The 43,387-nt window shown below is 67.3% G+C and carries 48 protein-coding genes and 1 pseudogene; 19 read left to right on the forward strand and 30 right to left on the reverse strand.

Going from position 1 to position 43,387, the window contains the following annotated elements; translation table 11 throughout:
• Positions 1–113 precede the first annotated feature (113 nt).
• Positions 114–1,202, reverse strand: a complete 1,089-nt coding sequence (locus LCI23_RS18845; protein WP_224947991.1) for a M35 family metallo-endopeptidase — start codon at positions 1,200–1,202, stop codon at positions 114–116.
• Positions 1,203–1,485: 283 nt separating this feature from the next.
• Here LCI23_RS18845 and LCI23_RS18850 point away from each other — a divergent pair, with 283 nt between their 5' ends.
• Positions 1,486–4,053: an EAL domain-containing protein gene (locus tag LCI23_RS18850; RefSeq protein WP_224947992.1), complete on the forward strand. Its 2,568-nt coding sequence runs from the start codon at positions 1,486–1,488 to the stop codon at positions 4,051–4,053.
• 101 nt (positions 4,054–4,154) lie between these two features.
• On the opposite strand, the gene LCI23_RS18855 is transcribed toward LCI23_RS18850, so the two are convergent.
• Positions 4,155–4,505, reverse strand: coding sequence for a translation initiation factor Sui1 (locus tag LCI23_RS18855; RefSeq protein WP_224947993.1), 351 nt, complete (start codon positions 4,503–4,505; stop codon positions 4,155–4,157).
• A gap of 174 nt (positions 4,506–4,679) precedes the next feature.
• On the opposite strand from LCI23_RS18855, the gene LCI23_RS18860 reads away from it, so the two are divergent.
• Entirely contained in the window at positions 4,680–5,129 is a 450-nt protein-coding gene (locus LCI23_RS18860) for a hypothetical protein (protein WP_224947994.1), read from the forward strand.
• 77 nt (positions 5,130–5,206) lie between these two features.
• Here the strand turns inward: LCI23_RS18860 and LCI23_RS18865 are convergent, their stop codons facing one another.
• The 3 genes from LCI23_RS18865 to flgA form a co-directional block, all read right to left on the reverse strand.
• A complete protein-coding gene (locus tag LCI23_RS18865) occupies positions 5,207–5,677 on the reverse strand; it encodes a flagella synthesis protein FlgN (protein ID WP_224947995.1) in 471 nt (156 codons plus the stop codon).
• 6 nt (positions 5,678–5,683) lie between these two features.
• Positions 5,684–6,013: a flagellar biosynthesis anti-sigma factor FlgM gene (gene flgM, locus LCI23_RS18870; RefSeq protein ID WP_224947996.1), complete on the reverse strand. Its 330-nt coding sequence runs from the start codon at positions 6,011–6,013 to the stop codon at positions 5,684–5,686.
• Between the two features lie 133 nt (positions 6,014–6,146).
• Entirely contained in the window at positions 6,147–6,881 is a 735-nt protein-coding gene (flgA, locus tag LCI23_RS18875) for a flagellar basal body P-ring formation chaperone FlgA (protein ID WP_224947997.1), read from the reverse strand.
• A 158-nt stretch (positions 6,882–7,039) separates the two neighbouring features.
• On the opposite strand from flgA, the gene flgB reads away from it, so the two are divergent.
• The 12 genes from flgB (at position 7,040) to flgL (ending at position 18,149) form a co-directional block, all read left to right on the forward strand.
• Positions 7,040–7,456: a flagellar basal body rod protein FlgB gene (gene flgB / locus LCI23_RS18880; protein WP_224947998.1), complete on the forward strand. Its 417-nt coding sequence runs from the start codon at positions 7,040–7,042 to the stop codon at positions 7,454–7,456.
• Positions 7,457–7,491: 35 nt separating this feature from the next.
• Positions 7,492–7,893 carry a flagellar basal body rod protein FlgC gene (gene flgC / locus LCI23_RS18885; protein ID WP_224947999.1) on the forward strand — a complete coding sequence of 134 codons (402 nt, stop codon included), beginning with the start codon at positions 7,492–7,494 and terminating at the stop codon, positions 7,891–7,893.
• 18 nt (positions 7,894–7,911) lie between these two features.
• Positions 7,912–8,625: a flagellar hook assembly protein FlgD gene (locus LCI23_RS18890; protein WP_224948000.1), complete on the forward strand. Its 714-nt coding sequence runs from the start codon at positions 7,912–7,914 to the stop codon at positions 8,623–8,625.
• Positions 8,626–8,661: 36 nt separating this feature from the next.
• Positions 8,662–10,197: a flagellar hook protein FlgE gene (locus LCI23_RS18895; protein WP_224948001.1), complete on the forward strand. Its 1,536-nt coding sequence runs from the start codon at positions 8,662–8,664 to the stop codon at positions 10,195–10,197.
• Positions 10,198–10,378: 181 nt separating this feature from the next.
• Positions 10,379–11,119 carry a flagellar basal-body rod protein FlgF gene (flgF, locus tag LCI23_RS18900; protein WP_224948002.1) on the forward strand — a complete coding sequence of 247 codons (741 nt, stop codon included), beginning with the start codon at positions 10,379–10,381 and terminating at the stop codon, positions 11,117–11,119.
• Positions 11,120–11,183: 64 nt separating this feature from the next.
• Positions 11,184–11,966 carry a flagellar basal-body rod protein FlgG gene (gene flgG, locus LCI23_RS18905; protein WP_224948003.1) on the forward strand — a complete coding sequence of 261 codons (783 nt, stop codon included), beginning with the start codon at positions 11,184–11,186 and terminating at the stop codon, positions 11,964–11,966.
• Between the two features lie 23 nt (positions 11,967–11,989).
• Positions 11,990–12,637, forward strand: a complete 648-nt coding sequence (locus tag LCI23_RS18910; protein ID WP_224948004.1) for a flagellar basal body L-ring protein FlgH — start codon at positions 11,990–11,992, stop codon at positions 12,635–12,637.
• An 8-nt stretch (positions 12,638–12,645) separates the two neighbouring features.
• Positions 12,646–13,755, forward strand: coding sequence for a flagellar basal body P-ring protein FlgI (locus tag LCI23_RS18915; protein ID WP_224948005.1), 1,110 nt, complete (start codon positions 12,646–12,648; stop codon positions 13,753–13,755).
• A gap of 21 nt (positions 13,756–13,776) precedes the next feature.
• Positions 13,777–14,742 carry a flagellar assembly peptidoglycan hydrolase FlgJ gene (flgJ, locus tag LCI23_RS18920; RefSeq protein WP_224948006.1) on the forward strand — a complete coding sequence of 322 codons (966 nt, stop codon included), beginning with the start codon at positions 13,777–13,779 and terminating at the stop codon, positions 14,740–14,742.
• Entirely contained in the window at positions 14,739–14,945 is a 207-nt protein-coding gene (locus LCI23_RS18925) for a hypothetical protein (RefSeq protein ID WP_224948007.1), read from the forward strand. The genes flgJ and LCI23_RS18925 overlap by 4 nt, the downstream gene beginning before the upstream one ends.
• A gap of 18 nt (positions 14,946–14,963) precedes the next feature.
• Entirely contained in the window at positions 14,964–16,925 is a 1,962-nt protein-coding gene (flgK, locus tag LCI23_RS18930; RefSeq protein WP_224948008.1) for a flagellar hook-associated protein FlgK, read from the forward strand.
• Positions 16,926–16,943: 18 nt separating this feature from the next.
• Complete coding sequence (gene flgL, locus LCI23_RS18935) at positions 16,944–18,149, forward strand: flagellar hook-associated protein FlgL (protein WP_224948009.1); 1,206 nt, start codon at positions 16,944–16,946, stop codon at positions 18,147–18,149.
• A 12-nt stretch (positions 18,150–18,161) separates the two neighbouring features.
• Here flgL and LCI23_RS18940 read toward each other — a convergent pair whose 3' ends face one another.
• From LCI23_RS18940 to fliF, 14 genes are all read right to left on the reverse strand, one after another.
• Complete coding sequence (locus tag LCI23_RS18940) at positions 18,162–18,575, reverse strand: hypothetical protein (RefSeq protein WP_224948010.1); 414 nt, start codon at positions 18,573–18,575, stop codon at positions 18,162–18,164.
• Positions 18,576–18,668: 93 nt separating this feature from the next.
• Positions 18,669–19,502, reverse strand: coding sequence for a flagellar biosynthetic protein FliR (fliR, locus tag LCI23_RS18945; RefSeq protein WP_224948011.1), 834 nt, complete (start codon positions 19,500–19,502; stop codon positions 18,669–18,671).
• A gap of 13 nt (positions 19,503–19,515) precedes the next feature.
• Positions 19,516–19,785: a flagellar biosynthesis protein FliQ gene (gene fliQ, locus LCI23_RS18950; RefSeq protein ID WP_224948012.1), complete on the reverse strand. Its 270-nt coding sequence runs from the start codon at positions 19,783–19,785 to the stop codon at positions 19,516–19,518.
• Positions 19,786–19,794: 9 nt separating this feature from the next.
• Positions 19,795–20,535 (reverse strand): flagellar type III secretion system pore protein FliP, encoded by a 741-nt coding sequence (gene fliP, locus LCI23_RS18955; protein ID WP_224948013.1) that lies wholly within the window; start codon positions 20,533–20,535, stop codon positions 19,795–19,797.
• The gene (gene fliO / locus LCI23_RS18960; RefSeq protein ID WP_224948014.1) at positions 20,525–21,061 is read right to left on the reverse strand and encodes a flagellar biosynthetic protein FliO; all 537 of its coding nucleotides are present in this window, start codon (positions 21,059–21,061) and stop codon (positions 20,525–20,527) included. Before fliO ends, fliP begins: the two co-directional genes overlap by 11 nt.
• A 122-nt stretch (positions 21,062–21,183) precedes the next feature.
• Positions 21,184–21,621, reverse strand: a complete 438-nt coding sequence (gene fliN, locus LCI23_RS18965) for a flagellar motor switch protein FliN (protein ID WP_224948015.1) — start codon at positions 21,619–21,621, stop codon at positions 21,184–21,186.
• Between the two features lie 54 nt (positions 21,622–21,675).
• Positions 21,676–22,662, reverse strand: coding sequence for a flagellar motor switch protein FliM (gene fliM / locus LCI23_RS18970; protein ID WP_224948016.1), 987 nt, complete (start codon positions 22,660–22,662; stop codon positions 21,676–21,678).
• Positions 22,663–22,674: 12 nt separating this feature from the next.
• Positions 22,675–23,214: a flagellar basal body-associated protein FliL gene (gene fliL / locus LCI23_RS18975; protein WP_224948017.1), complete on the reverse strand. Its 540-nt coding sequence runs from the start codon at positions 23,212–23,214 to the stop codon at positions 22,675–22,677.
• A gap of 117 nt (positions 23,215–23,331) precedes the next feature.
• The gene (locus tag LCI23_RS18980) at positions 23,332–24,909 is read right to left on the reverse strand and encodes a flagellar hook-length control protein FliK (RefSeq protein ID WP_224948018.1); all 1,578 of its coding nucleotides are present in this window, start codon (positions 24,907–24,909) and stop codon (positions 23,332–23,334) included.
• Positions 24,910–24,925: 16 nt separating this feature from the next.
• Positions 24,926–25,366, reverse strand: coding sequence for a flagellar export protein FliJ (gene fliJ, locus LCI23_RS18985; protein ID WP_224948019.1), 441 nt, complete (start codon positions 25,364–25,366; stop codon positions 24,926–24,928).
• A 50-nt stretch (positions 25,367–25,416) separates the two neighbouring features.
• The gene (fliI, locus tag LCI23_RS18990) at positions 25,417–26,808 is read right to left on the reverse strand and encodes a flagellar protein export ATPase FliI (protein WP_307727743.1); all 1,392 of its coding nucleotides are present in this window, start codon (positions 26,806–26,808) and stop codon (positions 25,417–25,419) included.
• A 105-nt stretch (positions 26,809–26,913) separates the two neighbouring features.
• Positions 26,914–27,612, reverse strand: a complete 699-nt coding sequence (locus LCI23_RS18995; RefSeq protein ID WP_224948020.1) for a flagellar assembly protein FliH — start codon at positions 27,610–27,612, stop codon at positions 26,914–26,916.
• A complete protein-coding gene (fliG, locus tag LCI23_RS19000; protein WP_224948021.1) occupies positions 27,612–28,616 on the reverse strand; it encodes a flagellar motor switch protein FliG in 1,005 nt (334 codons plus the stop codon). The genes LCI23_RS18995 and fliG overlap by 1 nt, the downstream gene beginning before the upstream one ends.
• Complete coding sequence (gene fliF / locus LCI23_RS19005; RefSeq protein ID WP_224948022.1) at positions 28,609–30,315, reverse strand: flagellar basal-body MS-ring/collar protein FliF; 1,707 nt, start codon at positions 30,313–30,315, stop codon at positions 28,609–28,611. The genes fliG and fliF overlap by 8 nt, the downstream gene beginning before the upstream one ends.
• Positions 30,316–30,500: 185 nt before the next feature.
• Here fliF and fliE point away from each other — a divergent pair, with 185 nt between their 5' ends.
• Together fliE and LCI23_RS19015 are read left to right on the forward strand one after the other, a co-directional pair.
• Positions 30,501–30,863 carry a flagellar hook-basal body complex protein FliE gene (gene fliE / locus LCI23_RS19010; protein WP_224948023.1) on the forward strand — a complete coding sequence of 121 codons (363 nt, stop codon included), beginning with the start codon at positions 30,501–30,503 and terminating at the stop codon, positions 30,861–30,863.
• A gap of 224 nt (positions 30,864–31,087) precedes the next feature.
• Positions 31,088–31,444, forward strand: a complete 357-nt coding sequence (locus tag LCI23_RS19015) for a hypothetical protein (RefSeq protein WP_224948024.1) — start codon at positions 31,088–31,090, stop codon at positions 31,442–31,444.
• 29 nt (positions 31,445–31,473) lie between these two features.
• On the opposite strand, the gene LCI23_RS19020 is transcribed toward LCI23_RS19015, so the two are convergent.
• On the reverse strand, positions 31,474–32,622 hold the full coding sequence (locus LCI23_RS19020) for a diguanylate cyclase (RefSeq protein WP_224948025.1): 1,149 nt from the start codon (positions 32,620–32,622) through the stop codon (positions 31,474–31,476).
• Between the two features lie 245 nt (positions 32,623–32,867).
• Positions 32,868–33,329: an Rrf2 family transcriptional regulator gene (locus LCI23_RS19025; protein WP_224948026.1), complete on the reverse strand. Its 462-nt coding sequence runs from the start codon at positions 33,327–33,329 to the stop codon at positions 32,868–32,870.
• A 189-nt stretch (positions 33,330–33,518) separates the two neighbouring features.
• Between LCI23_RS19025 and LCI23_RS19030 the strand changes: the two genes are divergently transcribed.
• Positions 33,519–34,148: a response regulator transcription factor gene (locus LCI23_RS19030; protein ID WP_224948027.1), complete on the forward strand. Its 630-nt coding sequence runs from the start codon at positions 33,519–33,521 to the stop codon at positions 34,146–34,148.
• Positions 34,149–34,187: 39 nt separating this feature from the next.
• Here the strand turns inward: LCI23_RS19030 and LCI23_RS19035 are convergent, their stop codons facing one another.
• The 8 genes from LCI23_RS19035 to LCI23_RS19070 form a co-directional block, all read right to left on the reverse strand.
• The gene (locus LCI23_RS19035; protein WP_224948028.1) at positions 34,188–34,943 is read right to left on the reverse strand and encodes a flagellar brake protein; all 756 of its coding nucleotides are present in this window, start codon (positions 34,941–34,943) and stop codon (positions 34,188–34,190) included.
• Entirely contained in the window at positions 34,940–35,317 is a 378-nt protein-coding gene (locus tag LCI23_RS19040; RefSeq protein ID WP_224948029.1) for an EscU/YscU/HrcU family type III secretion system export apparatus switch protein, read from the reverse strand. Before LCI23_RS19040 ends, LCI23_RS19035 begins: the two co-directional genes overlap by 4 nt.
• Entirely contained in the window at positions 35,314–36,540 is a 1,227-nt protein-coding gene (locus LCI23_RS19045; protein ID WP_224948030.1) for a flagellar hook-length control protein FliK, read from the reverse strand. The genes LCI23_RS19040 and LCI23_RS19045 overlap by 4 nt, the downstream gene beginning before the upstream one ends.
• A 13-nt stretch (positions 36,541–36,553) precedes the next feature.
• Positions 36,554–36,883: a flagellar protein FliT gene (locus LCI23_RS19050; RefSeq protein ID WP_224948031.1), complete on the reverse strand. Its 330-nt coding sequence runs from the start codon at positions 36,881–36,883 to the stop codon at positions 36,554–36,556.
• 4 nt (positions 36,884–36,887) lie between these two features.
• Entirely contained in the window at positions 36,888–37,319 is a 432-nt protein-coding gene (gene fliS, locus LCI23_RS19055) for a flagellar export chaperone FliS (protein ID WP_224948032.1), read from the reverse strand.
• Between the two features lie 138 nt (positions 37,320–37,457).
• Positions 37,458–38,942 carry a flagellar filament capping protein FliD gene (gene fliD, locus LCI23_RS19060; RefSeq protein WP_224948033.1) on the reverse strand — a complete coding sequence of 495 codons (1,485 nt, stop codon included), beginning with the start codon at positions 38,940–38,942 and terminating at the stop codon, positions 37,458–37,460.
• A 62-nt stretch (positions 38,943–39,004) separates the two neighbouring features.
• Positions 39,005–39,367 carry a flagellar protein FlaG gene (locus tag LCI23_RS19065; RefSeq protein WP_224948034.1) on the reverse strand — a complete coding sequence of 121 codons (363 nt, stop codon included), beginning with the start codon at positions 39,365–39,367 and terminating at the stop codon, positions 39,005–39,007.
• A gap of 74 nt (positions 39,368–39,441) precedes the next feature.
• Complete coding sequence (locus LCI23_RS19070; RefSeq protein ID WP_224948035.1) at positions 39,442–41,586, reverse strand: flagellin; 2,145 nt, start codon at positions 41,584–41,586, stop codon at positions 39,442–39,444.
• Positions 41,587–41,844: 258 nt separating this feature from the next.
• Between LCI23_RS19070 and LCI23_RS19075 the strand changes: the two genes are divergently transcribed.
• Positions 41,845–42,894, forward strand: coding sequence for a glycosyltransferase (locus tag LCI23_RS19075; protein ID WP_224948036.1), 1,050 nt, complete (start codon positions 41,845–41,847; stop codon positions 42,892–42,894).
• Positions 42,895–43,007: 113 nt separating this feature from the next.
• Positions 43,008–43,274: a hypothetical protein gene (locus tag LCI23_RS19080; protein ID WP_224948037.1), complete on the forward strand. Its 267-nt coding sequence runs from the start codon at positions 43,008–43,010 to the stop codon at positions 43,272–43,274.
• A gap of 17 nt (positions 43,275–43,291) precedes the next feature.
• Here the strand turns inward: LCI23_RS19080 and LCI23_RS19085 are convergent.
• Positions 43,292–43,387 (reverse strand): annotated as a pseudogene (locus LCI23_RS19085) (IS5/IS1182 family transposase); the annotation flags it as partial.

A 43,387-nucleotide genomic window follows, 5' to 3' on the forward strand; every position in this document is an offset into this window, starting at 1 on the left:
GAGCGTGACGCCCAAGCTGGAGCGCGAAAAATAGCTGATCTCGACCACGGTCCGGTCTGGTGCAGGTCTTGTCACGTCGGAACGGCCACACAACCTATTTGTTCAGCGCTTCCCTAGCGCTGTGGCGGCGCATTCTCCCCGAAATATTCATACGAATCCGCATTGCGCACCGCCCTTGCCGGATCGCTGCGCGCCATCTCCGCCGCCCCCGCCTTGCCATACACATGGTCGTCCGTGCCCGCCACCACGTCGAAGTGGCTCAGTTCGTGCAGCAGCGTGCCGCCGCGCGAGTCGGTCCCCGTGAGCGGCGCGCTCCAGAACGCCTTGCACACGTACACCGTGTACGGCTGGGCCGGATACACGTAGGCGAAGTATTTCTCCTTGCAGCCGCAGTCGATCGCCACTGGCCGGTTCTCGAACGCGTCGCGGATCGCGCCGACCCGGGTCCTAACGGCCGCGACGCGCTCCGCGTCGGGTGCGCCGAACCAGGTGGCGTAGCGCGCCCCGTATCCGGTGCCTGTCCCGGCGCCCGTCCCGGCGCCTGTTCCGGTTCCTGCGTCCAGGTAGCGCTGCGCATCGCGCGCCATCGCACGCCCGGCACCGAGGGCCGCGCCCAGCTGTTCCTGCTGCGCGTTCGAACATTTCGGGAAGGCGGGATCGGCCGCGCCCGCCGCCAGCCTGGATGGCGCAAGGGTGCCGCGCGGCAGGCGCCCCTCGACCCAGATCTCGACCGGATTCGACACCAGGCTGCCCGGCAGCGGCTGCATCGCACCCGTGCCATCCGGCGCGCCGGCCAGCAGGGCGGGGCCGGCGCTGCGGTAGCGCACCTGGTAGCTGCCTGTCACATGCATCTCGTACAGTGCCGACAGCTCGACCGTGGCGCTGAGGGCGGCGCCCGGTTCGATGCGCAGGTAATCATCAGGCCCCGGGGCGGGGCGCTTGGCCAGCATGCCGAGGTAGCGCACCGGCTGGCCGTCGCGCAGCACCTCGAACAGCGGCGCCGTGATCTCGCCCAGCGGCACCTGCCAGGACAGCAGGAAGCGCGGCGCGGCGCCAGTGTTGCGCAGGGTGACGCGCACCAGCACCTCGTCGCCGCGCGCGGTGCTGGTGCGCAGCGGCGCCAGGCGCACATCGAGTTCCTGCGCTGGCGCGGGCAAGGCGCAGCAGAGCAGCACGAAAGAGGGAAGGACGACAAGGCGCATGCGGGGCTCCACGAGATGGCAACCCGGCCAATGTGCCCCCGCCAACCGACATGCCTATTGAGTAGTAACAAGAAGCCATTTATTCATGGCAACAAACTACCCATGCATACTATGGCTGATAAACAACAAATAAAGGGTGTAACCAATGTTTACTCGATTCCTGCTACGATCATTGCTATTATGCAATAACAATATCTCGGCATAAATCTTCCCCTTCCGCCAGCGCAGGCTTTCTCATGTACACCCAGCACCGATCCCCCTCCTGTCGTTCAGGAGGCCAGTCATGAACGGCTTCCAGGATGACGTGGACGAGCTGGCGCGCGAGATCGGCCTCGACCAGGACGAAGTCGCCGCGCGCAAGGCCTTCCTCGAGCTGGGCGAGGACGATGTCGAGACGCTGCGCGACGTGCATGGGCTGCTGGCCATGCACCGCGACCTGTTCTCGGAGCGCTTCTATGCGCACCTGATGTCCTTCCCCCAGTTGCGGGCCATGCTGGGCGGTGGGGTCGAGGCGCGCCTGCGCCGGGTGCAGGCGTCGTATTTCGACAGCCTGACCGCCGGCGACTACGACGAGGACTACATCCGCGAGCGCCTGCGTGTGGGCGCGACGCACGAACGCATCGGGCTCGACCAGAAGTGGTACATCGGCGCCTACCGCAAGTACCTGTCCGAGCTGGTCGGCCTGCTGTGGCGCCGCCTGCAGGAACAGCCGGAACGCTTCCATGCGGCGGTCGACGCGGTGCTCAAGATCGTCTGCTTCGACATGGGCCTGGCGCTCGACACCTATGCGCACGCCGGCCAGCGCAGCCTGCGGCAAAACCAGAACTACCTGGAGCAGGTCATCGACGGCATGCCGGCCGGCCTGATGGTGGTCGACGCCGAACTGCGCGCCCACTCGATGAACCGGATGATGGCCGACCTGCTCGACGTGCCGGACGACCTGCTGCTGGAGCAGCGGCTTGCGCTGGAAGAGCTGATCCCGAGTGCGGAGCTGGCCGGGCGCGCCGCCGAGGCGCTCGCCTCCGGCGCGCCGCACGACAACGTGCTGGTGACGCTCGACGGCCGCGCCGACGGCGTGCGCTACGCGGACTTCAACATCCGCCGCGCCTACAAGGACGGCGCCCCGATGCTGCTGGTGATCGGCCAGGACATGACCTTCCGCCGCAAGGCCAGGCTGCGTCTGCAGGAGAGCGAGGAATTCTTCCGGCTCACCTTCAACCAGGCCGCGGTCGGCATCGTGCTGCTGGGCGGCGACGGGCGCGTGCTGCGCACCAACAGCAAGATGTCGCAGATCCTCGGCTACTCCGAGATCGAACTGCTGCAACGCTTCTACCAGCAGTTCATGGACCCGGACGACCTGGCCGAGGAGCAGGCCATGATCGCGCGCCTGCGTGGCGGCGAGGTCGCCGACTACCAGCGCGAGAAGCGCCTGCTGCGGCGCGACGGCAGCCAGGTCTGGGTCAGCGTCAACGTCTCGAGCATGCGCGACGCCAGCGGCAACCAGCGCTTCATCTGCGTGGTGCGCGACATCCAGCGCCAGAAACAGGCCGAGGAAGCGCTGCTGCGCATGGCCAACCACGACGCCCTGACCGGCCTGCCGAACCGCCTCCTGATGCATGACCGCCTGAGCCAGGCCATCATGCAGGCCCACCGCGCCGGGCGCCAGGTGGCGGTGATGTTCATCGACCTGGACCGCTTCAAGCATGTCAACGACAGCCTGGGCCACGATGCCGGCGACGCCCTGATCGTCGAGATCGCGCGCCGCCTCTCAAGCAGCCTGCGCGAAAGCGACACCGTGGCGCGCCAGGGTGGCGACGAATTCGTGGTGGTACTGCCCGACCTGGGCGGCCAGGAAGACGCCGGCAAGGTGGCGCGCAAGCTGCTCGACAACCTGTTCCAGCCGCTCGCCCTGTGCGGCCAGGAAGTGTTCCCGTCGGGGAGCATCGGGATCGCCATGTACCCGGGCGACGGCCTGGATGGCGCCACCCTGCTCAAGTGCGCCGACAGCGCCATGTACGGCTCCAAGGCCCAGGGCGGCAACCAGGTCGCCTTCTATACCGCCGAGATGGGCGAGCAGGCCACCCAGCACCTGCGCCTGGAAGGGGCGCTCCAGCGCGCCCTGCAGCGCGACGAATTCCTGCTGCACTACCAGCCTGTGGTGGACATCGGCAGCGGCCGCGTGACCGGGGTCGAGGCCCTGCTGCGCTGGCAGCCGGCCGGGCATCCGATGGTTTCTCCGGCGGAGTTCATTCCGCTCGCCGAGGAGACCGGCCTGATCGTGCCGATCGGCGACTGGGTCCTGGCCACCGCCATGCGCCAGCAGGTGGCCTGGGTGCGCGCCGGCATCGGTCCGGTGCGCATCAGCGTGAACCTGTCGGCGCGCCAGTTCCTGGGCCAGGACGTGGCCCAGCGCGTGGCGGCGCTGCTGGAGGAAACCGGCTGCGATCCGGGCTGCCTGACGCTCGAGATCACCGAGAGCGTGCTGATGGAAAACCCGGCCGCGGCCACCGAGACCATGGGCCAGCTGGCCGCGATGGGGGTGCAGCTGGCGATCGACGATTTCGGCACCGGCTACTCGAGCCTGGCCAGCCTGAAGCGCTTCCCGATCCACAGCCTCAAGATCGACCGCTCCTTCGTGATGGACCTGACCCAGGACGCCGACGACGCCGCCATCGTCAATGCCGTGATCGCGCTGGCGCACTCGATGAAGCTGAACGTGATCGCCGAAGGCGTGGAAACCAATGAGCAGCTGGCCTTCCTGCAGGCGCGCGGCTGCGACCAGATGCAGGGCTACTGCTTCAGCCGCCCGGTGGAGCCGCAGGGCATCGAGGCGCTGCTGCGTGTTTCGTAGCGTGGGCGGCCTCGCCGCCCACGCGGTGATAGGGACGATGTCATCAGCCGCACGGGCTGCAGTACTGTGATCTGAACGCGTGGGCGGAAAATCCGCCCACCCTACGCCCGCTTCGGCCGGTGCCCCAGGCCCTCGAGCGTGTTCATGACCATCTCGCAATGGTCACCCTGCACCTCGAGCACCCCATCCTTCACCGTCCCGCCCGACCCGCAGGCGGTGCGCAGCTGCTTGCCCAGCAGCGCCAGCGCCGCCGCATCGAGCGCCAGCCCTTTCACGACCGTGACGCACTTGCCGCCCCGTCCCTTGGTCTGGCGCGACACCCGCACCACGCCGTCGCCAGGTGGCGCGGCCTTGGCCTTGCATACGCAGGCGCTGAGCTGCTGCCGGCATTCGGGACACATGCGTCCGCCTTCGGTCGAGTACACGAGACGGCTGTTGGGAGACTTGTTCATTTGATCCTGGCTGGAAGATTGCTGGGCTGGGCACGGTAGTTTACGTGCCCGCCTGGCTCCCGGGCAAGGGTCAGGCGCACGGCGCCGTCGGACGAATCCACCACCGGTGGGGGTCTTCCGCGGCTGAGCCTCACCCTATACTCCACGCCTGTCCAAACATGCAAAGGTAAGACCATGAAACCAAGCAAGCTGTTCGCCGCCACCTTCGTCGCCCTGCTGCTCTGCACCACCCAGGCGCAGGCAGCCGAGCCCGAAGAGCACTTCCTGCTGACCCCGGCCCTGCTCGCCAAGCTGAAGGCCGCCGCTCCCGACATCAGGAAACTCGAGAAGCAGGACGACGGGGACGGGAATGAGGATGAGCGCAACAACAACCTGTCGGCCGAGGCCTTCGCCCGTGTGCTGGACAAGGAGCCGCGCGCGAAGGCCGTGCTCGCCAAACACGGCCTGAGCACCCGCGAGTTCGCGCTGTCAACCTACGCGATGCTGCATGCCGGGATGTTCGTCGGGCTGGAGCCGTCCATGAACAAGAAGCAGGCTGCCGACATGCTGGCCGGCTTTACCAGGGAGCAGCGCGCCAACGTGGCCCTGCTGCGCAAGACCGACCTGCGCGCCTTCGGCAAGTAGGGTGGGCAAGTCCCTTGCCCACGCGGTCAAACCACGGTGATGCAGTCGGTGCGGCTGCTCAAAAGAAGAGGGCGCGTTCAGCCCACCACGTAACGCTTCGACGGTCCGCCGCCGAGCGCCTGGCCGCTGGCGCCGTACAGGCCGCCGGTTTCGGCGCCGGCCGGCATACGCAGGGCGTTCAGCATGCCCTGGTTGTGGGCCAGCTGCCTGCTGATCAGCATGCCGTTGACGCGGTTGGCTTCCTTCGCCTCGCGCGCCAGGCCGAGCAGGGCGTCCCACTGGCTGCGCGCCTCCAGGCCGCCGGACACGGCCAGCCAGGCTTCCATGCCGGCTTCCGACGCTTCGCAGCCGGCCGCGCCGAGGGCCGCATGGCGCTGCGCCGCGAGGCCGGCGAGCGCCTGCAGCAGGGTATTCTTGCGGGGAGTGAGTTCTGCCAGCCCATCGGCGTCAGCGGCTACCAGGAGCTGCTGTTCCTCTTTCATCAGCGCCAGCAGGGCGCTGAGGTGTTGCTGTTCTGCGGCAAGAGTGGTGACGGGGCTGGTGGGCATGGAAGGCTATCGCTTGCGTGAGTGGAGCAGGTCGCGCACGGTATCGAGCAATCCGTCGGCGACCTTCTCCGAGTTGACCTGGAACTGGCCATCGGCAATGGCCATCTTGATGCGTTCGACTTTCTTGGTGTCGAAAACCTGGTTATTGCCGGCAATCGCGCTGGCCATGGCCTGGCCGGCCGAGGACAGGCGCACGCTGTCGGTGGCGCCGGGATTGGCCGTCGTGGCCGCGGTCGCCGCACCACCGGCGGCCGTGGCAGCGCCGCGCGCGCTGGCCGCGCCATTGGTGTTGGCTGGCTGCAGGGCCGGGCCCTTGAGGTTATCGTTGATTTTCACAGCATCATCCTTCTCTGTTCGGAGCGGAAACTCCGGTATCTGCTTCGTGTATCGGCAAGGATGTCACAAACTTTAGCGCAGAAAAGGCTGTTCGGGAAAATAAGGGGGCACCTGGCGTACGCGCCTGCATGGCCTAGATCGCCACCTCGATGATGCCGCCGGCGCGCGCCGTGCCGCTTACCACGGTGCCGGACCGGGTGCGCGCCTGCGCCACCTGGCCTTCGCCGGCATTGTTCAAGGCTTTCGCCTCGCTCGACACCGCGAAGTTGGCGCCCTTCGATACCAGGCGCACGGCCTGGCCCTGCTGCACCACCGGCTTCGCCTTCAGGGTATCGATGCGCAGCGCGGTGCCGGCCGGCAGCGAAGCGGTCGGCGTGCGGCCGATGGCCTGGGCCAGGTTGGTGATGATTCCGTTCGGCATGGCGGCGATGTCGCCCTTCACCAGGCCCAGCTGGCCGGCCTCGACCGGCTGGCCCTGGGCCAGCGGTACCGCCGCCACCACATAATCCGCGACGACGCTGACCGTGGCCTGCAGGTAGATGGTCCAGGCCTGCGGCGCACTGCAGCGCACCCCGACCGTGGTCTTGCCCCAGGCGCGCGCGCCCGGCTGCTGGAAGGCTTCCGGCGCCGGGCAGGCCGCCAGGCTGGTGCGCGGGTCGACCTGGCCGACCTTGATGCTCACCTGGCCCGGCAGGCCGGCCGCCTGGGTCTGCAGGTATTGCTCGGCCACGGCGCGCAGCACCGGCAGGGCCTGGCGCTGGGCGCTGGAAGGCTGGGAAGGCTGGACAGGCTGGGCCGGGGCCGCACTGGCGCAGGGCAGGGCCGCAAGGCAGAGCAGGGTGGCAAGGAGGCCGGGGATGAGCTTCATGGCGCAATGGGTTCGGGGAGATGCTGCCATTCTAGGTAGGGGGAGCATGCCGCGAAACCGGGAATAGCCGGGTTTTGGGCGTCTTACTCCTTCGATTGCGTTTTGTTGCTTGTACGTATTATCGATCCTGTCCCAACAAGCATCCACCCGGAGGCGGCATGATCGGCAAGATCGACCAGTACCTGAGTTTCAACGAAAAAGCCCTGTCCCTGCGCGCCCAGCGCCAGGAAGTGCTGGCGTCGAACATCGCCAATGCCGACACCCCGAACTACAAGGCGCGCGACATCGACTTCGCCAGCGCGCTGCAGAACGCGCTCGGCCCGAAGAACGCGTCCGGCCCGCTGGCCACCACCGCCACCCGCCACATCGGCCAGGGCGGCGCCAGCGGCGACCTGCTGGCCAACGGCACCCCGCTGCTGTACCGCGGCGTGGTGCAGGGCAGCGTGGACGGCAATACGGTCGACATGGATGTCGAGCGCAACCAGTTCGCCGACAACGCGCTGCGCTACGAGGCGGGCATCACCATGATCAACAGCCAGATCAAGGGCCTGATGGCGGCCATCCAGGGCCAGTAAGCGCCCTGGCGGATCAACTAGCGGAACAAGCGACCATGTCCCTCTTCAATATCTTCAATGTCTCCGGTTCGGCCATGAGCGCCCAGGCGCAGCGCCTGAACACCGTGGCCTCCAACCTGGCCAACGCCGACAGCGCCACCAGCGCCAGCGGCGAAGCCTACCGCGCCAAGGCGGTCGTGTTCGAGGCCGTGCCGCAGCAGTCCGGCGCCACCGCGGTGCGCGTGCGCGAAGTGGTCGAGGACCCCTCGCCGCTGAAGCAGGTCTACGACCCCAAGCACCCGATGGCCGACGAGAAGGGCTATGTGTCGATGCCGAACGTGAACGTGGTGGACGAGATGGTCAACATGCTGTCGGCCTCGCGCTCCTACCAGACCAACGTCGAAACCATGAATGCGGCCAAGAACATGCTGCTCAAGACCCTCACCCTGGGCCAGTAACCCCGCAGGAAGCACACCATGACCACCGTCTCGAACAGCCCGGCGCCACCGGCAGGCATCAACGAACTGATGTCGAACATGAACCCGAAGAAGAAGGAAGTCGACAGCGTCCAGGCCGACACCGACAAGTTCATGACCCTCCTGGTCACCCAGCTGAAGAACCAGGACCCGCTGAACCCGCTCGACAATGCCCAGGTCACGAGCCAGCTGGCCCAGCTCTCGACCGTCACCGGCGTCAACAAGCTGAATACCACGCTGGAGTCGCTCAAGACGAGCTACCAGTCGTCCGAGGCGATGCAGGCGACCAACCTGATCGGCCACGGCGTGCTGGTCGAAGGCAACAAGCTGCAGCTGCAGGGCGGCAAGGCCATCCTCGGCGTCGAGCTCGACAGTCCGGCCGACAAGGTGCAGGTGGTCGTCACCAGCAACAAGACCGGCAAGGAAGTCGCCACCATCGACCTCGGCGCCCAGGAACGCGGCGTGGTGCCGATCGCCTGGGACGGCGTGCCGGACGCGAACGCGCTCGGAGCCGACGGCAAGCCGCTGGCGCTGCCGGACGGCGGCTATACCTACCGCGTGGTGGCCCTGCGCGGCGGCGAACCCCTGACCGATGCGCGCGCGCTGTCCTTCGACAGCGTGGCCAGCGTCACCACCAACGCCAAGGACGGCATCCGGCTTAACCTGCCGGGCAAGGGCGCCGTGACCATGGCCGATATTAAACAAGTCCTGTAAGCCGAGCCGCTTACTTCATTCATCCAGGAGTACACCATGTCTTTCCAACAAGGCCTGAGCGGCTTGAACGGCGCAGCCAAATCCCTCGACGTCATCGGTAACAACATCGCCAACGCCAGCACGGTCGGCTTCAAGGGCGCCACCACCCAGTTCGCCGACGTGTATGCGAACTCGCTCAGCGGCGCGGGCGGGGTCAGCGCCGGCATCGGCGTGAAGGTGGCGGCGATCGCCCAGCAGTTCTCGCAGGGCAACGTTGAATCCTCGAACAATCCGCTCGACATGGCGATCAACGGCCCCGGCTTCTTCCGCACCGAGACCGCCGGCATGATCCAGTACACCCGCAACGGCCAGTTCTCGCTCGACAAGAACGGCTACATGGTGAACGCTCAGGGCGCGCGCCTCACCGGCTACGGCCTGAACGCGAACGGCCAGCTGGCCGCCGGCGCCCCGGTGGCGCTGCGCATCGAGACCGCCGACCTCGATCCGGTCGCCACCAGCAAGATCCAGGTGCAGCTGAACCTGGATTCGCGCAGCCTGCCGCCGACCACGACCCCGTTCGACATCAACGACCCGACCACCTACAACCGCCAGACCCCGCTCAGCGTCTACGACACCCTCGGCAACGCGCACGTGCTGTCGACCTACTACGTGAAGACCGACGCCGGCACCTGGAACGTGTATGCCGCCAACGACGGCGTCGAAGTCAACGCCCTGAAGGCGGCCGCGGCCGCCACCGGCATCGGCCCCACCTTCACCGCCGTGAACGATGCCCGCGCCGCCTGGGAAGCCGCGTCGCGCGCGGTGCCGCCGGTGCCGGCCGACATGACGGCCGCGCTGCAGGCCTATGCGGCCGAGGCCGGCGCGCTGGTGACGGCGGCGGCCGCCGCCGGCCTGGCGACGCCCGAGAACCAGCTCGCGATCCAGGCCGCCGCCGATGCCGTGGCGATCGTGCCCGGCATGACCCCGGAACAGGTCGATGCGGCCATGACCAAGGCGATCCGCGTCCCGGCCGCCGTGATCGGCACGCTGCGCTTCGACACCAGCGGCAACCTGAACAAGCTGGTGACCACCCAGGGCGGCAAGATGACCTACGACGTGCCGATCTATCCGGACACCGGCGCGGAACTGGTGCTGCCGGTCGAGATCGACTTCGACGGCACCACCCAGTACGGCATCGCCACCAGCGAGAAGAAGCTGCTGCAGGACGGCTACTCGCCGGGTACCCTGCAGCGCTTCAGCGCCGGCGCCGACGGCACCATCCTGGGCCAGTACAGCAATGGCCAGACCCGTGCGCTGGGCCAGGTGGTGCTGGCCAACTTCACCAACCCGAACGGGCTGGAGTCGCTCGGCAACAACGCCTGGGCCGAATCGGCCAACTCGGGCGTGCCGCTGATGGGTACCCCGGGCTCGGGCAGCATGGGCGTGCTGCAATCGTCGGCGGTGGAAAGCTCGAACGTCGACCTGACCGCGGAACTGGTCAACATGATCACCGCGCAGCGCGTGTACCAGGCGAATGCGCAGACCATCAAGACCCAGGACTCGGTGCTGCAGACGCTGGTGAACCTGCGTTAATAAGCGTAGGGTGGGCGGCTCGTGATGCGGTCCGCTGGACCGCATCACCCCACGCGGTGATCGCTACCGGCTCCGCTATCGCGCCGGATGATCTTGCTGCTCACTATCACCGCGTGGGCGGGAGACCCGCCCACCCTACGGAGGATGCGCATCGTCCGCCGTCACAAGAAGAGAGAAAAACATGGACCGCCTGATTTACACCGCCGCCAGCGGCGCCAAGCACATCCTCGAGAAGCAGGCCACCACCTCGAACAACCTGGCCAACGTGAACACCACGGGCTTTCGCGCCCAGCTCGACGTGTTCCGCGCGGTGCCGGTGCAGGCCGAGGGCCTGCCGACGCGCGCCTTCGTGGTCAATTCCACGCCGGCCGCCAACTTCGCGCCCGGCGCGCTGCAGGTGACCGGGCGCGAGCTCGATGTTGCGGTGAAGGGCAATGGCTGGCTGGCGGTCGAGATGCCGGACGGTACCGAAGCCTATACCCGCAACGGCTCGCTGCAGATGAGCCCGAACGGCATCCTCACCACCGCCGGCGGCGTGCCGATCGCGGGCGAGGGCGGTCCGATCACGATTCCGCCCGACGCCACCGTCACCATCGGCGGCGACGGCACCATCTCGACCATGTCGCGGGTGGACCAGCCGGCGGTGCCGGTGATCCTGGGCCGCATCAAGCTGGTCAATCCGGCGGACGCCGACCTGGTGCGCGGCGACGACGGCATGTTCCGCATGCGCGACGGCAGCGCCGCCGCGGCCGACCCGGCGGTGCGCGTGGCCGGCGGCGCGCTCGAGGGCAGCAACGTGAGCGCGATCGACTCGATGGTCGACATGATCAGCCTGGCACGTTCCTTCGACACCCAAATGAGCCTGCTGAAGAACGCTGAGAATAACGCCGCGAAAGCCACCCAGATCCTCGCTTTGAATTGATAGTTGCTGCAGCATAATTCTCCTGTACATGGCGGCCTCCGTCCGCCGCCCACAGGAGAATTCCATGATCCGTTCGCTGTTCATCGCCAAGACCGGCCTCGAAGCGCAACAAACGAACCTCGACGTCATCACCAACAACCTCGCCAACGTCAGCACCAGCGGCTTCAAGCGTTCGCGTGCGGTATTCGAGGACCTGCTGTACCAGAACGTGCGCCAGCCCGGCGCCCAATCCTCGCAGCAGACCAACCTGCCATCGGGCCTGCAGATCGGTACCGGCGTGCGCGCCGTCGCCACCGAGCGCATGTTCACCCAGGGTAACCCGCAGCTCACCAGCAATCCGAAGGACGTCATGATCAACGGCACCGGCTTCTTCCCGGTGCTGCTGCCGGACGGCACCCAGGCCTATACCCGTGACGGCTCTTTCCAGAGCGATGCCAACGGCCGCCTGGTGACCTCCAGCGGCTATGCGGTGGAGCCGGCCATCACGATTCCCGCCAATGCGGAGTCGATCACGGTCGGGCGCGACGGCACGGTCTCGGTCAAGATGCCGGGCACCGTGGCCCCGACCCAGGTCGGTTCGCTGCAGCTGGCCACCTTCATCAACCCGTCGGGCCTGGAATCGCGCGGCGAGAACCTGTACGTCGAAACGGGCTCCTCGGGCAATCCGAACCTGAACGTGCCCGGCACGAATGGCGCCGGCGTGCTGATGCAGGGCTATGTCGAATCGTCGAACGTCAACGTGGTCGAGGAAATGGTCGCCATGATCCAGACCCAGCGCGCCTACGAGATCAACAGCAAGGCGATCACCACGTCCGACCAGATGCTGCAGAAACTGTCGCAGCTGTAACCCACGCACACCACTGTCAAAGCATGAAAAACCTGTTCGCCATCTTCGCGCTGTCGGCCCTGGCCGCCTGCTCGAGCACTCCGAGCACCATCGTCCAGGGCCCGACCTCGTCGCGTCCGATGCTGGTGCAGGCCGCGCCAGCCCTGGACGGCGCCATCTACAGCGCGGGCAGCTACCGCCCCATGTTCGAAGACCGCCGCGCGCGCCACATCGGCGACCTCCTGACCGTGAACATCACCGAGCGCACCTCGGCCGGCAAGTCGGGCGCCAGCACCGGCAGCAAGTCGGGCAGCGCCGAGTTCTCGGTGCCGGGCCCGCTGCAGGCCAAGCTGGGCGCCGGCGTGGGACTGGAAGGCGCGAGCAAGTTCGCCGATGCCGACACCCAAAGCGCGTCCAACAATTTCTCGGGCACCATCGGCGTCACCGTCACCGAAGTGCTCCCGAATGGCAACCTGATCGTGGCCGGCGAGAAGCAGGTCGCGATGAACAAGGGCATCGAGTTCATCCGCTTCTCGGGCATGGTGGCGCCGGACACCATCCAGACCGGCAACATCGTGTCCTCGACCGTGATCGCCGACGCCCGCGTCGAATACCGCACCAACAGCCGGGTCGACCGCGCCGAGGTGAGCAACATGCTGTCGCGCTTCTTCCAGTCGATGCTGCCGTTCTGAGGATGACCATGCCTTCCAAGCTTAGCTCCTTCGCCATCCTCTGCCTGGCCCTGCTGGGTGCGGCGCCGGCCGCCCAGGCCGAGCGCCTGAAGGAACTGGCCAGCATCGCCGGCGTGCGCGAGAACCAGTTGTCCGGCTACGGCATCGTGGTCGGCCTGGACGGCACCGGCGACCAGACCAGCCAGACCCCGTTCACCGTGCAGTCGATCCAGGCCATGCTGCAGCAGAAGGGCATCAACCTGCCGCCGGGCACCCAGCTGCAGCTGAAGAACGTGGCGGCCGTGATGGTCACCACCTCGCTGCCGGCGTTTGCCCAGCCGGGCCAGACCATCGACATCACCGTGTCCTCGATCGGCAACGCGAAGAGCCTGCGCGGCGGCACCTTGCTCATGACGCCGCTGCACGGCGCGGACGGCCAGGTGTACGCCATGGCCCAGGGCAACGTGCTGGTAGGCGGCGTCGGCGCCCAGGTGGCCGGCGCCCAGGTGCAGGTGAATCACCTATCGGTAGGCAAGATCTCGGCCGGCGCCACCGTCGAGCGCGCCGTCGCCTCGACCCTGGGCGCGGACAACCAGATCCGCCTCGAGCTCAAGCAAACCGATTTCTCCACCGCCGCGCGCGTGGTGGAAGCCATCAACGACCAGTTCGGCGCCGGCGTCGCCACCGCGCTCGACGGCCGCGTGGTGCGCGTGCGCACCCCGTCCTCGAGCGACCAGCGGGTGGCCTTCATCGGCCAGCTGGAGAACATCGACGTCAGCCGCGGCAAGGATGCGGCCAGGGTGGTCATGAACGCGCGCACCGGTTCGGTGGTGATGAACCAGGCCGTGATGCTGGACGACTGCGCCATCTCGCACGGCAACCTCACCGTGACCGTGGGCAGCGACACGAGTGTCAGCCAGCCGGCCCCGGGCTCGCTGGGCGCCACCGCCGTCACCCAGACCCCGAGCGTGGAGGTCAAGAAGGATCCGGGGCGCGTCCTGATGCTCAAGGGCGGCGCCTCGCTGGCCGACGTCGTCAAGGCGATGAACGCGATCGGCACCACGCCGCAAGACCTGCTGGCCATCCTGCAGGCGCTCAAGTCGGCCGGCGCACTGCGCGCCGAGCTCGAGATCATCTAAACGACGTCCGGACCGCACATCATGATCGGCTCGCCTACCACTGACCTGACCAGCAAGTTCGCCCTCGACACCAAGGGCCTGGGCGAACTCAAGCAATCGGCCAAGGCCGGCTCTCCGGCCGCGCTGAAGGAGGCGGCCACCCAGTTCGAAGCCATGTTCATCAACATGATGATGAAGAGCATGCGCGACGCCAGCCCGCAGGACGGCATGCTGGACAACCAGCAGACCAAGATGTTCACCTCGATGCTGGACCAGCAGATGAGCCAGAACATGGCCAAGCGCGGCATGGGCCTGGCCGACGTGCTGACCCGCCAGCTGAGCGCGAACGGGATGGGGGCGCAGGCGCTGGCGATCGGCGCCGATGGCTATCCGGCCGCGGCCGGCAAGGCCGCCGCCGCGGCCCAGGGCCTGGCGCCGCTGGACGGCAGCATGCGCCCGGGCATGGATGCGGCCACCATGCTGCGTACCGGCGCCGGCCAGCCGGGCGCGCCGGCGCTGGCGCTGACCACCGCCAGCGGCCGGGTGCAGGCCCCGCACGTGCGCGCCTTCCAGGAAAAACTGCATGCCCACGCGGCCGAGGCTGAACGCGCCACCGGCGTGCCGGCCAAGTTCATGCTGGGCCAGGCCGCGCTCGAAAGCGGCTGGGGCAAGCGCATGATCCGCAACGCCGACGGCAGCAACAGCCACAACCTGTTCGGCATCAAGGCCGGCCCGGGCTGGAAGGGCAAGGTCGCCACCGCCGTCACCACCGAATACGTCAACGGCCGTCCACAGACCAGGGTGGAGCGCTTCCGCGCCTACGATTCGCCGGCCGACTCGTTCAAGGACTACGCCAACATGCTGTCCAGGAATCCGCGCTATGAGAAGGTGCTGGCCAGCGGCGCCGACGCCAGCGCCTTCGCCCACGGCCTGCAGCGCGCCGGCTATGCGACCGACCCGCAGTACGCGGCCAAGCTGACCCGCATCATCAAGCATTCGCTGGCATGAAGATCAGCCAACGACTCCGTAGGGTGGGCGGGTCTCCCGCCCACGCGGTGATCGCCGACGGCTCCGCGCTCGCGCCGGGCGTTCTTGCTGCTGACAATCACCGCGTGGGCGGCGTAGCCGCCCACCCTACGGCCAAGGCGAACGTCGATCACCGCACGCAGTCACCAGTCAAGTTTTCCGAAAATCTGCCGTTGTTAGACTAGTCAGAGAAAGAAAAGCACATGTCCCTCCTCAGCATCGGTAAAAGCGGGTTGTTCGCCGCCCAGGCGGGCCTGACCACGACCGGCCACAACATCGCGAACGCCAACGTGGCCGGCTACAGCCGCCAGTTGGTGCAGCAGGCCACCGCGCCGATGCTCGACCAGGGCTACGGCTTCCTGGGCACCGGCACCCAGGTCGCCCAGATCAAGCGCTACAGCGACGAGTTCCTGAACGGCCAGGTGCGCACCGCCCAGGCCGGCGCCAGCGCGCTGGACGCCTATTACGGCCAGATCCGCCAGATCGACAACATGCTGGCCGACGCCAGCGCCGGCCTGTCGCCGGCCATGCAGGAATTCTTCAGCGGCGTGCAGGACATGGCGGGCGACCACGCCTCGGTGCCTTCGCGCCAGGCCATGCTGTCCGGCGCCGAGGCGCTGGCCACGCGCTTCCAGGCGATGGACAACCGGTTCCAGGAGATCCGCGAAGGCGTCAACAGCACGATCCAGTCGAACGTGACCTCGATCAATGCCTACGCCTCGCAAATCGCCGACCTGAACCGCCAGATCAGCACCTATTCCTCGAACGACCGCAAGGTCCCGAACGACCTGCTCGACAAGCGCAACCAGATGGTGCTCGAGCTGAACACCCACGTGAAGACCAGCGTGCGCCCGGGCGACAACAATACCCTGACGGTCTCGATCGGCAACGGCCAGCCGCTGGTGGTGGGCGAGCAGACCTTCCAGCTGGCGGCGGTGCGTTCGGCCTTCGACCAGGCCCGCCTGGAAGTCGGCTACGTGGTCGGCGGCAATGTGGTGCCGCTGGGCGACGCCGCCATGGCGGGTGGCGAACTGGGCGGCGTGCTCGAGTTCCGCAGCAAGACCCTGGATCCGGCCCAGAGCGCGCTCGGCAAGGTCGCGATCGGCATGGCGCTCGAGTTCAACGCCCAGCACCGCCTGGGCCTGGACCAGCGCGGCAACCCGGGCGAGAACTTCTTCAGCGTGGCGCGCGCCTGGACCGGCGCCCACGAGCGCAACGCCACCACCAGCGACACCGCGGTCGACGCCGTCGTGAGCGATCCTGCGCAGCTGAAGGACAGCGACTACGAGGTGCGCTACGATGGCGCCGGCTTCGACGTGGTGCGCCTGTCGGACAAGAAGGAAGTGATCTCGAACTATGTGCCGGACGGCTTGCCGGTGAGCGCCGACGGCATCGACTTCAACATCACCAGCACCATGGCGGCAGCGGGCGACCGCTTCCTGGTACGGCCGACCATCGGCGGCGCCGCCAACTTCAATACCCTGGTCAAGGACCCGGCCATGATCGCCGCCGCCGTGCCGGTGGCCACCAGCGCCGAGGTCACCAATGGCGGCAATGTCAAGATCAGCGCCGGCACGGTCGATGCGCGCTTCCTGGCCACGCCGCCGCCGCTGCCGATCAACCTGGTCTACGACAGCCTGACCGGCAGCCTGAACGGCTTCCCGGCCACCATGCAGGTCGATATCGTCGGCCGCGACGGCGTCGCCAAGCCCTCGGTGCTGCCGCCGGTTACCACGGTTCCCTACGCGGATGGCGACACCTTCACCGTGGGCGGGGTCAGCTTCACCCTGAGCGGCAGCCCGGCCAACGGCGACCGCTTCGCCATCGCCGGCAACGGCGGCGGCGTGGGCGACGTGCGCAACATCGGCAAGCTGGGCGAGCTGCAGACCAAGAATATTTTCAACGGCAACAACGCCACCCTGCAGGGCTCCTACGCGCAGCTGGTCAGCACCGTCGCCAACAAGACGCGCGAAGTCCAGGTGACCGGCGAGGCCAGCAATACGCTGCTGTCGCAGGTCCAGACCTCGGCACAGGACGTCTCGGGGGTCAACCTGGACGAGGAAGCGGCCAACCTGATCAAGTACCAGCAGGCCTACCAGGCGGCCGGCAAGATCATGCAGATCGCCGGCACCATCTTCGACACGCTGCTGTCGATCGGCCGATAACGAACGCGGAGCACCATCATGCGCATCAGTACCCTTTCGATCTACGGCAACGCCACCAGCCAGCTCAATTCCCTGCAGAGCGCGCTGGCGCGTACCCAGGAACAGCTGGCCACCAACCGCCGCGTGGTCTCGCCTTCGGACGATCCGATCGCCTCGGCGCGCGCGCTGCAGGTCGGCCAGTCGCTGCAGATGAACGAGCAGTTCGCCACCAACCGCTCCTCGGCCCGCTCGGCCCTGGGCATGACGGAAGGGGCGCTGCAAAGCGCCGGCACCCTGCTGCAGGACATCCAGGAACTGGCGGTGCGCGCCGGCAGCGGCATCCTGCAGGCCAGCGACCGCGAAGCCCTGGCCACCGAACTGGAGGGCCGCCTGGCCGACCTGATGGGCGTGGCCAACAGCAGCGACGGCAACGGCGGCTACCTGTTCTCGGGCTACCGCACCACGACCCAGCCGTATGCCAGCGTGCCGGGCGGAGCCCGCTACGACGGCGACCAGGGCCAGCGCCAGATGCAGGTGGCGTCCTCGCGCAAGATCCCGCTGTCGGTGCCGGGCAGCACCGTGTTCGACGCCAACCCCACCGGCAACGGCCGCTTCCAGACCACGGCCGCGGCCACCAATACCGGCACCGGCGTGGTCTCGACCGGCTCGGTGACCGGCCCGGCCGGCCCCGGCGGCTACAATTTCTCGGTCAGCTTTTCCAGTGCCGGCACCTTCGACGTGTCCGACACCTCGGTGGCGCCGCCGGTGGTGATCCTGCCCAACCAGACCTATACCTCGGGCGCCCCGATCTCCTTCGGCGGCGTGAGCTTCGAGATCAAGGGCGACCCGGCGCCCGGCGACAGTTTCACGGTCGGTCCGAGCGCCAGGGAATCGGTGTTCACCACGGTGAGCGACATGATCACGGCCCTGCGCGCGCCGGGCGACGACGCGGCCGGCAAGACCGCGCTGTCCAACAGCCTGAACAAGGCGATGGGCACCCTCAGCTCGGCCCACGACAATATCCTCACCGTGCGCGCCTCGGTTGGCGCCCACCTGAAGGAACTCGACTACCTCGACGGCGCGGGAGACGACCTCGGCATCCAGTACAAGGCGACCCTGTCGACCCTGGAAGACCTGGACGTGGTGAAGGCGATCTCGGATTTCTCGCGCCAGCAGACCACGCTGCAGGCGGCCCAGATGTCGTTCAAGACGATGTCGGGGCTGTCGCTGTTCAACTACCTGTAAGGGCAGGGCTGCTCAGCGTACCCTGGGCCAACCCGGCGCCAGCAGCTCGACCGCTTGTCCGGGCATGGTCTCGGCCGAGAGGAAGAACCAGTCGTGGTTCGCCAGCCGGACCGCGACCCCCGGCACCGCGAAGGCGGCGGCCAGGCCTGGCGTGAAGAACTGCTGGGGGCCGAGCTCGTAGCTGGCGCCCTCCAGCAGGATGACCAGCCGCGAGCCGGTGGCGTCGATCGTGGTGTACTGCCCCGACAGCTTGCTGATCTTGCAGCGCCCGGTCTGCATCAGGCCGCCCAGCGAGCGGGCATAGACGAATGCGAGCTCCCTGCCTTCGCGCTGCCATTGGCGCAGCTGCGCCGCGCCTTCGCCTTGCGCGTCCAGTTCCCCCAGCAGGCCCTGGTCGGCTGGCTGCAGTGTCACCGGTTGGCCCATGTCTGTCCTCCTGTTGATGTCATGCGTTGGTTCAGGCCGAGTGTATGCAGAAGCGGCGCGTGCCGCAAGCCATGCGCGCGGCTGGTACCACCCCTACGGGGCAGGAACCGGTATCGGCGCAGCGGGGGGCGGCGGTGCCGGGCGCGGCGCGGCGGCACGCGGCACGGCGCGCCCCGCTTCGATGCCGGCATTGAACATGTTCACGATCGGCATGCCGAGATAGGGCATGGCCAGGCTCAGCGTCAGGAAACCGACCCCCAGCGTGACCGGAAAGCCGATGCCGAAGATGTTCAGCTGGGGCGCGGCGCGCGTCAGGATGCCGAGCGCGACGTTGGTGATCAGGAGCGCGGCGATGACCGGCAGCGCCAGCTGCAGGCCGCTGGAGAAGATGCGTCCGCCCCAGCGCGCCAGTTCCAGCGGTCCGTTGCCGGAGAAGGGCGTGGCCGCGATCGGCATGGCATGAAAGCTTTCCGCCAGCGCCGCCAGCAGCACCAGGTGGGCGTTCACGGCCAGGAAGGCCATGGTCGCCACCAGCGCCAGGAACTGGCTCACCGCCGACGAGCGGCCGCGCGAGTTCGGGTCGAAGAACACGGCGAAGCCCAGGCCCATGGTCATGCTGGCGATTTCGCCCGCGTACTCGATGGCGGCGAACACGATGCGCATGGCGAAGCCCATCGCCAGCCCGATCAGCAATTCCTTGGCCAGGATCAGCAGGCCGCCCCAGGAGGTCGGGTCGATGGCGGGAATGTCGGGCACGGTGGGCGCGATGACCGAGGCCAGCAGCACGCCGAGGGCGACCTTGACCGACATCGGCACGCCGGTATTGCCGAACAGGGGCGCCGACGCCACCAGGCCGAGGATGCGCGTGAGCGGCCACAGCAGCCCCGCGATCCAGGCGTTCATCTCGCCCGTGCTCAAGCTCAGCAAGGCAGCGCTCCGCCTAGCCGATCATGCCGGGGATGCCGGTGAACACCCCGCGCATGTAGTCGAGCATGGTCGACAGCATCCAGGGCCCGGCCACCACCAGGGCGATGAAGATCCCGACCAGTTTCGGGATGAAGGACAGGGTCGCCTCGTTGATCTGGGTCGCGGCCTGGAAGATGCTGATGATCAGGCCGATGATCAGGGCCACCAGCAGCAGCGGCGCGGCCACCATCAGCGTGACTTCCATCGCGGTGCGGCCCATGGTCATGACGGTTTCCGGAGTCATGCGCGCCCCCTAGTAGAAGCTCTGGGACAGCGAGCCGATCAGCAGTTGCCAGCCGTCGACCAGCACGAACAGCATCAGCTTGAAGGGCAGCGAAATCACGGCCGGCGACATCATCATCATGCCCATCGCCATCAGCACCGAGGCCACCACCATGTCGATGATCAGGAAGGGGATGAAGATCGCGAAGCCGATCTGGAAGGCCGTCTTCAGCTCGCTGGTGACGAAGGCCGGCACCAGCACCCGCAGCGGGATGTCTTCCGGGCCCTGCAGCGCGGGCGAGCGCGAGATCTTGACGAACAGGGCCAGGTCGGACTGGCGGGTCTGCTTGATCATGAATTCCTTCAGCGGCACCACGCCGCGCTCCAGCGCCTCGCCCATCTGCATCCGGTTCTCCTGCAGCGGCAGGTAGGCTTCGGTGTAGATGCGGTCGAACGTGGGACCCATCACGAAGAAGGTCAGGAACAGGGCCAGGCCCACCATCACCTGGTTCGGCGGCGCGGTGGCCGTGCCGATCGCCTGGCGCAGCAGCGACAGCACGATGATGATGCGGGTGAACGCCGTCATCATCAGGAGCGCGGCCGGCAGGAAGGTCAGCGCGGTCAGCAGGATCAGGGTCTGGACCGGCAGCGAATAGGCGGTGCCGCCGCCCGCCGCCGGGCTGGTGGTGAAGGCCGGAATGCCGGGCTGGGCCAGCGCGGCCAGCGGCAGCAGCGCCGCGGCGGCCACCAGCAGGAGTCGTTTAGTTCGCATTGCGTTGATCGATCGTGTTCTTGAGCCACTCGCCGAAGCTGGCGGCGGCGGGCTGTCCGGCCGCGGGGGGCTGCAGGGCCGCGCCTTCGCCGCGCGGCATGGTGGCGAGCGCATTCACGCGGCCGGGCGAGGCGCCGACCACGATCCACTGGTCGCCGACCTCGACCACCATGATGCGTTCGCGCCCGCCAAGGCTGAGTCCGCCCACCAGGCGCACGTTGGCGCCGCCAGCCATGGCGCGCGGCGCGAAGCGCTTCAGGAACCAGGCCAGGCCGAGCAGCAGGCCGAGCACCAGCACCAGGGCCAGGATGGTCTGCAGCAGGCTGCCGGTGCTGGGGGCGCCGGCCGGCATGGCGACCGCGGGCGGACGCTGGACCGGAGCGGGTGTCAGGGCCGGGGCGGTGGCTGGACGGCCGGTGGTGGTGGCCCCAGGCTGCAGCGGCTGGGTTTCCTGGGAAGCAGGAGCCGGGACGGGAATCGGCGCGGCCTGCTCGGCCATCGATGGCCCTGCCCAGATACCCAGCACGAGCGCAGCCGCGCACCGTAGGGTGGGCGGCTTCGCCGCCCACGCGTCCAGCCAACGCCACCATGGACGCACCTGTACGATATGGCCACCCCCACCCGCCCACCCCACGCCGTTGCTCGAGCTCATTTATTCAATTTTCTGATCCGTTCCGATGGCGTAATGATATCAGTCAAGCGAATCCCGAACTTGTCGTTCACGACCACGACCTCGCCCTGGGCGATCAGGCAGCCATTGACCAGCACGTCCATCGGCTCGCCGGCCAGGCCGTCGAGTTCGACCACGGAGCCCTGGGCCAGCTGCAGCAGGTTCTTGATCGCGATCTTGGTGCGCCCGAGCTCCACGGTCAGCTGGACCGGGATGTCGAGGATGAAGTCGATGTCGTTCGGGGTGTCGTTGCGCGCGCCCTTGTTCGAGAAATCCTTGAACACGGCGGCCGTGGCGGTGCTGGCCGCGGTCTGCTGCTGGCGCTCGAGCGCGGCCGCCTCGGCGGCGGCCTGCTCGGCGATCGCGGCGCCCCAATCGTCGTCGAGACCGCTCTGGTCGTCCTGGGTATCAGACATGGTGTCCTCCTGTTGCGCGGCCGCCGTCATCAGCGCCGCGACGCATTGCATGAATTAGGTTTTGTTGAAGTTGTCGCTGTTGGCGAGCAGTTTCTCGACCTTCAGCGCGTACTGGCCATTGAAGACGCCGTAGCTGCAGTCCATCACCGGTACCCCGTCCACCGTCGCCTGCAGCATCTCCGGCACGGTGATCGGGATGATGTCGCCGATCTTCATGTTCAGGATCTCGTCGAAGTTGGCGCGGCCTTCGCCCAGCACCGCCACCAGTTCGACCTCGGCGGCCTGGATCTGCTGGGTCATCAGGCGCACCCAGCGCTTGTCCACTTCCAGCGCCTCGCCCTGCAGGCTGGACGTGAGCGCGTCGCGGATCGGCTCGATCATCGAGTAGGGCATGCAGAAGTGGATCTGGCCCGACACCGATCCCAGCTCGACCGTGAAGGTGCAGGACACCACCACCTCGTTCGGGGTCGCGATGTTGGCGAACTGGGTGTTCATCTCGGAGCGGATGTACTCGAACTCGATCGGGTACACCGGCTCCCACGACTTGGTATAGGCCTCGAACACGATGTCCAGGATGCGCAGGATGATGCGCTGCTCGGTCTGGGTAAAGTCGCGCCCTTCCACGCGGGTGTGGAAACGGCCGTCGCCGCCGAACAGGTTGTCCACCAGCAGGAACACCAGGCCCGGGTCGAACACCATCAGCGCGGTGCCGCGCAGCGGCTTCATGTGGATCAGGTTGAGGTTGGTCGGCACCACCAGGTTGCGGATGAACTCGCTGTACTTGGAGACCCGCACCGAACCCACCGAGACCTCGGCGCTGCGGCGCAGGAAGTTGAACAGGCCAACCCGCAGGTACCTGGCGAAACGCTCGTTGATGATCTCGAGCGTCGGCATGCGGCCGCGCACGATGCGCTCCTGCGTCGCCAGGTTGTAGGTGCGGACTCCCGAGGTGTCTTCAGGCGCCGCGATGTCGTCCTGATCGCCGTTGACCCCCTTCAGGAGGGCATCGACTTCTTCCTGTGAGAGGAAATTATCGGCCATGGTGCGTCGGGCTTACTGGATGATAAACGAGGTAAACAAGACGTCGGTCACGTCCTGTTCGTCGCCTTCCTTGACGAAGGGCTCGCGCACGACGGCGCCGATCTCGGCGGCGAGCTGCTGCTTGCCCTCGAGCGTGCTGATCTCCGAGGCCTTCTTGCTCGACAGGAGCAGCAGCACGCGGTTGCGCACGATCGCCATGTTGTCCTTGATGAGCTGGCTCTGCTCGGCGCCCTCGACCTGCAGGGTGAACTGCACCTGCAGGTACTGCTCGCCGTTCTCCGGCTGCAGGTTGACGGTGAAGGCTTCGATCGGCAGGTATTCCGGCTTGGCGTGTTCGTCCTTTTTCTTCTTCTTTTTCTTGGCATCCTTGGCCGGCTCCTCGTGCGCGGCCGCGTCGCCCGCGCCCAGGAAATACCAGGCCGCAGCGCCGCCGCCGCCCAGCAGCAGCACGGCCGCAATGGCGATCACCATCAGCTTTTTCTTGGATCCGGCAGGGGCGGAAGGGTCCGCGTCGGCTTTCGGGTCCGCTTTCGATTTCGGATTGGCTTTCAAGATATTCAGTGCCTAAATAAGTGCCTAACAGAATGTATCGGTCATTATGCATTATGGCGGCCGGGCCAGTCCCGGCAAGCCCGGAAAAGAGCCGATAAGCAACGCCTATCCACGCGATCAGGCAAATGTATCGACCGCGCCGCGTTCGCCCAGCACGACGGTGCGTGCCACCGGAACCGCGGTCTCGCCAGTGTCGCCGGCATCGCCGGCATTGCCGCCGCCCGCCAGGCGGCCCGCGGCAGGCGCGTCGCGGCGCTCGCCGTCCCAGGACTGGCGGCCGTCCGGCGTGCCGGCGTCGACGGTGGCGTTACCGAGCGCGATGCCGCTCTCGCTCATCATCTCGCGCAGGCGGGGAAGGGCGTTTTCCAGGGCCTGGCGCACCTCCTGCTGGCTGGACGAGAAAGCCACGCTGGCGCCGTCATTGCCCACGTTCAGCACCACCTGCACCGGGCCGAGGTCCGGCGGATTCAGGGTGAGCGTTGCGGCCTGTTCCTTGCCGACCATGTAGACGATGCGCTGGCTGACCTGGTTGTCCCAGGCCTGGGTACCGAGACGGGCCGGGATGCGGTCGCCCGGCATGGCGGGCGCCCCGGCCAGGGTTTCCAGCCTGGATACCTGGGCCTGCAGCTGGGCCGCCGCAGGCGCCGGGGCGGCCGCCTCCACGCTGGCCCTGGCTTCGGCGGCGCGCGCCTGCGCCTGGGCCGCCAGCCTGGATGGATCGGCCTGGGCGGCCGGGTTGGCCTGGTTGCCCACGCCACCCTGCTGCGGGTTGCGCGCCTGGCCGGCATCGGCCTGCGCCGCATGGGTGCCTGCGGCCGGCTGCGAAGCCGGGCCCCGGGTGGCGTCATCCGCCATGTCCGGCAGCGCGAAGACGCCTGCCTGGCCCTGGCCGATCTCGTCAGGCTGGTCTGGCTGATCCGGCTGGTCCGCGGCGCCTGCCTGCGCAAGGGCCGGCTGCTGGCCGCTGGCCTGCTGCGTCACCATGGCGCCGGCCAGCGCCGTTGCAGCGGCCTCGGCTGCAGGTGGGGCGGCGGGGGCGGCCGCGCCGGCCTGGGTGGCGAGCATGGCCGCGAGCGCCGCCTGTGCGGCCGCGCCGTCGGCAAGCGCCGCCAGGGCGGGTGCAGCATCGGCTGGCGGCAGTGCGGCCGCGTCGGCTTGCGTGGCCGCCGGGTCCGCCACCGCGGCCGGGGCTGGCTGGGTGGACAGGCCCAGGCTGGCCATCAGGGCCAGCATGTCGGTGGCCGGGCTGGACGCCGCCTGCGCAGCCGCTTCCGTTGCCGCTTCTGCAGCCGATTCCGCTTGCGCGGCGGCGCCATCCCCGGTGGCCGCGTCGGTCGCGGAACCGGACTTGCCGGCCGCGGCGGATTTGCCGGCCGGCGCGTCGCTTGCGCGGGCGGATTGCGTCGATGCCTGGCTGGCCTGATGCGGCGCCGGCGCCGCGTTGCGCTCGGCCGCTTGCTGCCTTGGCGGCGCGGCCGGCTTGCCCGCTCCCGCCGCCCTGGCGCTGGCCGGCGCCGGCGCCGTGTTCGCCGCCGGTGCCTGTGCCGCAGTCTGGCGCTGCGCGATCTCGCGCGACAAGGTGGCGCCGAAGCCGCCATCGGCAGCCTGGGACGGCGTGCCCGCGTTGCCGCGCGGCGCCTGCGCCGGGGCCGCGCCGGTCAGCTGGAAGGGAAGGGAAGTGGTCTGCATCGTCATGAAAGGTCCGCCTGGTTCAGCGTTTGTAGCGGGCGCCACGGGCCGCGTGGTCGTCCATCAGTTTCTGGTCGCGCTTGTTCTCGATCGCCAGCGCCTCGGCCGCCGCACGCTCGTTCAGCGTGCGGTAGGACAGGCGCTTGCGCTCGCTTTCCTGCCATGCCTTGCGTTCCACCTCCGCCTTGTACTTCGCATGCTTGATGACCTCGCGCTGGCCCGTGATCGCGTTGTCCAGCTTGCCGATGAAGGCGATGAAGTTGTGATACGCGAAAGGCGTGATGCCGGCCATCTGGGCCGCGTCGAGCTTGCGCACGTATTCGTCCCGGTAGCCGTCCAGCATGCCCAGTTTCTGTTCCGCCTCGTCCACCGCCTGCAGGGCCGTGCCGAGGCGCTTGGCGATCGCGTCGGAATCGCGCTGCGCAAGGTCGATCAGGGTCTCGAGGGCGGAAGAATTGGCCATGTCAGGGTCACACTAATGAGCAGAGTATAGTTCTGCCCGGCACTATTCCATCACTGGAACAGAGAGGTCAATTGCCCCAAACTCTCCAGCATGCCCGCGTTGTCGTGGATTTCCTGGCACAGGAAGGCTTCGATCTGCTCGTGCTTGGCGATCGCCTGGTCCAGCACCGGGTCGCTGCCGGCGGCGTAGGCGCCCACGCTGATCAGGTCGCGCGAACGCTGGTAGCGCGAGTACAGCTGCTTGAGCTTGCGCGCGGCCAGCTGGTGCTCGTGGGTGGTGATGCCGTGCATGGCGCGCGAGATCGACTGTTCGATGTCGATCGCCGGGTAGTGGCCGGCCTCGGCCAGGTGGCGGTTCAGCACGATGTGGCCGTCCAGGATGCCGCGCGCGGCGTCGGCGATCGGGTCCTGCTGGTCATCGCCCTCAGACAGCACGGTGTAGAAGGCGGTGATCGAGCCGCCGCCCTCGACGCCATTGCCGGCCCGTTCCACCAGCACCGGCAGCTTGGCGAATACCGAGGGCGGATAGCCCTTGGTGGCGGGCGGCTCGCCGATGGCCAGCGCGATCTCGCGCTGCGCCATCGCATAGCGGGTCAGCGAATCCATGATCAAGAGGACGTTCTTGCCCTGCTCGCGGAAGTGCTCGGCGATCGCGGTGGCATAGGCCGCGCCCTGCAGGCGCATCAGGGGCGGCGAGTCGGCCGGCGCGGCCACCACGGCCGAGCGGGCGCGGCCTTCCGGCCCGAGGATCTGCTCGATGAATTCCTTGACTTCGCGGCCCCGTTCGCCGATCAGGCCGACCACGATCACGTCGGCCGTCGTGTAGCGCGCAATCATGCCCAGCAGGACCGATTTGCCGACGCCGGTACCGGCGAACAGGCCGAGGCGCTGGCCGCGGCCCACCGTCAGCATGGCGTTGATGGCGCGCACGCCCACGTCCAGCGTTTCCGAGATCGGCGCGCGGTCGAGCGGGTTGATCGGGCGCGCGTTCAGCGGGCCGACTTCGTCGGTGCCGAGCGGACCCTTGCCGTCGAGCGGGCGGCCGGCGCCATCGACCACCCGGCCCAGCAGCTGCATGCCGACCGGCAGGTGGCGCGCGCGGTCGCTCGGACGGCGGCGCGGGTGCTGCACGCTGCCCGGCTTCGGCAGCGCGGTTTCGACCGGGAACACGCGCGAGCCGGGCACCACGCCCTCGACATCGCTCTGCGGCATCAGGAACAGGCGTTCGCCCTCGAAGCCGACGACTTCGGCCTCGATCTTCTGGCCGTTGGCCACCGGGATGGTGCAGGCGCTGCCCACCGCCAGCTTCAGGCCCACGCATTCCATGACCAGGCCGGCCACGCGCGTGACGCGGCCCGAGACCTGCATGGGTTCGGCGAAGCCGACCAGGGCGTCGCAGTCCTTGATGAAGGATTTCCAGCGTGATGTATGGCGATCGGTCATGTCGTAGGGTGGGCGGCTTTGCCGCCCACGCGGTGATACGTGCAAGTGAATATGTCGTAGTCGCGCCACGGATGGTTGAACGCGTGGGCGGCACAGCCGCCCACCCTACGAAAGCCAATCAACATTACTTTGGAGCGCATGGGTCAGGCGCCCCCAGCGCGCCTGCGCCTGCGCATCGATCTGGTTGCTGGCGGTATCCACCTTGCAGCCGCCGCGCGCGAGCGAGGCATCGTCGACGATGCGCCAGCCGCCCTTGAGCAACTCCTGGCCCATGGCCTGGCGCACGATCTCGGCGTCCTCCGGGTGCAGCGTGAGGGTGGCCGGCTGGGCCAGCACGGGCAGGTAGCCGATCGCCTCCTGCACCACCGGCAGGATCAGTTCCGGACGCACGTCGAAGGCCGTGCGCACCATGCCGCGCGCCAGGCGCAGGGCCAGTTCCAGCACGTCGTGGGCAATGGTTTCGTCGGCCTGCACCACGGCGTCGCTGAAGGTGGCGGCGATGCTGCGCAGGTGGGCCAGTTCGGCCTCCGCTTCGAGCCGGCCGGCGCGCTCGCCCTCGGCATAGCCTTCGGCATGGCCGGCGGCGCGGCCTTCCTGCAAGCCCTCGGCATAGCCTTCGGCGCGCGCGTTCTCGCGGATCGCCTCCAGCTCCTCGAGCGTGGGCAGGGCCACGTGCTGCACGATCTGCACCGGTTGCGCGGCCGGCGCCTGCGCGGCGCGGCGCGCCTGCGTGCTCGGGCGCTCGTCGCCGAACGAGGTCATTTCCCAGCGCTGGTAAGCGCTTTGCTGTTCCTTTGGAATCATCAGATGAACGAGTCCTCGCCTTTACCACCCAGCACGATCTGGCCTTCGTCCGCCAGGCGGCGCACGATCTGCAGGATCTGCTTCTGCTGGGACTCCACCTCCGACAGGCGCACCGGACCCTTCGACTCCAGGTCTTCGCGCATCATTTCGCTGGCGCGCTGCGACATGTTCTTGAAGATCTTCTCGCGCAGGTCTTGCGAAGCGCCCTTGAGCGCGATGATCAGCATGTCGGATTGCACTTCGCGCAGCAGCAGCTGGATGCCGCGGTCGTCGATGTCGAGGATGTTGTCGAACACGAACATCTCGTCCATGATCTTCTGCGCCATGTCGTTGTCGTAGTTCTTGATGTTGTCCATCACGGCCGCTTCCTGCTCGCCGCTCATGAAGTTCAGGATCTCGGCCGCGGTGCGCACGCCGCCCAGCGAGGATTTCTTGATGTTCTCGTTACCCGATAGCAGCTTGGTCAGCACGTCGTTCAGCTCGCGCAGGGCGGCCGGCTGCACGCCGTCCAGGGTCGCGATGCGCAGCACCACGTCGTTGCGCAGGCGGTCGGTGAAGTGGGCCAGGATCTCGCAGGCCTGGTCGCGCTCGAGGTGCACCAGGATGGTGGCGATGATCTGCGGATGCTCGTTGCGGATCAGTTCCGCCACCGACGGCGAATCCATCCATTTCAGGCTCTCGATGCCCGAGGCGTCCTTGCCGCCCAGGATGCGGTTGAGCAGCACGGCGGCCTTGTCGTCGCCCAGCGCCTTGGTCAGCACCTGGCGGATGTACTCGTCCGAATCCAGGCCGACGGTCGAATGCAGGTTGGTCTCTTCCACGAAGGACTCCAGCACCTTCACCACGTCGCCGTGCTGCACCGACTTCATCTGGGCCATCGCGGCGCCGAGCTTGAGCACTTCGCGCGGGCCGAGGAACTTCATCACCTCGGCCGCTTCCGCTTCGCCCAGCGCCAGCATCAGGATCGCCGCCTGGGTCACGCCATCCTTGTCCTTGTCACTCATTTGATCCCAACCATGCTTTCACAACGTTAGCAACGATCCGCGGGTCCTTCCGGGCCAGGTCCTGCGCCATCTGCAGGTTCGCCCGGTAGCCCTGGTCGCGGCGTTCGATTTCCTGTTCCTCGAGTTCCTCTTCGGCGGCCGTGGCGCCGGTTTGCGCCTTGCCATCCTTTTCCTCCTCGGCCTGCTCTTCGTCCGGATCGGGCGGGACCGCGGTGACCTCGTCGAACTTCTTGATCGCCGGGCGCATCAGCGGCAACAGGATCCGGTAGTAGAGGAAGGCCAGCACCGCGAACAGCAGCAGGTACTTGCCGATCTCCTTGGCCAGCGGCAGGTTGGCCGGGTCGCGCCACCAGTCCAGGCCAGGGGGAGTGTCATCCGGGCGGTCCACGCCGTCGAACGGGGCATTGGTCACGTTCAGGGTGTCGCCGCGGTTCTGCGAATAGCCCATCGCCTGCTTCACCAGCTCGTTGATCTGCGCGACCTCGTTCGCGGTGAGCGGCTTGACCACGACCTTGCCGGTCTTCGGATCGATCGAGCGGCGGTAGTTAACCACCACGCCCACGGTCAGGCGCTTGATGCCGCCCATCGGACGCTGCTCGTAGCGGATGGTCTTGTCGACTTCGTAGTTGGTGGTGGCGTCCTTGCGGGTCGGGCCGGCGGCCGGGGCCGCGCCCGCGGCGGGTGGCTGGCCGTCGATCGGCGCCGTGGCCACGCCCGGCGGCTGGTTCGACAGCGCGCCCGGGATGCCGGAGGCGCCCGGGCCGGCCTGGCTCGACTCCGAGGTCTGCTGGCTGCGGATCGCCTGCGGCTCCGGCGGCGAGTTCGGCTTGTACATCTCGGCCGCGGTATCGACCTGGGCGAAGTCGATCTCGGCGGTCGCCTCGGCGCGCACGTTTTCCTTGCCCACCAGCGGCGCGATGATCGATTCGACCTGCTTGATGATGTTCTGCTGGACCTGCTCGACGTACTTCAGCTGGGTGGCGTCCAGGCCCTTGTTGCCGGCCGCCTTGTTACCGGTCTCGGACAGCAGGTTGCCGTTCTGGTCGACCACGGTGACGTTACCGATGGTGAGTTCCGGTACGCTGGAGGCGACCAGGTGCACGATGGCGCTGACCTGGCCCTGGTCGAGGGCGCGGCCCGGTTGCAGGTTGAGCAGCACCGAAGCGGTGGGCTTTTGCTGGTCGCGCACGAACACGGAGGGCTTGGGCAGGGCCAGGTGCACGCGCGCCGCGCTCACCGAGCCGAGCGACTGGATCGAGCGCGCCAGTTCGCCCTCGAGCGAGCGCTGGTAGTTCACCTGTTCCAGGAACTGCGAGGTGCCCAGCTTCTGGTTCTCCATCAGCTCGAAGCCGACGTTGCCGCCCTTGGGCAGGCCCTGGGCGGCCAGCTTCAGGCGCAGGTCGTGGATCTGTTCGGCCGGCACCAGGATCGCGCTGCCGCCTTCGGAAAACTTGTACTTGACCCCCATCTGGTCGAGCGAGGCGGTGATCGCGCCACCGTCGCGGTCGCTGTAGTTCGAGAACAGCACGCGGTATTCCGGCGCCTGGCTCCACATCCACAGCGCCGCCATGATGGCAACCACGAGGGCGATGCCGCCGCCGAGCGCGACCCGCTTGCCCATCGTGGTCTGCAAAAAGCCCTGTTTCGCGTCCTGGCCGGACGCTGGGGTGTCGATCAGATCATCAGCAACTGCTGCCATGGTGTCGGTTGGTGTCGAGGAGAGGGGGAAATCGGAGATTAAACCGCATTATGAAGCCGTGAGGCAACATTCAAACCCCGAAACAGGATGGGAAATGCCCGCTTCTTCGGGGGAGGAATGTGCATGGGCACTGATAAGCTGACAGCCTGAACAAAGAGTACGTCCCCGACACGCAGGAGTGAACGATGAGTATTGGTGGAATCGGCGGAATCGACAGCAGCCGCATCCAGGCAATGATGGAACAACTGAAGGCCGCGGCGAGCAAGCCGGCGGCCAGCCCGCTTGCGCCTGCCGGCCCGGCGGGCGGGGTGGCCCAGCCTGCCAAGCTCGACTTTGCCGATGCACTGAAGAGCTCGCTCCAGGAGGTCAGCAATACCCAGAAGGCGGCGCAGGAACTGGGACAGCGTTTCGTGATGGGGGATGATACCGTGAGCCTGTCCGATACGATGATCGCGATGCAGAAATCGAGCCTCGCTTTCCAGGGAACGGTGCAAGTACGCAACAAACTGGTGTCAGCCTATCACGACATCATGAACATGCAGGTGTAAGCCTGAATGCCGTTCAGTTAAGGGGGCGTAGCGTGGGCGGCTGCGCCGCCCACGCGGTGATAGTTAGCCGATGGAAAGCCGTACGGGATGATTTCGCCACAGGTTGACTACAAATACTCCCAGCACTGCTTAACTGAACGTCATTCAGGTGTAAGCCTGCCAATGTGCATTTGCTGCTGAGCACGATCAGAAGGGGCCGGCAGCAGCGCAGCTATGCTCCGGGGATGACACCTCGCACCAGAGCGCCTGCTCCCGGGAAGTCGCCCGGCAAACGCGCCAACACACCCTCCGCAACGGGCACCGCTCGCGACGATACCGGGCCACTGCCGCCGGCCGCCGGCGCCGTCGCCTTCCTCATCCTGCTGCTGTTCGGCGCGCTGGCGCTGCTCGCGCTCAGGAACCTCTTCATCATCGTCTTCGTCGGCACGATTTGCCACAAGAGCTCGGGCTGCGCCAGCTGGTCCGCAAGGCCATGGGACATCGGCTGGGAAACGGCAGGTACCGTGATGAGCCTGTTCTTCTCGGTGATGATCTGCCGGGGCTGTATCCAGGCGATCGGCCGGGTGGGCGATGGCGACTAGGTTTCCGGCACGGGCCACACGCCAAGTGCTCAGTGTGCAGGCGAAATTGCAGGCGCAATCGCCATACTGCGGGCGTCCGCCCTCGAACACGCCGCCTTCACGCGGTTGCGCCCATCCTGCTTGGCCGCATACAAGGCCTCGTCGGCGCCGGCCAGCAGTTGTTCCCAGCTGGCGTGATGCGCCGACAGGCAGCCCAGTCCGACGCTGACCGTCACCCTGAGCGTTTCGCCGTCGAGCAGGTGCGCGGTCGCTTCCACTTCGGCGCGGATGCGCTCCCCATGGAGCAGGGCACTTTCCTCGCTGACGCCGGGGAGGATGCACAGGAATTCTTCGCCGCCCAGCCTGCCGACATGGCCGGCCTCGCCCACGGCGCGCTGGCAGGCCTCGACCACAGCCTTCAATACCTGATCCCCGGCGGCATGCCCGAAGCGGTCGTTGACGCGCTTGAAATGGTCGATATCGATCATCGCGAAGGCCAGTCCGGCGCCCTGGCGCCGCGCGCGCTCGAAGGCGTGCGCCGCTTCCTTTTGCAGCCAGGCGCGGTTCGGGCAGCGGGTCAGCGCGTCATGGCTCGCATCCCATTCCAGGCGTGCCTGTACCGCGAGGGAGGCGGCGCGCAGGCCGGAAGTGATCCGCATCTGCAGGAAAGCCACGGCCAGGCCGGCGCCATAGATCAAGCCCACGCTGGCCAGTTCCGACAGCGGGCCGCGCAGCAGGCAGCCAAACAGGAGCAGCGTCGGCGGCAGGGCGATCGCCAGGAAGCCGGCGCCGCTGCCGGCAATGAAGGGAATCAGGAACAGGCCGATGAGGATGCTGCCGCTGCCCTGCGACAGGCCGCCCTCCAGTTGCGCCATTGCCAGGATGACGCCGGCCGAGAGCATCCAGTGGACCCAGCATGCGCGCCCCTGGGCGGTCCAGGGAAGGCCGCTGGCCCAGAAGGCCGGGGCAGCCAGCGCCGCGAACAGCAGGCGGGTCAGGCCCGACTGGACAGCATTGGCCGGATCGAGCAGCAGGTCCCAGCCGGCATAGAGGACGACAAGCAGCGCCAGTCCTGGGCCGACGCGGGGCAGCAGCCGGGCAAGCTCGGCTTCGGTCCGCTGGCGCACGAAGTCAGCCTCGTGGCGCGACGGCGCGCCATGCCCGGACAGGGGCAGGGAAATCAGACGGGAAATCATCATCTTCGTTGATGAAACGCGCAAGATACCGCCACCGATGCCTTGCACTTATGCTATTGGGATACTGGTATGGTAGACGGGAAACGATCTGCCCGGATCGTGGAGACTGCTTAATTGTCAATAATGATGCGTATTTACAACTAAGCGAGGCGACCATCGCGATGCGGCGGTTCATGGCGAACCACCGTCTGCCTTGACACTAATCAAGCACTAAGCAAGCACTAAGCAAGCACTAAGCGCGGGCTCGACTACGCCGGCTCGGTTTCCTTGCGGTGGAAGGAGACGGGAATGCTGCCGTCGCGCGGCGCCGGTTCCGGCAGCAGCGAGGCCAGGGTATGGCGGTCCAGCTCGGCAAGGTAGGCTGCCGTGGCATTGGTCAGCACGCCCTTGAGTGCGCAATCTCTCACCAGCCCGCACGGGTTGCCGGCCGGATCAAAACATTCGGCCATGTAGAAATCGCTCTCGCTCTGGCGCACCACGGCGCCGATGTTGATCTCCTCCGGCTTGTGCGCCAGGCGAAAACCGCCGTTGCGGCCGCGGATGGTCTCGATCACGCCGTTGCGGCCCAGTTCGTGCACCACCTTCATCAAGTGGTTTTTCGAGATGCGGTGCAGGTCCGCGATTTCCTGGATCGTCACGAGGCGTCCGGGGTTGCTGCCCAGATGCAGCAGGGTCCGCAAGGTATAGTCGGTGAAGGAAGTCAGGCGCATGATCGGGCAAGTATATCCCAAGCGCCGTGGCCGTGGACGATACCCGCAATGTGGCATATATGCATATGGACCAGTTATTACAAACCATTACTTGCCTTGTTGTTCTTGTCGTTTCAATATGTCGGGATTCGGGCCGCGCCCATGCGCCGGCCACCATCCGCAGCCGTATGCCGGAGCAAGCACATGCACATGATCTCTTCTTCCATCCATATCATGCATGCCGACCCGATCGTGACCGTCGGGCTGCATGCCGTCCTGGCCGGCCAGCCCGGCCTGCGCGTGACCAGTCACCTGCAGCAGCCCGAGGCGCAGCGCGTGGCGCGTGTGCTGGTCACCGATTACGATGCCGGGGTCGCGCTGGCGCGCCAGGCCGCAGCTAGTGCCGGTCCCGGCATGCCGCCGGTGGCGGTGCTGGTGGTGACCCAGTACGACAAGGAATGGGAAGTGCGGCTCGCGATGGAGGCCGGGGTGGCCGGCTACCTGCTGCAGTCCTGCGGCACCGACGAACTGGTGCACGCGGCCGGGCAGCTGGCGCGCGGCCAGCGCTACCTGAGCGAATCGATGACGCGCAGCGTGGCAGACAGCCTCACGCGCGAAGCGCTGACCGGGCGCGAGACCGACGTGCTGCAATTGCTGGCCCAGGGCTGCTGCAACAAGTCGATCGCGCGCAAGCTGGGCATCGGCGTGGGCACCGTGAAGACCCATGTGAAAGGCGTGATGAGCAAGCTGGACGCGACCGCGCGCACGCATGCGGTGGTGGTGGCCACCCAGCGCGGCCTGATCCGGCCCGGGACGGGTGGCGCGGCCGCCGCTTCCTGAGCGGCCGTTCCCTGGGTTGCCTGCTGCGTTGCCTGCGCCTCAGGCCCGGCCGGCCAGGCGCGCGTTGCGCTCGCGTTCGAGGCGGGTGATGTAGCGCTGCACGGCGGCCATGCCGGCGCGCGAGATGTCCACGAACTGCAGGCCGACGCGGCGGTTCGACTTGTTGTTCAGCAGGGTCAGGTCGTGCCAGTTGCGCACCTGCAGCGACACCGTGACCGGGCCCGTCTCGGGCAGCTCGATGCGGCAGTTGGGAATGGTGGTACCGGTGGCGGTGGCCAGCTGCAGCTGGTTGTCGAGCACGGCGATGCCGCCGCAGCTGATGTCGCGCAGCGGGAACACGCCCGAACCGGCGCCGGCCACCGCCGAAGGCGGCAGCGGAATCACCGCGCGCACCGGGTTCGAGACCGGCGTCTCCATCCGGTAGTATTCGCGCCGCTGCAGGCGGATCAGGGTCGGCGGGATGTCGGCGCGCAGGGCCGGGCTGCCCTCGAACTCGACCAGGCGCAGGTTCTCGACGCTGAACAGGATGCGGATCTTGTCGAGCGAGGTCTCGCAATGCAGCTTGCCCGCTTCCAGGATGCGCTCGTTCTGGAGATGGTCCACCGAACGGTCCAGCACCATGGTGCCGCTGTCGGGATCGATGTCGAGGATGGCGGTGACGCAGACGTCGCTCTCGCCATTGACCAGGAGGCGCACCAGCTCGTGTTTCTCGCCGATCTGGCGCAGCAGCGCCAGGATCTCGCGGCGCGACTCCACCTCGTAGTCGTGCCAGTTCTCCAGTTCCTGATAATTCATGTTGCCTTCTTCGTGCCGGCCTGCGCGGCCTGTTCCAGGTTGAGGTGGGGCATCGGATCGGGAGGAGGGGGCAGGGGCGCTCCCTGCTGCCGGGCCGACTCGATATGATAAAGCCATGCCAACAGTTCCGCAATTGCACGGTATAGGGCAGGCGGGATGTGGCGGTCGAGGTCGACGTTCATCAGCAGCGAGACCAGTTCCTTCGATTCGTGCACGAACACGCCGGCCTCTTTGGCGCGCGCGATGATCTGCTCGGCCACCAGGCCCTGGCCCTTGGCCACCAGGCGCGGGGCGGCATCGCCCTCGCGGTAGGCCAGCACGGCCGCCTTCTGGCGCGGGGCGCGCGGGCGCGGCCCGGCTGCTTCGTCGCTCACCTGGTTTCTCCGCCGGGCCCGATGTTCAGGCCGGACAGCGCCAGGCCCGCGGCCCCGAGCGCGGTCTCCAGCGCCGCGCCATGCGCGCGCAGGCTGGCTTCGGTGTCCGGACTGGCGGCATGCAGGCGCAGCTGCAGCGTCTCGCCATGCAGGCTGAGGCTGGCCTCGACCTGGCCCAGCAGCGGAAACTGCAGCTTGAGCGTGCTGTGCCAGGCGCCGGCGTCATCCGCCGCGTCGCCCTGGCCATCCGCGCCATCGTCGCGCCCGGACGGCGCCTCGTGCGCGATGCGCCATTCCAGCGGCAGGCCCGGCACCAGCTGGCCCTGCCAGGCGACCTGCTGCAGTTCATGGCTGGCCAGCTGCTGGGCCACCAGCTTGAGCGCGCCCGGTTCCTCGCTCGAGCGTTGCTGCATCTGCGGCTCGCCGCGCAGGCAGTCGAGCGCGCGCCGGCCCTCGTTCCAGTCGGCCAGGTGCGATTCGTAGAACAGGCCGCTTTTCTCGACCGTGCCCTGGAGCGCGGCGGCGATGCGCGGCGCCGCCACCTCGCCCCCGGCCAGCAGGGGCGCCGCCGGACGCAGCGCCTGCGCGGCCGCGGCCGGGGCCTGTGCCAGCGCGCTGCCGATCAGGCGCGCGGCCGTGCTGAGCGAAGCCGGTGCGCCGCCCGGTTCGGGCTGGGCGCCGGGCTGCGGGCTAGGAAGGGGAAGGGCGGGCGCGGCGGCGGCGGTCCTGGCCGCGCCTTGCGCCTGCGGCGCCGCGCTGGCGCCGGCCGGCGTGCTCGTGGGCGTGGTCGTGCCGGCGCCGGCCGGCGTGCCGCCTGCGCTGGCGGCGCCGTCCTTGCCGGCGGCAGGCGTGCCGGGCGTCTCGTCCTGGCCAGGCAGCGCGGGACTGGCGACGGCCTGCGCCTGCAACAGGCGCGGACTGCCATCGGCATGGGTGCCGAGCTGGAAGGTGGGGCGGGGTGTGGCGGCCACGACCGTCATGGCCAGTGTGGCGTTCTGGCCAATGCCGGCGGGCAGGGCCATGCGCACGTGAGCGCCGGCCACCTGCACCAGCGCGCTGCCGTCGCCCGCGCGGGCCAGCACGCGCGCCGGCAGGGTCTGGCCCACCACGGTTTGCAGCGCGCGCTGGAAGGCCTGCTGGCGCGGATGGCCGAGCGCCTCGACCGGGTCGACCGCGGTGATGCGCAGGACGGCCCCAAGCCGCCCGAGGTCGGTGCCAGCCATCGGCTGCGCCGCGTCAGACGCCGCCGTAGGCGCTGGTCAGGCGCGACTGTACGCGCGAGCTGCTGATCAGGGCCGACAGTTTCGCCATCCAGGGGGCGGCCAGATCGCGGATGACGCGGTCGTCGGCCAGGATCTGGCGGATCAGCTCGGCCTTGCGCGCGCGGTGCGGTCCGCTCCACTCGACGCCAGGGTCCTTGTCGCGCAGCGTCTGCACATGGGCCGCGCATTCGCGTTCGAGTTCGGCCACGCCTTCCCAGTCGTCGGCCTGGGCCGCGGCCAGCATGCGGGTGCTCAGCTCGCCCATCGCCTGGTAGTGCAGGAGGATCTGGTCTGGGCTCAGCATGGCGTCAGGCAGGCTGCAGTCCGGACGCGGCATCGGCGCGGTTCGGCGTGCCGATCTGGTCCCACGCGCCTTTCAGCTCCTTCAGCAGCTTGCGCACTTCCTCGATGTATTCCGGATGGTTGCCGATGTTGGCGGCAAGCAGGCGGTTGCTCATGTATTCGTACAGCGAATCGAGGCTTTCGGCGATCTCGCCGCCCTGTTTCTTGTCGAGGCTGGCGCGCAGGCCGTTGTCGATGATCGAGATCGCCTGCGAGATCGAGTTGCCCTTGGCGGCGATGTCGCCGGCGCGCATCTGGGCGCCAGCCTTGGCCAGCGCGGTCAGGGCGCCGTCGTACAGCATCGCGATGAGCTTGTGCGGGCTGGCCGAGTTGATGCTGGTTTCCAGCCCCACGGTGGCGTAGGCACCGGCCGGGTTGCGCGTCATCGATCCAAACATCTATATTCCCCTTGTGTAACTGTTTAAGCCGTTAATCATGGTCAGCGATGATCAGTTTACGCCAGCGGAAAGATTGTGAAACGGCGGTCAGAGGGGACTTTACCCGTCAAATCCGCCGCGTCAGCCCCGGTTGGCCGCTCAGGAGTTGTTGTTGGCCGCCAGCGCAGCGAGCTGCTGGCTGAGGTAGGCGCTGGTGGTGGTCATGTTGGCCACCAGCTTGTCGAGCGCCGTGAACTGGTTGCGGTAGCGCTGCTCCACGCTCAGCAGGCGTGTCTTGATCGCGTCGCGGTCGTCGCCCAGGCGCTTGATGTTTTCCTGGACCGCCGTGGCGCGGTTGTTCAGCGGGCCGATCGGGCTCAGGATCTTGCCGATCATGACATCCGCCTGCCAGGCATAGCCCTTGGTGCCGGCGCCGCTACTGAACAGCTTGCTCAAATCCTTGGACGGATCGGCGATCGCGGCCGTGAGCTTGGCGTCGTCGATGACCAGGGTCCCGGTCTTGTCGAAGCTCAGGCCGGCGTCGGACAGCAGGGCCGAGCCCTTCGGCGCGCCGGCGACCGGGGCCGACAGCACGCCGCGCAGCTGCGACTGCAGCGCGCGCACGGTGCTGTCGCCCACCAGCGGGGCGGCGGTGCCGGTCGTCTGGTTGACCGAGGTGGCGTCCCTCATGGCCTTGGTGGCTTCGTTGTAGGCCTTGACGAAGCCCTCGATCGCGGTCTTGACGTTGCTGGTGTCGCGCGCCACCGTGATCTTGGTCGAGGCGTCGGGCGCGGTGGTTTTCGTCAGGTTCAGGGTGACGCCCTGGATCGCTTCGGTGAGGGTATTGCTCGGGCTGGTGATCGGCACGTTGTCGACGATGATCTTCGCATCGGCGGCAGCCACGTTCTGCGTCATTTTCTTCTCGCCCGTGGTCGTGGTACCGGAGACTGGATCGGTGGTGCTGGTACGGTCGTAGGCCAGCTGGCCGAGTTCGCCGATGGTGCCGGCGTCGCCGCCGACCGTGATCCGCATCTCGTTGCGCAGCCCGGTCTCGTTCGAGGTCAGGGCCAGGCGGTAGCCGCTGCCGTCGTTGATGATGCTGGCCGAGACGCCGGCGTTGGCGCCGTTGATGGCGTCGCGGATGCCGGCCAGGGTGTTGTTGCTGCCGATCGTGATCGTCTTGCCGGGCTTGGCGGCGTTCGGGGTGAAGGTGGTATCGGCGCCCGCGCTTGCATAGGTGCCGAAATCGATGGTGATCGTGCCCTGGCCGATCACGCTGGTGGTGGCCGCATAGCCGCCATTGGCGGCCGAAGACATGGTCAGCTTTTGCGCAGCGGCGAGATTCTGCACTTTCACGTCGTAGCTGCCGGCCACCGCGGAGGCGCTGGCGCTGGCGCCCAGGATCGTGCTGTCGGAAACGCTTGCCTTGGTCGGGGTGAACTTGTCGGGCGTGCTGAGCGCCTTGGCCGCCGTCTGGAAGGCGGAAAACGCGCCTTTCAGGCTGCCGATGGAGGACAGCTTGGCCTGGTAGCTTGCTTCTTTCTTGTCGAGCGCGGTGATCGGCATGCGCTCGACCGTCATCAGCTGGGAAACCAGCTCATCGACTTTCAGGCCCGAACCGATGCCTGCTGAAGAGATCGCCATGATGAAATTCCTTGTTCGACGTGGATGCGGTCAAGCGGTGATGTTCTGCTTGCCGGGCAGAACTAAGCCCTGTCTTTTACCAGCAGGCCCTGCATTTTGTCCAGCGCTTTGGAAATCTCAATGACTTCCTGTGTGGGTATTTGGCGAATAATGGTCTGGGTTTGTGTATCGATCAATTTTACGACCGTGATGCCGGTGTCTTCGTCGATCGAGAAGCGCAGGTCGCTGGCGGACGCTCCCATCGATTCCTCGATCTTCCCGACCGCGTCGCGCAGTTCTTCCTGGCCGGGCGCCTCGTGCGGCTCGGCGGCCTTGGTAGCGCTGACGGAAGAAACGGGCGTGCTGCGCGCTGTGGAAGGTGGCGCGGCCGGTGCGGCTGCCTGCGGGGCAGGGGTGGCGACGCCACCGATGTTTGCTGCTGACATGGCGGACTCCGAAAGTGGAAAAGGCGCGGTACCAGAAGTACCGCGCCCGTCTTTACATCATGCTATGGCCGGGATTAGCCACGCAGCAGGCTCAGCACGCCGTTCGGCAGCGAGTTGGCCTGGGCCAGCATCGCGGTACCGGCCTGTTGCAGGATCTGGCCGCGGGTCATGTTGGCCGTTTCCTGGGCGAAGTCGGCATCGCGGATACGGCTACGCGAAGCGCTCAGGTTTTCCGACGTCGACTGCAGGTTCGAGACCACGGCCGAGAAGCGGTTCTGGATCGCACCCAGGTTCGAGCGTGCGCTGTTGACGGTCTTCAGGGCGTTGTCGATCGAGACGATCGCCTTGTTGGCGCCTTCGGCGGTCGAGATGTCCAGCTTGTCCAGCGCTTCGCCGCTGCGGCCATTGCCGTAGGTGCCGACCTTCAGGCTCAGCGCGGCGGTGCCGGCATCGGTGCTGCCGCTGCCGATCTTGAATTCCGAGGTCGACGACAGCGTGATGGTGCTGGTGTAGGTCGCGGTCGTTGCTGCGGCGGCGCCTGGAGGAACAGCCGGTGCGGTCAGCGAAGCCGAGTTCAGGCCGGTCGTTGCATCGGTCAGCGTACCGCCCTGCGCGCCAGCGGCGGTGGTCTGGTAGATGGTGACGTTGCGGCCGTCGGCGGCGCTCAGCGTCACGCCCTTGCTGTCGTCGTTGGTATCCAGGGCGGTGACGCCGGTCTGGCCGCTGATCGCATTGATCGCATCGACCACGGCCTTGCGGTTGGCGGCGCTGTCGGTGGTGGTGGTGATCGCCGCGGTCGACACGCCGTTGATCACCAGCTTACCGGTCGTACCACCGCCGGTCATGTCGGTGGTGGTGCCGCCGACTTCGGTTGCATTGACCGTCGCGGTCACGCCGGTCTTGTCGGAGATGGCGTTGATCGCGGCGGCCTTGGCGATGCCGCTGCTTGCCTTGTCGTACACCGACGCGGTGTCCGAGCTGGCGACCGAGGCGCCGATGGCGGTGCCGTTGATCGTGAAGTCGCCGGCGGCGATCGCGGTGTGGGCGCCAGCTGCCACGTTGGTGGTCGAGGTGTAGGCGGTCTGCGCAGAGTAGGTGCCTGCGACCAGGCCGGCATCCTTGATGCCACCATCGCCAGCCGGACCGTTCAGGTTCGACGAGACCACGATGTCCTTGTCGGAATTCAGGGTGATCGAGCCCGAGTAGGTTTCCTCGGCGGCCAGGCCGGTGCCGGCTGCGGTCGGATCAGTACCGCCGCCACCGAAATCGATGTCGATGTTACGGCCATCGGCGGCGATCAGCTTCACGCCACCCTTGTCCGAACCGGTATCTTCGGCGGTCACGCCGGTCTGGGCCGACTTGGCGTTGATCGCGGCGACCACGGCCGAGCGGGTAGCGGCGGTGTCGGTCGAGGTGCTGATGGTGATGTCGACGTTGTTGATCTTGACCGTGCCGGACCTGGCTTCTCCGACCATCGAGGTGCCGCCGACTTCGGTGGCGTTGACGGTCGCGGTCACGCCGCTTTCGGCCGACTTGGCGTTGACGGCTGCAGCCTTGGCGATGGCCGAGGAAGCGGCTTCCTTGGTCGAGGCGGTGTCTGCACCAGCCATCGACGGGCCGATCGCGATGCCGTTCAGCGAGAAGGCACCTTCCTTCAGTGCGGTATTGCCGGCGTTCTGGGCGGTGGTAATGGCGGCGGCGCTGCTGCTGCCCAGGGACTGGGTCTTGGCGCTGCCGACCGAGAACGAGATGGTTTCGCCGGCGTTCGCGCCAACCTGGAACTGCTGGTTCTTCAGCGAACCGTCGAGCAGGGTGCGGCCGTTGAATTTGGTCTGGGAAGCAACACGGTCGATTTCCTGCAGCAGCTGGTCTGCTTCTTCCTGCATCGATGCGCGGTCGGCGTCGGTGTTCGAGCCGTTGGCGGACTGGACGGCCAGTTCGCGGATACGTTGCAGGCTGTCGCCGATCGAACTCAGCGCGCCTTCGGCGGTCTGGGCCATCGAGATACCATCGTTCGAGTTACGTGCAGCCTGGTTCAAGCCAGTGATCTGCGAGCTCATGCGTTCCGAGATCGCCATGCCTGCCGCGTCGTCCTTGGCGCTGTTGATGCGCAGGCCGGTCGACAGGCGCTGCAGCGAAGTCGTCAGCGAAGCTTGCGATTTGCTCAGGTTGTTCTGTGCGTTCAGCGACGACAGGTTGGTGTTGATCATTGAAGCCATGTTGTTTCTCCAGTTTTCTTTCGGGGCGGCAACTGTGCCTGTTCACGTTGGTCTGTCACCGTGTTCCGTGACAATCAAACCGCTGTTGATGCTGGTAACGTACGGCGCGCACAAAACTTTATGGTCGAGATCAAAAAAATTTTTGTAGGGCAACGCTTGTTGGCCTGCTTTTATGGGAGAGTGTGCTTGCGGGCGTATAATTCTCGCAAGAATTGATCCACGATCCGACCCGCGATCCCCAACCTGATGGAGCAAGGCATGACCCAACCCGCACTCGTAGTCATCGCACGCGACGAAGCGCCGACCCTCGCGCGCTGCCTGGAATCGGCGCGCCCCTTCGTGGCGGAGATGATCGTGCTCGACACCGGTTCCAGCGACGATACGGCACAGATCGCCGCCGCCTGCGGCGCCCGTGTCATTCCCTTCGCCTGGAACGACGACTACGGCGCCGCGCGCAATGCCGCGCTTGCCGCTTCGTCCGCGGACTGGAACCTGGTACTGGATGGCGACGAATGGATCGATGCGGCCCAGGGCGACGTGGCCGGCATCCTGGCCCAGGCCTGCACCGCCGCGCCTGCACTCGGCATGCTGCCGGTGCGCCTGGGCTTCGACCTGGCCGGCCGCGGCCTGGCCGCCACCGCCTGGCGCCCGCGCCTGCTGCCGCGCGGGGTGCGCTATGCCGGCGCGGTGGACGAGGCGCCGACGGGCGAGCTGCCACAGGGTCGCATTCCGCTCTGGATCGATAACGACGGCATGCGCCGCCCGGAGCGCGCCGCCAAGCGCGCCCAGCGCGCGGGCCTGCTGCTGGCGGCCCAGGCCGCCGCTCCGCAGGATGCGCGCCTGGCCTACCAGGCCGGCAAGCTGGAGGAAGCGCGCGGCGAGCACGCGGCCGCGGCCGCGCACTACCGCCATGCGCTCGGGCTCACCGCGCCGGACGCCGCCTGGCGCCACGACCTGGTGGTGCGCGCCATGTTCACCCTCAAGATGGCCGGCCAGCCGGAAGAAGCGGTGCACCTGGCGGACCTCGAGATGGATAACTGGCAGGATTCGCCCGACTATTACTTTGCATTGGGCGACGTGCTGCTGGAACTGGCCAGCAGGAATCCCGACACGGCGCCGGAAGTCCTGCCCATGATCGAAGCCAGCTGGCTGCGCTGCCTGGAGCTGGGCGACCAGCCGGCCCTGGAAGGATCGGTGAGCGGGCGCGGCAGCTTCCTGGCGGCGCACAACCTGGCCGTGCTGTACGAGAGCCAGGGCGATGCGCAGCAGGCCGGCCGTTTCCGGGAGCTGGCCAGCCGCGGCGCATAAGCTCGTGACAAACCCGCCCGCTTGCGGCAGCATGTGAATCCGGCACGACAATACGACAAGACGACCGCGGCCAGGAACCTGGAGCGCGGTTCCCGTTCATTCAAGGAGACACGATGAAGGCATTCACGGTAGGGCTGGCAATGGCAGGCATGACGGGCATGGCAGGCATGGTGACGGGTTGCGCCACCGTGCCCGACAACGATCCATCCCCGACGATGCAGGAAGTGGCGGCGGGCACCAATACGGCCGGCACGGGCGGCCACGGCATGACCGGCAGCCGCCTCAAGCGCGATTCGACCGACCGCATGCTCAAGGCCGTCGGTGCGCAAGGCGCGCGTGATGAAATGAACAACGCGCCGCGGCCGCTCGATTCCCGCTAGGGTCTGTCTGACTGAGTTCAGGGAAGCCATAACATTATTGTCGCCACGATGACTGCGGCGAGGTAGTTATGGCCGCGCTTGTCGTAACGCGTTGCAACGGCGCGGAAGTCCTT

Source organism: Massilia sp. MS-15 (assembly GCF_020176695.1).
Classification (GTDB): Bacteria; Pseudomonadota; Gammaproteobacteria; order Burkholderiales; family Burkholderiaceae_D; genus Telluria; species Telluria hydrophila.

Bases quoted from the DNA above. Each gene is read 5' to 3' on its own strand.
- LCI23_RS19035 (WP_224948028.1), bottom strand. From the start codon at position 34,943: ATGAATTATCAGGAACTGGAGAACTGGCACGACTACGAGGTGGAGTCG.
- LCI23_RS18910 (WP_224948004.1), top strand. From the start codon at position 11,990: ATGAAAAACCTGTTCGCCATCTTCGCGCTGTCGGCCCTGGCCGCCTGC.
- LCI23_RS19030 (WP_224948027.1), top strand. From the start codon at position 33,519: ATGATCTCTTCTTCCATCCATATCATGCATGCCGACCCGATCGTGACC.
- fliF (WP_224948022.1), bottom strand. From the start codon at position 30,315: ATGGCAGCAGTTGCTGATGATCTGATCGACACCCCAGCGTCCGGCCAG.
- LCI23_RS19080 (WP_224948037.1), top strand. From the start codon at position 43,008: ATGAAGGCATTCACGGTAGGGCTGGCAATGGCAGGCATGACGGGCATG.
- flgA (WP_224947997.1), bottom strand. From the start codon at position 6,881: ATGAAGCTCATCCCCGGCCTCCTTGCCACCCTGCTCTGCCTTGCGGCC.
- flgL (WP_224948009.1), top strand. From the start codon at position 16,944: ATGCGCATCAGTACCCTTTCGATCTACGGCAACGCCACCAGCCAGCTC.
- LCI23_RS18980 (WP_224948018.1), bottom strand. From the start codon at position 24,909: ATGACGATGCAGACCACTTCCCTTCCCTTCCAGCTGACCGGCGCGGCC.
- fliQ (WP_224948012.1), bottom strand. From the start codon at position 19,785: ATGACTCCGGAAACCGTCATGACCATGGGCCGCACCGCGATGGAAGTC.
- fliE (WP_224948023.1), top strand. From the start codon at position 30,501: ATGAGTATTGGTGGAATCGGCGGAATCGACAGCAGCCGCATCCAGGCA.
- LCI23_RS18860 (WP_224947994.1), top strand. From the start codon at position 4,680: ATGAAACCAAGCAAGCTGTTCGCCGCCACCTTCGTCGCCCTGCTGCTC.
- flgC (WP_224947999.1), top strand. From the start codon at position 7,492: ATGTCCCTCTTCAATATCTTCAATGTCTCCGGTTCGGCCATGAGCGCC.
- fliM (WP_224948016.1), bottom strand. From the start codon at position 22,662: ATGGCCGATAATTTCCTCTCACAGGAAGAAGTCGATGCCCTCCTGAAG.
- fliS (WP_224948032.1), bottom strand. From the start codon at position 37,319: ATGTTTGGATCGATGACGCGCAACCCGGCCGGTGCCTACGCCACCGTG.
- LCI23_RS19070 (WP_224948035.1), bottom strand. From the start codon at position 41,586: ATGGCTTCAATGATCAACACCAACCTGTCGTCGCTGAACGCACAGAAC.
- LCI23_RS19075 (WP_224948036.1), top strand. From the start codon at position 41,845: ATGACCCAACCCGCACTCGTAGTCATCGCACGCGACGAAGCGCCGACC.
- LCI23_RS19020 (WP_224948025.1), bottom strand. From the start codon at position 32,622: ATGATGATTTCCCGTCTGATTTCCCTGCCCCTGTCCGGGCATGGCGCG.
- flgB (WP_224947998.1), top strand. From the start codon at position 7,040: ATGATCGGCAAGATCGACCAGTACCTGAGTTTCAACGAAAAAGCCCTG.
- fliN (WP_224948015.1), bottom strand. From the start codon at position 21,621: ATGTCTGATACCCAGGACGACCAGAGCGGTCTCGACGACGATTGGGGC.
- LCI23_RS18865 (WP_224947995.1), bottom strand. From the start codon at position 5,677: ATGCCCACCAGCCCCGTCACCACTCTTGCCGCAGAACAGCAACACCTC.
- LCI23_RS19050 (WP_224948031.1), bottom strand. From the start codon at position 36,883: ATGCTGAGCCCAGACCAGATCCTCCTGCACTACCAGGCGATGGGCGAG.
- fliG (WP_224948021.1), bottom strand. From the start codon at position 28,616: ATGAGTGACAAGGACAAGGATGGCGTGACCCAGGCGGCGATCCTGATG.
- flgK (WP_224948008.1), top strand. From the start codon at position 14,964: ATGTCCCTCCTCAGCATCGGTAAAAGCGGGTTGTTCGCCGCCCAGGCG.
- fliP (WP_224948013.1), bottom strand. From the start codon at position 20,535: ATGCGAACTAAACGACTCCTGCTGGTGGCCGCCGCGGCGCTGCTGCCG.
- flgG (WP_224948003.1), top strand. From the start codon at position 11,184: ATGATCCGTTCGCTGTTCATCGCCAAGACCGGCCTCGAAGCGCAACAA.
- LCI23_RS19025 (WP_224948026.1), bottom strand. From the start codon at position 33,329: ATGCGCCTGACTTCCTTCACCGACTATACCTTGCGGACCCTGCTGCAT.
- LCI23_RS18940 (WP_224948010.1), bottom strand. From the start codon at position 18,575: ATGGGCCAACCGGTGACACTGCAGCCAGCCGACCAGGGCCTGCTGGGG.
- flgF (WP_224948002.1), top strand. From the start codon at position 10,379: ATGGACCGCCTGATTTACACCGCCGCCAGCGGCGCCAAGCACATCCTC.
- LCI23_RS18850 (WP_224947992.1), top strand. From the start codon at position 1,486: ATGAACGGCTTCCAGGATGACGTGGACGAGCTGGCGCGCGAGATCGGC.
- LCI23_RS18895 (WP_224948001.1), top strand. From the start codon at position 8,662: ATGTCTTTCCAACAAGGCCTGAGCGGCTTGAACGGCGCAGCCAAATCC.
- fliI (WP_307727743.1), bottom strand. From the start codon at position 26,808: ATGACCGATCGCCATACATCACGCTGGAAATCCTTCATCAAGGACTGC.
- LCI23_RS18915 (WP_224948005.1), top strand. From the start codon at position 12,646: ATGCCTTCCAAGCTTAGCTCCTTCGCCATCCTCTGCCTGGCCCTGCTG.
- LCI23_RS18855 (WP_224947993.1), bottom strand. From the start codon at position 4,505: ATGAACAAGTCTCCCAACAGCCGTCTCGTGTACTCGACCGAAGGCGGA.
- flgJ (WP_224948006.1), top strand. From the start codon at position 13,777: ATGATCGGCTCGCCTACCACTGACCTGACCAGCAAGTTCGCCCTCGAC.
- LCI23_RS18890 (WP_224948000.1), top strand. From the start codon at position 7,912: ATGACCACCGTCTCGAACAGCCCGGCGCCACCGGCAGGCATCAACGAA.
- LCI23_RS19045 (WP_224948030.1), bottom strand. From the start codon at position 36,540: ATGGCTGGCACCGACCTCGGGCGGCTTGGGGCCGTCCTGCGCATCACC.
- LCI23_RS18925 (WP_224948007.1), top strand. From the start codon at position 14,739: ATGAAGATCAGCCAACGACTCCGTAGGGTGGGCGGGTCTCCCGCCCAC.
- fliD (WP_224948033.1), bottom strand. From the start codon at position 38,942: ATGGCGATCTCTTCAGCAGGCATCGGTTCGGGCCTGAAAGTCGATGAG.
- LCI23_RS19065 (WP_224948034.1), bottom strand. From the start codon at position 39,367: ATGTCAGCAGCAAACATCGGTGGCGTCGCCACCCCTGCCCCGCAGGCA.
- LCI23_RS19015 (WP_224948024.1), top strand. From the start codon at position 31,088: ATGACACCTCGCACCAGAGCGCCTGCTCCCGGGAAGTCGCCCGGCAAA.
- fliJ (WP_224948019.1), bottom strand. From the start codon at position 25,366: ATGGCCAATTCTTCCGCCCTCGAGACCCTGATCGACCTTGCGCAGCGC.
- LCI23_RS18845 (WP_224947991.1), bottom strand. From the start codon at position 1,202: ATGCGCCTTGTCGTCCTTCCCTCTTTCGTGCTGCTCTGCTGCGCCTTG.
- LCI23_RS18995 (WP_224948020.1), bottom strand. From the start codon at position 27,612: ATGATTCCAAAGGAACAGCAAAGCGCTTACCAGCGCTGGGAAATGACC.